Source organism: Qipengyuania profundimaris (genome assembly GCF_030717945.1).
Lineage (GTDB): Bacteria > Pseudomonadota > Alphaproteobacteria > Sphingomonadales > Sphingomonadaceae > Qipengyuania > Qipengyuania profundimaris.
In genome coordinates this window covers 1-57,671 of record NZ_JAVAIM010000002.1, presented here as the reverse complement: position 1 = coordinate 57,671, position 57,671 = coordinate 1, and the positions used below count along the sequence as shown (strand labels likewise).

Genomic DNA, 57,671 nt, shown 5'->3' with positions numbered 1-57,671 from the left:
GAAGACATCCTCGCCGTGGTCAAGGAACTCGTCGACCTCAAGGACGGCAAGGGCGACGTCGACGACATCGACAACCTCGGCAACCGCCGTGTCCGCTCGGTCGGCGAGCTGCTGGAAAACCAGTACCGCGTCGGCCTGCTGCGCATGGAACGCGCCGTGAAGGAGCGCATGAGCTCGGTCGACGTCAGCACGGTGATGCCGAACGACCTCATCAACGCCAAGCCAGCCGTGGCTGCCGTGCGCGAGTTCTTCGGCTCCAGCCAGCTTTCGCAGTTCATGGACCAGACCAACCCGCTCTCGGAAGTCACCCATAAGCGCCGCGTCTCAGCGCTCGGCCCGGGCGGCTTGACCCGCGAGCGCGCCGGCTTCGAAGTGCGCGACGTCCACCCGACGCATTACGGCCGCATCTGCCCGATCGAAACGCCGGAAGGCCCGAACATCGGTCTGATCAACTCGCTCTCCACCTTCGCCCGCGTCAACAAGTACGGCTTCATCGAGACGCCGTACCGCAAGGTCGTGGACGGCAAGGTGACCGACGAGGTGATCTATCTCTCGGCTATGGAAGAGCAGAAGCACACGGTCGCGCAAGCTTCGGCCGAGCTGACCGACGACGGCAGCTTTGTGGAAGAGCTGGTTTCGGCCCGCCACGACGGTGACAACCTCATGGCGCCGAACGAGCAGATCACGCTGATGGATGTCAGCCCCAAGCAGCTCGTTTCGGTCGCGGCATCGCTCATTCCGTTCCTGGAAAACGATGACGCCAACCGCGCGCTCATGGGCTCGAACATGCAGCGCCAGGCTGTGCCACTCGTGAAGGCGGAAGCGCCCTGGGTCGGCACCGGCATGGAAGAGACCGTGGCCCGCGACAGCGGCGCGGCCATCACCGCGACCCGCGGCGGGATCGTCGACCAGGTCGACGCGACCCGTATCGTGATCCGCGCGATCGGCGATGTCGAACCCGGCCAGTCGGGCGTGGACATCTACACGCTGCAGAAATTCCAGCGTTCGAACCAGGACACCTGCATCAACCAGCGTCCGCTGGTGAAGGTGGGCGAGACGGTTTCGGCCGGCGACGTCATCGCCGACGGCCCCTCGACCGATCTCGGCGAGCTGGCGCTGGGCCGCAACAGCCTCGTCGCCTTCATGCCCTGGAACGGCTACAACTACGAGGATAGTATCCTCATCTCCGAGCGTATCGTGAAGGACGACGTCTTCACCTCGATCCATATCGAGGAATTCGAAGTCATGGCTCGCGACACCAAGCTCGGCCCCGAGGACATCACCCGCGACATTCCGAATGTCGGCGAGGAAGCCCTGCGCAACCTCGACGAGGCGGGCATCGTTTACATCGGCGCCGAAGTGCACCCGGGCGATATCCTGTGCGGCAAGATCACGCCGAAGGGCGAAAGCCCCATGACGCCGGAAGAAAAGCTCCTGCGCGCCATCTTCGGCGAAAAGGCCAGCGACGTGCGCGACACCTCGCTCCGCCTGCCGCCGGGCGTGGCCGGGACTGTCGTCGAAGTGCGCGTGTTCAACCGCCACGGCATCGAGATCGACGATCGTACGCGCGCCATCCAGAACGAGGAAATCGAACGTCTCCGCAAGGATGCGAACGACGAACGCGCCATCCTCAACCGCGCGACCTACAACCGCCTGCGCGACATGCTGCTTGGCCAGACCGCTTCGGCGGCGCCGAAGGGCGTGAAGAAGGGCACCGAGGTCACCGAGGAAGTTCTCGAGGGCGTCGACAAGCACGAGTGGTTCAAGTTCGCCGTTGCCGACGATGGTCGCCAGCAGCAGCTCGAAGCGGTCAAGTCGCAGTACGACGAAGCCGTCAAGACGATCGAAGAGAAGTTCGAGGACCGCAAGGAAAAGCTCGAACGCGGCGACGAGCTCGCCCCGGGCGTGCTCAAGATGGTCAAGGTCTTCGTCGCGGTGAAGCGCAAGCTGCAGCCGGGCGACAAGATGGCCGGCCGCCACGGTAACAAGGGCGTGATTTCGCGCATCCTGCCGGTCGAGGACATGCCGTTCCTGGAGGACGGCACCCCGGTCGACATCGTGCTCAACCCGCTGGGCGTGCCATCGCGCATGAACGTCGGGCAGATCTTTGAAACGCACCTCGGCATGGCGGCCCGTAACCTGGGCATGCAGATCGGCGAGCAGCTCGAAGAGTGGAAGAAGGCCAATCCGAACGCTTCGGAAGATTACGCCAAGGCGAAGCCGCCCGAAGCCGTGATCGACCGGCTGAAGGAAGTCTATGGCGAGCAGTATATCGACGCCATCGACAGCCGCTCGACCGAGGAGATCGTCGAACTCGCCACCAATCTTCGCGCAGGTGTCCCGATGGGTACGCCGGTGTTCGACGGTGCGCGCGAAGGCGACGTGACTGTGGAGCTGGAAAAGGCCGGCCTGCACAGCTCGGGCCAGTCGGTGCTGTATGATGGACGCACGGGCGATGCCTTCGACCGCAAGGTGACCGTTGGCATCATCTACATGCTCAAGCTGCACCACCTCGTCGACGACAAGATCCACGCGCGTTCGATCGGCCCCTACAGCCTCGTCACCCAGCAGCCGCTGGGCGGTAAGGCGCAGTTCGGCGGCCAGCGCTTCGGGGAAATGGAGGTCTGGGCACTCCAGGCCTACGGTGCGGCTTACACGCTGCAGGAAATCCTCACTGTGAAGTCGGACGACGTGATCGGGCGGACCAAGGTCTACGAAGCCATCGTCAAGGGCGACGACACCTTCGAGGCCGGCATTCCCGAGAGCTTCAACGTGCTCGTCAAGGAAATGCGCAGCCTGGGTCTCAACGTCGAACTCAAGTCGCATGGCGACGAGGACGAGGACGACGACCCCTTCGCGATCGCGGCGGAATAGGGGAGCCACACACTCCCCACCGCTCTTCCGCCCATTTGAATTCACCCGTTTAGGGAAAAAGTCATGAACGAACTGACCAAATTCACCAACCAGCTCGCGAAGCCCGAGACTTTCGACGAGATCCAGATCGGCATCGCCAGCCCTGAGCGTATTCGCTCGTGGTCCTTCGGCGAAATCAAGAAGCCGGAAACGATCAACTATCGCACGTTCAAGCCCGAGCGTGACGGGTTGTTCTGCGCGCGCATCTTCGGTCCGGTGAAGGATTACGAGTGCCTGTGCGGCAAGTACAAGCGCATGAAGTACAAGGGCGTCGTCTGCGAAAAGTGCGGCGTCGAAGTGACCGTGACCAAGGTCCGCCGCGAGCGCATGGGCCATATCGAACTGGCCGCGCCGGTCGCGCACATCTGGTTCCTGAAGTCGCTGCCTTCGCGCATCGGCCTGTTGCTCGACATGCAGCTCAAGCAGCTCGAGCGCGTGCTGTATTTCGAAAGCTACATCGTCACCGAACCCGGCCTGACGCCGCTGGAAAAGTTCCAGCTGCTGACCGAGGACGAGCTGCTCGAAGCGCAGGACGAGTATGGCGAAGACGCCTTCTCGGCCAGCATCGGCGCCGAAGCGGTCAAGATGATGCTGATGGATCTCGATCTCGAGCAGGAGAAGGAAGACCTGCTGGAAGAGCTGGCGACCACTAAGTCGAAGCTCAAGCCCGCCAAGATCATCAAGCGCCTCAAGGTCGTCGAAAGCTTCATCGAATCGGGCAATCGCCCCGAATGGATGATCCTCGAAGTAATCCCGGTCATTCCGCCCGAACTTCGCCCGCTGGTGCCGCTGGACGGCGGCCGCTTCGCGACGTCGGATCTGAACGACCTCTACCGCCGCGTGATCAACCGTAACAACCGCCTGAAGCGCCTCATGGAGCTGCGCGCGCCGGACATCATCGTCCGCAACGAAAAGCGCATGCTGCAGGAAGCCGTCGACGCATTGTTCGACAACGGCCGCCGCGGCCGTGTCATCACCGGTGCCAACAAGCGTCCGCTGAAGTCGCTGTCCGACATGCTCAAGGGCAAGCAGGGCCGATTCCGCCAGAACCTGCTCGGCAAGCGCGTCGACTATTCGGGCCGCTCGGTCATCGTGACCGGTCCGGAACTCAAGCTGCACCAGTGCGGTTTGCCGAAGAAGATGGCGCTCGAGCTGTTCAAGCCGTTCATCTACGCCCGCCTCGACGCCAAGGGTCTCTCGATGACCCTCAAGCAAGCGAAGAAGTGGGTCGAGAAGGAGCGCAAGGAAGTCTGGGACATTCTCGACGAAGTCATTCGCGAGCACCCGGTTCTCCTGAACCGCGCACCGACCCTTCACCGTCTCGGCATCCAGGCGTTCGAACCCGTGCTGATCGAAGGCAAGGCCATCCAGCTTCACCCGCTGGTCTGCGCCGCCTTCAACGCCGACTTCGACGGCGACCAGATGGCCGTGCACGTCCCGCTGAGCCTCGAGGCGCAGCTGGAAGCGCGCGTCCTGATGATGTCGACCAACAACATCCTCTCGCCCGCCAACGGCAAGCCGATCATCGTGCCCTCGCAGGACATGGTGCTGGGCCTCTATTACCTGTCGATGGAACGGCAGGAGAAGACGCCCGAATTCGTCGAGAACGAGAAGGGCGAGAAGGTCGAGAAGCTGCCGATGTTCTCGGACATGGCAGAGGTGCACCAAGCGCTGGAGACGAAGCAGGTTTCGCTTCACACCAAGATCCTCGCCCGCGTCCCGCAGGCCGACGAAGATGGCAACATCGCCATGAAGCGGTTCGAAACGACCGCCGGGCGCATGCTGATCGGCGAATGCCTGCCGAAGAACCACAAGGTCCCCTTCGACATCGTCAACCGCCTGCTGACCAAGAAGGACATCGCCGACGTGATCGACGAGGTCTATCGCCACACCGGCCAGAAGGACACGGTGCTGTTCGCCGACGCTATCATGTCGCTCGGCTTCCGCCACGCGTTCAAGGCCGGCATCTCCTTCGGCAAGGATGACATGATCATCCCCGAAGAAAAGGAAGGCATGGTCGAAGAGACCAAGGCGCTGGTTGCCGATTACGAGCAGCAGTACCAGGACGGCCTGATCACCCAGCAGGAAAAGTACAACAAGGTCATCGACGCATGGAGCCGTTGCGGCGACCAGGTGGCCGACGCCATGATGGAAAAGATCAAGGCCCGCCCGATCGGCAAGGACGGCGTGCAGGCAGAGATCAACTCGATCTTCATGATGAGCCACTCCGGTGCGCGTGGTTCGCCGGCGCAGATGAAGCAGCTCGCCGGTATGCGCGGCCTCATGGCCAAGCCGTCGGGCGAGATCATCGAGAACCCGATCATCTCGAACTTCAAGGAAGGCCTCAACGTCCTCGAATACTTCAACTCCACCCACGGTGCCCGTAAGGGCCTCGCGGATACGGCGTTGAAGACGGCGAACTCGGGCTACCTGACCCGCCGCCTCGTGGACGTGTCGCAGGACTGCGTGATCGTCGAGGAAAACTGCAAGACCGAGAACGCGCTCGAAATGCGCGCCATCGTGCAAGGCGGCAGCGTGATCGCGTCGCTCGGCGAACGTATCCTCGGCCGCACCACGGCAGAAGACATCGTCAATGCCGCGACCGACGAGGTGATCGTCAAGGCCGGTACGCTGATCGACGAGCCGATGGTGAGGGAAATCGAGGCTGCCGAAGTGCAGGTCGCCAAGATCCGCTCGCCGCTGGTCTGCGAAGCGAACCAGGGCGTCTGCGCCACCTGCTACGGCCGCGACCTTGCTCGCGGTACGCCGGTCAACATCGGCGAGGCTGTCGGCGTCATCGCCGCGCAGTCGATCGGTGAGCCCGGCACGCAGCTGACCATGCGTACCTTCCACATCGGCGGTGCCGCTCAGTTGAATGAAACGAGCCATCTCGAGGCGATCTCGGACGGTAAGGTCGTCTATCGCGACATGCCGACCATCGTCGACAAGAAGGGCCGCATCTTGTCGCTCGCCCGCAATGGCGAGCTGGCCGTGATCGACGCCGAAGGGCGTGAGCGCGAAATCCACAAGGTGCCTTACGGTACCGTGCTGATGCACAAGGATGGCGGCAAGGTGAAGGAAGGTGAACGCCTGGCGGAATGGGATCCGTTCTCGCTGCCGATCATCACCGAAACCTCGGGCGTGGTGAAATACCAGGACCTGATCGACGGCACGACCATGGAAGAACGCGTCGACGATGCCACCGGCATCGCCCAGCGCGTCGTCACCGAGGTGAAGACCTCGGGCCGCAAGAAGAACGAGGACCTGCGCGCGCGCCTGACCCTGTTCAACGATGCGGGCGACGAAAGCGAGCATGCACGTTACATGCTAGCGCCGGGCACCGTTCTCTCGGTCGAGGACAACCAGCAGGTCGAAGCGGGCGACATCCTTGCCCGTGCCAGCCGAGAAGCGGCCAAGACCCGCGACATCACCGGCGGTCTGCCGCGTGTTGCGGAGCTGTTCGAAGCCCGCCTGCCGAAGGACAATTCGATCATCGCCAAGATTTCGGGCAAGATCGAATTCGTTCGCGAGTACAAGGCCAAGCGCAAGATCGCGATCGTTCCCGAGGAAGGCGATGCAGTCGAGTACCTGATCCCCAAGACCAAGGTGATCGACGTGCAGGAAGGCGACTTCGTGAAGAAGGGGGATACCCTGATTTCCGGCTCGCCCAACCCGCACGACATCCTCGAAGTGCTGGGCGTGGAGGCACTGGCCGAATATCTCGTCAACGAAATCCAGGAAGTCTACCGATTGCAGGGCGTGAAGATCAACGACAAGCACATCGAGGTGATCGTTCGCCAGATGCTGCAGAAGGTCGAGATCACCGATGGCGGCGATACCGTGCTGCTGCCGGGCGAACAGGTCGATGCCGAGGAACTGGCCGAAGAAAATGCCAAGCTCACCAAGAGCAAGCAGCCGGCAACCGGTACGCCGATCCTGCTGGGCATCACCAAGGCCTCGCTCCAGACGCGTTCGTTCATCTCGGCCGCTTCCTTCCAGGAAACCACCCGCGTGCTCACGCAGGCGGCGGTCGAAGGGAAGAAGGACACGCTGATCGGTCTGAAGGAAAATGTGATCGTGGGCCGTCTCATCCCCGCCGGTACCGGCGCGGGCATGAACCGGATGCGCATCACCGCCTCCAGTCGCGACGCTGCCCTGCGCGCACAGTGGAAGAAGGCACAGGAAGCGATCATCGCCGCCAACACTGCCGAGGAAGAGCACGAAGCCGAACTCGAGCAGGGGCCGGAAGCAGCGATCGGCGACGATCCGCTGGCGACCATGGAAGGCGAAACCCACGGCACCGATGCCGATGCGGGCAAATACCTGAACGAGGATGCCAAGGACGGCGAATAAGCCGACCGGTCATCCATCAAATCTTGAAGGCCCCGCGGAGCGATCCGCGGGGCTTTTTCGATGCCGCAAACGGCCTTTTCGGGTGAGTGTGGAGAAGCTGTTGGAATCGGTGGAAAACTGGCGCATAGTGTCTCGACTACATGGGAAGCGAGACGTCCGGGGGCAGGAGTGGCGCGCTTGACAGGCCGATGACATATTCGGGCAAGACCCTTGTGCAGGCGCTGAGCCTGCGCTGGCGGCTGGCGGATGCGCGCAGCGGCGCGGCCATCTTGCTGGTGCCGTCCTTCTTCGCCGTTTTCGTCATCGCCTTCATATTTTCCGACGACGTCTCGCCGATATCTCTGGTCGCCTGGGCGGCGGTTCAGTTCCTGTTCGTCGGTCTGCTCGCAGCGCTCTTCGTCCGGATGCAACTCGACGAGGCGCCGCTCGCGCGATTGCAGCGTCGATGGAGGCTGATCCAGTTCACGCAGGGCCTGATCACGGCCGGCTGGATGGCGATCTTCCCCTACCTTACGCCGGTCGCGGGCCCCCGCGAGATGTCGGTTCTCGGGATCATCGCGACTGCGGTCTATTGCGCGACACTGATCGTTCACCGCGGCAGCCCCCGCGCGGCAACGTTTCACATTCTCGCCCTGTCCGGCGCATTCGGCTGGTGTGCTTTCCTCGTCGCCGGATGGAGAAGCTGGCCGACCTTCCTGCTGATCGGCACCTTCGGCGCCGTGCTGCTCGCGGCGGTCTGGCTATACGAGCGCAACTTCAAGCGATCGGTCCGCTCCGAGATCGATCGGCGCGAGGCCGAAGAAACCGTGCGCATGCTGCTCAACGACTATCAGGAGCACACGACCGACTGGCTGTGGACCGTCGGGCCCAACGGCAATTTGCGCGATGTCGGCCCGCGTCTCGCCGCAGCCTTCGGCAGCAATATCGACGCGCTCGAAGGCACTCCCTTGGCTGCATATTTCGACGAGACCGACAATCGCCAACAATTGATCGATTATCTGACCGCAGGCGAACCTTTCCGCGACCTTCTCGTCCAGATCAGGGTCGAGGGTGCAAGGCGCTTCTGGCGGCTCTCCGCCCATCCGCGTCAGGATGGCCGGATGAGCGGCGTGGCTCGCGACGTTACCGACAGCCGGCGAGCGGAAGAGCAGATCGCCTATATGGCGCATTTCGACAGTCTGACCGGCCTCGCCAATCGCCACCAGTTCGACGAGCGGTTGCGCAATGCACTGAGGGCCAAACCCTCCCGCAGCCGCAATCTGGCGCTGTTCTACCTCGATTTGGACGATTTCAAGTCGATCAACGATACGCGCGGACACCTCACCGGCGACAAGGTTCTACGTCAGGTAGCCGCACGCCTCGGCGAAGAGGTGCGTCCATCGGACATCGTGGCGCGGCTGGGCGGGGACGAGTTCGCCATCCTGCTCGAAAGCCGGGCGGGCGTGGGCATGCTCATCGAACGCGCGCACCGTTTCCTTTCCGCCGTGCGGGAGCCGCTGGAAGTCGACGGTCACCTCTATCGCCTGTCGACCAGCATCGGCGTCGCGCGTTGCAGCGAGAGTGAGTGCGACGCGCAGGAACTCATGAGGCGGGCGGACCTCGCCCTGTTCGCAGCTAAGCGCAAGGGACGCGACACACTAGCGCTGTACGAGCCCGCTATGGATCGCGAAGCGAGAGAGCGGCGCGATCTCGAAAGCGATTTGCGCGAGGCGCTCTCGCGTGGCGAGCTGCGCGTCCATTACCAGCCGGTGATCGATCTCGATACCGCGGAGACCACCGGATACGAGGCGCTGCTGCGCTGGCATCACCCGCATCGCGGCCTGATCGGGCCCAACGAATTTCTCGACCTCGCGGAAACGACCGGGCTGATCCTCCCGATCGGCGAATGGGTGATCCGCCAAGCCCTCGCCGAAACCGCGCCATGGACGGGCGATTTCCGCATCGCGATCAATCTTTCGCCGACACAGGTGCGCAGCCCGCAGCTCGTGTCCCAGGTTGCCCAGGCGATCCACGCCAGCGGTATCGATCCCGGGCGCATCGAATTCGAGATTACCGAGCATGTGCTGATGCAGGAAGGCAAGCGCGTCCCGGAAACGCTTGCGCGTCTGCGCGAGCTCGGCACACGGATCGCTCTGGACGATTTCGGCACCGGATACAGCTCACTCAGCTACCTGCGTCGGTTCCCATTCGATCGCATCAAGATCGATCGCAAGTTCGTGGAGCATGTCGTCGAGGACAACGATAGCCAGGCCATCGTTTCCAGCATCACCCGCCTTGCCGATGCGCTCGGTATGTCGAGCACGGCGGAAGGCATCGAAACGCGAGAGCAGCTCGACCTGCTGCGCAAGCTGGGCTGCCAGGAAGCGCAGGGTTTCCTGATCTGCAAGCCGGCTCCAGCGGAAACCTTCGCGACGCCCGAAGCGGTGGAAGCGGCGCTGACCGATCACGGCCCGGATGTGGTCGATTATCGCAAGGCGCGCGAGGCGGTGCTGCGCAAGCGCGAAGGCCGCGTCGCCTGACCTCTCGTAAAGCCCGCCAGCCTCGGCTATCGGCTCGGTCATGACCATTACATCCCGTTTCGCGCCGTCGCCGACCGGCCGCCTGCATGTCGGCAATATCCGCACCGCGCTGCACAACCGGATGCTGGCGAAGAAGGCGGGTGGCAAATTCCTGCTGCGGATCGACGACACCGATGCGGAGCGCAGCCGCGAGGAATATGTCGACACGATCCGCGCCGACCTTGCGTGGCTCGGTCTTGAACCGGATGGCGAGGAGCGGCAGTCGCAGCGGCTCGCGATATACGAAGCGGCGTTCGAGGCGCTGAAGGATGCGGGGCGCGTCTATCCCGCCTATGAGACCGCGCAGGAACTGGAACTGAAGCGCAAGGTCCAGCTCGGCCGCGGACTGCCGCCGATCTACGATCGCACCGCGCTGGCGATGAGCGATGCGGAGCGGTCGGCGAAGGAGGCGAAGGGCGCGGTACCGCACTGGCGCTTCAAGCTCGACCATGATCAGCCCATCGCGTGGGACGATGGCGTACGTGGCGCACAGAAATTCGATCCTGCGCAGCTGTCCGATCCGGTTATCCGGCGCGCGGACGGCAGCTGGCTCTACATGCTGCCGAGCGCGGTCGACGATCTCGATATGGGCGTCACGGATGTGCTGCGGGGCGAAGACCATGTCAGCAATACTGCCGTGCAAATACAGATGTTTACCGCACTAATTGCTGCGCAATACCCGACGCAGCAAATGCCGCGGTTCGCGCATGAGGCATTGCTGATCGGACGCGAAGGCAAGCTGTCCAAACGGCTTGGCTCGCTCGGCTGCGATGCCTTTCGCGAGCAGGGCATCGAGCCGCAGGCGGTGATCGCGCTGCTGGCCCGGCTCGGCACATCGCTCCCGGTCGAACCGATCGCGGATCGGCAGGTGCTGCTGGAGACATTCGACCTTTCGACCTTCGGCCGTGCCCCGGCGCGTTTCGACGATGCGGAGCTGGAGCGGATCAATGCGGCTCTGGTACACCAGCTCGACTTTGCCGAAGTCGCGCATCGCCTGCCCGAGGGAATGGACGAAGCGGGCTGGCATGCCATTCGGCCGAATCTCTCGCATGTCGGCGAAGCGTCGGAATGGTGGCGCCTGGTGACCGGCCCGATCGACTCGCCGGAATTCTCGGATGAGGATCGCCTCTACCTAGGCGAGGCCGCAAAGGCGCTGAGCTGGAGCGAGGACCCGTGGCAGGACTTGATTGCCGCGCTCAAGGAGCGGACCGGGCGCAAGGGCAAGCAGCTGTTCCTGCCGTTGCGGCAGGCATTGACGGGGATGGACCACGGCCCCGATATGGGCGAGCTTCTGCCGCTGATCGGCGAGGAGCGCGCGCGAGAGCGGCTGGACGCGGCCGCCGCGCTGTAACAGGGGAGACCGGCATGGCACCGACACTGGCTTCGCAGCTCGAACTGCCTTGCGGGGCAGTGCTGCCAAACCGCATCGCCAAGGCGGCGATGACCGAAGGCATGGCGACGCCCGATGGCCGCCCGACTCGAGAACTGGAGCGCCTCTACGGCATCTGGTCCGATGGCGGCGCGGGCATGCTTCTGTCCGGCAACATCATCGTCGACCGGGACCATCTGGAACGCCCCGGCAATGTCGTGATCGAGCGTGAGCCCGACGCGGACATGAAGGCTCAGCTCGCCAGTTGGGCCAAGGCCGCGACGCGAGGCGGCAACCATTTCTGGGCGCAGGTCAGCCATGGCGGGCGGCAGACCCAAAGGCTGGTGAACCCGCATCCCAAGTCGTCGTCCGACGTGCAACTCGCGCTGCCCGGCGGCCAGTTCGGCAAGCCGCAGCCGCTGACGAAAAACGAGATCGCCGACCTCGTGGACCGCTGGGCTATTGCCGCGCGCGCTTGTCAGGAAGCGGGTTTCACCGGCGTCCAGGTGCATGGCGCCCATGGCTATTTGATCTCGCAATTTCTCTCGCCGCGCGTGAACTTGCGGACCGATGAGTATGGCGGGAGCCTCGAAAATCGCGCGCGTTTCCTACTCCAAATCGTGGAGGCGGTTCGCGCCGCAGTCGGCCCAAGCTTCCCCATCTCGGTCAAACTCAACAGCGCCGATTTCCAGAAGGGCGGCTTCGATTTCGGCGACAGCCTGCAAGTCGTCCAATGGCTCGAAGCGGCTTCGGTCGATCTGATCGAGATTTCCGGCGGCACCTACGAACAGCCCAAGCTGCTCGGTGTTGCAGGGCAGGAAGCCGAGGAACCGCAAAACATCGCCCCCTCCACCGCTTCGCGTGAGGCCTATTTCGTCGATTTCGCCAAAGCGATGCAGGCGGAGGTCTCGGTCCCCCTGATGGTCACCGGCGGCTTCCGCACCCGCGCGGCGATGGAGCAGGCGCTGGAAAGCGGTGCGGCGGATGTCATCGGGCTCGGCCGACCCATGTGCCTCGACACCCAAGCCCCGGCCCAGCTCCTGGCAGGCGCTGGCCAGCTTGCCCGCTACGAAGACAATCTCGACCTGCTGCCGGGCTGGCTCGGCTTCCTCAGGCGCTTTCAGGCAATGAAGGCGATCAACGGCTTTGCCGGGATTTACTGGTTCTACGAGCAGCTTTGGTTGCTCGGCCACGAGGGGCGCGTCGATCACGATCTTTCGGTATTCAAGGCGTTCCGCATCGTCGATGCCCGAAACAAGCGGATCATGAAAGCGCGGCAGCGCCTCGGCTAAGTGGCCGGTCCATTCGGCGCGCCTTGGGTCCGAAGAGAACCAGTATTGCGAGGACGACCAGATAGGGACCGAAGGTCACGGTTTCCTGATTGATCCCCAGCACGTCGCGCATCTCGTTGACCGGATTGCGTACTGTCAGCAACAAGACCCACGCGATACGCGAGACATGCCGCCTTATGCGGTGCTGTTCGCGATATTCGCCCGAACGCAGCAGAAAATTGAGATCAAGCGCGACGAGGATCAGCAGCGGGCCACCGACCCCCAGCGGTGCGACGAGCGGTATATTGCCCGCCAACACCTGGCGTGATGCCAGCAGGCTGAATCCGAGCAGTGCGATCAGCCCAAGCCCGAACAGCACCCATTCCGCGCGCAGGACACGCGAACTCCTCTGACGCGTGGCCAAGTAGGCACCCCCGCCGGCATAGAGTGCGAGCGCTGCATTGACGATGATCGGTCCGGGAAAATTGGCGGTTATGGTCAGCAGCGCAGTCAGCGCCGCGATCCCCATGCCAAGCAGGTAGAATTTGCCCGCGGTGCGGTGGATCGTACTGCCCTTGATCGCGTAGAGTGCGACGAGCGCAGCAAGAACTGCAATCGTGCCGAGCGCAATGTGGCTGTAATAGGTAAAGAAATGGTGCGGTGACGGATCGAGCAGATCGAATTCCGCCGGTGGCTGCGGAAAATTGCGGAACAGGCTCGGTGCGGATGCGGCAATGGCAGAAAGCATAGGCCCACCTCCCGGATAGCACGATACTGCAACTTCGCGATCCCGCCAATGCCGGAATCCTCAGCCGCCGTGCTTGTCGAGCTCGTCGCCGCTGACGTTCACGACATGCATCAGGTTGGTCGAACCCGGTGTGCCGAAGGGGACGCCGGCCAACGCAATAAGCTTGCTGCCCGCCTGGCCGAAGCCGTGGCGTAGCGCCATGCGCTTGCCCTTGGCGATCATTTCCTCAAAGCTGCCGATGTCCTTTGTGGCCACAGCATGAGCGCCCCATAGCAGGCCGAGGCGGCGGGCGGTCTTCATGCTCGGCGTCAGGACCAACATCGGCACGCTCGGCCGCTCGCGCGCGACGCGGCGGGCGGTCGAGCCTGACCCGGTGAACACCGTGATGGCGCTGATCGAGACGGTGTCCGCCACCGTCATGCAGGAATGGGCCAGCGCATCGGCGGTGGTCGCATCGGGTGGCGTGTCGAGGAAGCGGACGCGGTCGAGATAGCTTTCGTCGCCTTCGACCTGGCGTGCGATGCGGTGCATGATGGTGACGGCTTCTTCCGGCCAGTCGCCCGCCGCAGTTTCGGCGGACAACATCACGCAATCGGCCCCGTCATAGACCGCATTGGCTACGTCCGAAACTTCGGCGCGGGTCGGGGCGGGGCTTTCGATCATGCTTTCCAGCATCTGCGTCGCCACGATCACCGGCTTGCCCTTGAGACGCGTCGCGTTGACGATCCGCTTCTGCAGCGGCGGGACTTCCTGCGGCTCCAGCTCCACGCCAAGGTCGCCGCGCGCGACCATGATGCCGTCGCTCATCTCGATGATTTCGTCGAGCCGGCGAACCGCCATCGGCTTTTCGATCTTGGCGCAGAGCGAACCGCGCCCGCCCATCAGCTTGCGCGCCTCGGCAAGGTCTTCAGGGCGTTGCACGAAAGACAGGCCGATCCAGTCGACGCCCTGCTGGATTGCAAAGGCGAGGTCCTTGCGGTCTTTCTCGGTCAGCGCGGGGATCGGGATCTCGGCGTCCGGCACGTTCACACCCTTGCGGTCGGAAATGACCCCGCCGACTTCGGCCGAGCACTTGATCGCGTTTTCGTCGGCGCTGATGACCTTGAGGCGGATCTTGCCGTCGTTGATCAGCAGGCGCTGGCCCTTTTCGAGCAGGCCAAACAATTCGGGGTGGGGCAGCTGAACCCGGGTTTCGTCACCCGGCGTCGGATCGCGATCGAGCGTGAAATGGCCGGAATGGCGTATGACTGCTTCGCCGTTCTTGAACTTGCCGACGCGCAGCTTCGGGCCCTGCAGATCGGCTAGGATCGCGATCGGGCGCATAAACTTTTTCTCGAGGTCGCGGATCGCCTTGATCGTGTCGGCGTGGTCCTCATGCTCGCCATGGCTCATATTGACGCGGAAGGCATCCACGCCGGCCTTGAACAGGCGGGCGAGCATTTCCGGAGAGCGGCTGGCCGGGCCAACGGTGGCGAGGATCTTGACCTTGCGGCCGCGCGGATCGAGCTTCGGCGCGCCGGAGCGCGAGGACGGGGTCTTTGCCATGGCCGATGGCTATGGCACAGGCAGGCTGCAACTCAAGGACAAGTGCTTCATGGATACGAATACAGACCCGCTCGATACTCTCGACGATGCCGTGGCGGCGCAGGCTTTCCGGCGGCTCGTGCGCCATCTGCGCCATCGCCACGACGCTCAGAATATCGATCTCATGGGCCTCTCGGGTTTCTGCCGCAATTGCCTGGCCGACTGGATCCGCGATGCCGGATACGCAGGCGACAAGGCGGCTGCGCGCGAGCTGATCCACGGCATGCCGCAGAAGGAGTGGAAGGCCACCCGGCAGTCTCCCGCGACCGAAGAGCAGCTCGCACGGATGCAGGCCAGCGTCGCGAAAAATGCACAGGGTCACGCACAGGAATAGGGATTCGCACCCTTCACCCGCAGGGCATCGCTGGCTATCGCACCCGCCACGCGCCCCTGTGGCGATTCTCATATCACTGGAGCTGACTGACCATGGCCGAAGCCACCGACGACCGCCTGCGCCTTCTGATCGAGCGCATCGAACGCCTCGAAGAAGAGAAGAAGGGCATCGCCGACGACATTCGCGACGTCTATGCGGAAGCCAAGGCCGTCGGCTACGACACCAAAATCATGCGCCAGGTCATCCGCCTCAGGAAGATGAAGCCCGACGAACGCAGCGAGCAGGAAACGATCCTCGACACTTACAAGGCCGCGCTCGGCATGGCCTGAGCGCGCCACGCGCCGATCAGCAGGACATGACCGCCAGGTTCTGGGTGTTCGAGATCATGCGGTTGCTGGAATCGCGAACGTTGAACGCGGTTTCGTATCGGATGGTGCGCTCCTTGATGAATCCGTTCAAGAACAGCGGTGTGTGCTTGTAGGATACCTCGGCAAACATCACTGCATTGCCGTTTTGCGATTTGATCCGCCGTCCCGGAGGGCCGAGGCCATCCTTGAGCGTAGCATCATTCTTACCCTTGCCCTGCTTGCCGTATTTGGGCGCAACGTTAAGATCGCCCCAGCAGCGCTGCCATTCGATCTTCTGGCCTTTGGCCCCACCCTTGCCGCCATTGTCCTGCAAAGAAGAGATCACGACCCTGCCGTCAGGCTCGAAATCGATCGAGCTGCCCAGCACGCCCGCGCCGGCGAAAATCTCGTAAATATTCGCTTCATCCATCCCGCTGGTGACGCGACCGGCATTGTCCGACACGGTGTTGGCGATCTCGCTCACGCGCATGTGCGTGATCGCGAGATTGGCGAGCTCCAGTCCGCCGATGGTCAATACGGCCATAACCGGCGCGACCATCGCGAATTCGACCATCGCGACCCCGTCTTCGGAGCGCATGAGGCGACGTCTCAGATTGGCGAGGCTCGGTTTCATGTACCATCTCCGCATAGAACGGGCGGTGTTGCCTGGTTTGCATAGGGTTGGTTGCGGACCGCGGTTTCGACGGTGAAGTCGATCGTATCCGAGAAGCCGATCAGCTCCGGTGTCGGTAGCAGTCGCGGATGCTGCACGCGGACGGAGTAGAAGGTGACATCGTTTGCACCGCCCACGCCGACGCGCCCGGAGTCGAGATCGTAGGCGCCGTTTTCGTTGAGGTCCTCCCAGCAATCGCCATCGGCATTGTCGAATTGACCGTCACCATCGACATCGGTCACTAGCCGTTCCGGATTGCCGATCCCGTTGAAGTCGAAGAAGTTCTTCTGAGAGATCGTGTAGGTCGCTTTGGGCGCGACGATATCGATCTGTGTCTTGAGCGTGTTCTCGATCCGCTCCTCGAGCGACGCACCGGAGGCGATGAAGACCGGTTCCTCCACCGACGCCCGACGGCTGACATCGTCCAGCGCGCCCTGGGTCACGCCGCGCATATAGAACTGATGGCCGATATCCATCGCCCCCATGAGCATGATGAAGAACGGAATGGCCAGCAGGCCGAACTCGACTGCAGTTACGCCGCTTTCGTCGTGGCGCAAGGATCGGATGTTCGATTTGAGTGAAGCGAGCATCATTCCGTGAGCCTCAGATTGCCGATACCGCGCCCGATCGACTCGAAGACTTCTTCGAGATCGCTTCCATCGCTTGTGTGAAAATGGGAATCGCTGGTGGCACATTTCTTGACGCTGTTCACGTCGGTGACGTCGAGCGCGATGACCCACACAGTTACCTTCATCGATTTAGCCAGCGTGCAGATCGACTCGAAACGCTTGATGTGCTTTTCAGTCTGCGTTCCGCTGCCCTGCATCCGGTCCGTCAGCCAGTCGACGCCGTAGGCGGAGTAGAGCGATGGGCCGGTGTCTAGTTTGCCATCGGTCATGAAAACGATGTGCTGGTTTACCGGATACTGGCCACGTTTTTCGGGGTTGTCGGACGCGAAGAAGCCGTTTCGCGACACGAACCGCAGGCCCCACAGCATGCCGATATCGTGATAGGTACCACCGGTCACGCGGGCCGTCGCCGCGCTCACGGCATTGTTGAAAGCCGTTTCGTTGTCATACTCCCGCAAGGTCGTAGCTTCGGACGGACAGCCGTCTTGGGTGTGACCGTTCTGCACGCCCGGATCGTAGCGACCGAATTGTTTGGCAGAATCATTGCCGTTTGCGGGGGTGCCGTCGACATCCTGCAAAGTTACAGTGTCGGAGTATTCGATAGGGTTCGTATCGTAACCGTCGGACGCCCGCTCCTCGATGCACGCGTTTCCGCTGGTGCGGAAGCCTTGTCGGTTGCCCCCAGAGTTGCCGCCGCCATTACCAATGTTCCAGCTCGACTGATTAATGTGGACGGTCTTCAGGCCGTTGTTCGCGAAATAGGTTCGTCCGCGAGACTGGTAGAAATAGCCGTCGACATATTGCTGTTCGACCAAGATATCGCGGTTTTGCAGCGAACGACCGACGTTCACCGTGTGCGAGTATGGCACGATGCCATAGCGCGTGGTCGAGCCATCGTTGGTGTCGAGTGCGCGAAACAGGCCCGAGGCGCCCGTCCTGAGCTTGGAAATCTTGGAGCCACCCCCGGTAGAAGGCGCGTCGTTCATCGATCCGGTTACATCGAGCACCATCACGATATCGTTATGGCCAAGGTCCTTTTTGGCGTTGCAGGTGACCGCAACCGAGATTTCGGAGAAGCCGAACACTCGCATCAGCGAGGTGGGGATATCGGCCGAGGCCGTTCCCTTTAGCTCGGACACCGCAGAGCTGTTCTGCACAACGTCGAATTTCAGCTTCTTGGCGTTGTAGAGTCCCGCAGGATAGTTGAAATCGAAGAACTCCTTGGCCTGACCCTTTTCGGAAGAACCGAACTGGATGCCGGACATAGACTGTCGACCAGCGAGAACCCCGGCGTCGCAGGCCTTTTGCAGTTTGGAGCGCGCCATGTAAGCGATACTGATGTCCATCGCGCCGCCGACGAGACCGATCAAAGGGAAAATGCCCATGGCGAAAAGCGGCAACACATTGCCCCCTTCATCATTGACGAGCCTTCGCAGGAACTGACGGCACATAAAAATTCCCCTGTTTATTACCTAGGGGATACCGCCAAGCTCATAGTAATTCGGTGACGAGCATGGTTAAGGAGAGTAAGAAGAATATCGTAAACGCAAGATTTAGATTCACGCTATTTCGGTCGAAAGAGTCGGACGTTCATCGTTCTGGCGGGATCTTGTTTCACAGCCTTATTCACTCTCTCCGTTCGCATCGCCATCGTGCACCGACCACAGACGATTCGCTGTTTATCTTGATTTCTCCTGAAGGTGAGTTAGGTAAACAATACACGCACTAGGAGAGAGACATGCCCCCACACTGGAACGACGCGCGCGGCGTGACCGTGACGACTACGCCGACGATCGAAGGCCAGCCGATCCGGGAGTATCTCGGCATCGTCACCGGCGAAGTGATCGTCGGGGCCAACCTCTTTCGCGACCTGTTCGCCAATATCCGCGACATCGTCGGCGGGCGCTCGGGCAGCTACGAACGCATCCTAGCCGATGCGCGCGAGCAGGCGATCCAGGAATTGCAGGCGGAAGCGGCCAGCCGGGGCGGCAATGGCGTGGTCGGCATCGACCTCGATTACGAGGTGATCGGCGACACCGGCTCCATGCTGATGGTCAGTGCCAGCGGCACGGCGGTGAAGGTCTGAGCTAGCCCGCAGCCTGCCCTGCAAGCAGCACGAGGCCGATGAAGGTGCCGTTGTGGAGCGTGTGCAGCAGGATGCTCGCCCACAGCCCGTAATTCACGCGGATGTAGCCCAAGATCGCGCCGGTCGCGAATTGGGGCAGGACGAGGGGCAGCGCCATGACCATTTGGTCTGCCGGGAAATTGAAGATGTGGATCAGCGAAAAGGCGAGCGTGCTGAGCCAAAAGAACAGCGGGAAGAGCCGCTGGAACCAGCCCATCGCGTCGCGCTTGCGCAAGGCGTAGATCGTTATCAGCGCGACTACGACGGCGACCGATACTCCGATCAAGGCCCCGAGCCAGATTTCTCCTAAACCTCCTCCTCCCGCAAATGCCGACGTGACAGTCACCGCGACCAGAGCGGCCGGTATTGCAAGAACGATCGCGAGAACATGTCCCGGCCGTCCGGATAGCCAGCCGCGGAACGCAATCTCTTCTGTAAGGGGCGCGACTACGACTGCAGCAAACACGAGGCCGCCAGTCATCTCCATCCCGGCGATGGCCGTCTCTGGTAGCTCCGTCCCCGCAGCCATCACGATCCCGGCAATCGCCAGCAGCGCCAGCATGATCGCGAAATCGAGCAGCAGCAGCCGCAATGTCGCCAAGAGGCTGGCCATCCGCGGCATCGGCGCGCGCGGGGGTAGCGTCGGTCGCTTGAGAAAGCGACCGAACTGGCGCCATTCGCCCATGATGGAACCGGCGGGCGCGATCGCGCCGCTTGCACTTGTGGTCACTGCGTCCATGCGGCTAAGGCTGCCCCCTGATTCCACCGAGGTGGTTCCCACCACAGCATTGCAAAAAGCGACACCATGGCAGGCCATTCCAAATTCAAGAACATCATGCATCGCAAGGGCGCGCAGGACAAGAAGCGCAGTGCGATGTTCTCCAAACTGTCCCGTGAAATCACCGTGGCGGCCAAGATGGGCATGCCCGATCCGGACATGAACCCGCGCCTCCGGCTGGCGGTCAATGCGGCGAAATCGCAATCCATGCCCAAGGACAACATCCAGCGCGCGATCGACAAGGCGAGCGCGCAGGATGGCGAGAATTACGAGGAAGTGCGCTACGAAGGCTACGGCCCCGGCGGCAGCGCGATCATCGTCGAAGCGCTGACCGACAACCGCAACCGCACGGCCACCAGCATCCGCACCGCCTTCAGCAAGAACGGCGGCAATCTCGGCACGGAAGGCAGCGTGGCGCACGGGTTCGAGCGGCTCGGCCTGATCATCTATCCCGCGGACGCGGGCAGCGAGGATACGGTGCTGGAAGCCGCGATGGAAGCCGGCGCCGAGGATATCGCCTCGACCGACGACGGCCATGAGATCTGGACCGCGGCGGAAGATCTGCATCAGGTGTCCAGCGACCTCGAAAAGGCGCTGGGCGAGGCGGAGACCGTCAAGCTGGCGTGGAAGCCCAACCTCACCGTCGACATGGACGAGAAGAACGCCGCGACGCTTCTCAAGCTGATCGACACGCTCGACGATGACGACGACGTGCAGACCGTCTGGGGCAATTACGACATCTCCGACGAGGTGATGGACAAGCTGGAGGGGTAAGAAGTTTGCTGGGTGCGCCTTCGACATCCGTCTAAGGCTTGCGGCTGTTCCGTCCCGCGCCCCCACCCGACCACCCACGGTACTATACTAATTGGGTGGCCGGGTGGGGGCGCGGGACGGAACAGCAAGGTTGGGACGGATGTCCCGACCGCACCCAACAAAAACCTGTCCCGGAGACAACCATGCGCGACTGGGCCATCGCCGGAGTTTTGGGAGCCTGCTTCCTGCTGGCGATCGCGTGGCGGCTCGGCTGGCTGATCGGGCTGTCGTGAGCGAGTGCGGCGCATGATTATTCTCGGTCTCGACCCTTCGCTCAGCTGCACTGGCTGGGGCGTGATCCGCGCGGAGGGTTCCCGCATCGCCCATCTCGCGAATGGTCAGGTGCCAACCGACGCCAAAGCTCCAATCGCCGAGCGACTGGCGGCGTTGCAGGCCGCGCTGGCCGAAGTCATTGTCGCACATCGCCCAGACCGGGCGGCGGCGGAGGAGATTTTCGTCAACAAGAACCCGCAATCGACGCTGAAGCTGGCGCAGGCGCGCGGCGCGGTGCTGGCGGCGTGTGGCGTGGCTGGCCTGACCGTGAACGAACACGCGGCGCGGCTGGTGAAGAAGGCAGTCGTCGGCACGGGCGGGGCTGACAAGACGCAGGTTCAAGCGATGCTGAAGGTCTTGCTGCCGGGCGCGCAGATCGCAGGCGCGGACGCAGCCGATGCTTTGGCCGTGGCGATCGCGGATGCGCATCTCGTTCAACGTTTCTGATGGAGCACGCAACACCATGATCCACCTCTACGGCATTCCCAATTGCGACACGGTCAAGAAGGCGCGCAAATGGCTCGATGCGCAAGGGTTCGACTACACGTTCCACGACTACAAGAAGGAAGGTGCCGCTCCCGAGAAGCTGGCTGCATGGATCGAGGCGAAGGGCGTCGACTCCATATTGAACCGGCGCGGCACGACCTGGCGCAAACTGTCGGAAGCGGAGAAAGCCGATGTGGATGGGGCCAAGGCTGTCACATTGTTGCAAGCGAACCCGAGCATAATCAAGCGGCCGGTGGTCGAACACCCCGGTGGCCTGCTGGTCGGGTTTTCGGAAAGCGAGTGGGCGGCGGCGCTTCAGTAACCGCTATCGGCGCCCCAGCCGTCGTGCGAATTGCCCGTGAACCCGCGCGCATTCTCGTTCGAGGCGCTGGTCACCATGCGTTTCACCGAAGACAGGTCTTCACCCGATCCGTACACCAGGCCAAGGACGACGATCGTCGCAAGGAGGAGTTTCTTGATCATGATGCGGCAGATTGCAGGGACGCTCGTTAAGTCCCTTTTAACGTTCATCCTTGCTGGCGCGGCAACCATAAGTTCGGCGCAGGACGGCGACATGCTGGTCATCGCCCATCGCGGCGCGAGCGGCGAGCGGCCCGAGCATACGCTGGCGGCCTATGAACGCGCGATCGATCAGGGCGCCGACTATATCGAGCCGGACCTCGTGGCGACGAAGGACCTGGTGCTGGTTGCGCGGCACGAAAACGAATTGTCGGAGACGACCGACGTGGCCGCACGCGAAGAGTTCGAGGATCGCCAGCGGTCCAAGACGATCGACGGGCGGCTAGTGACCGGCTGGTTCGCGGAGGACTTCACCCTAGCCGAACTGCGCACCCTGCGCGCGAAAGAGCGCATCCCTGCGATCCGACCGGCCAATGCCCGCTACGATGGCCTCTATACGATCCCGACCCTTGCCGAAATCGTGCAACTGGTGCGCGCCAAGGAAGCGGAGAGCGGAAGGCGCATCGGCCTTTATCCCGAACTCAAGCATCCGACCTTCCTGTTGCAGGAGGCAGGGATAGACATGGTCGATCTGCTGGTCACGCAGCTACGCACGCTCGATCTCGACGATGCGGAGGACCTTGTCTTCGTACAGAGCTTCGAAGTCGGCCCCCTGCGCCGCCTCGACAGCATGATCGAGGTGCCGCTCGTCCAGCTGGTGAAGGCCGAGGGCGGGCCGGCCGACATTCCGGCGACGAGTTATGACGAGATGCTGAGCCCCACCGGTCTGGCCGACATCGCCAGCTATGCCGACGCGATCGGAGCGGATTTGCAGTTGATCTTCGGGCCGGAGGGTATTCCGTCCGGACTGGTCGGCGAGGCGCAGCAGGCCGGGCTGCAGGTTCATGTGTGGACGCTGCGCAAGGAGAATGCCTACCTGCCGCCCGTCCTGCAGCGCGGCGATGCCCCGGGTGCGACAGGCAATGTGCCCGGCATGGTCAACCTGCTCAAGGTGCAGGGCGTCGACGGCGTGTTCACCGACGATCCTGGCATGGTCGTCAGCGCGCTCGCGCAGTTACGAGGTAATTGAGCGAGAGATCGTCCGACAGGTGCAGGCCTTTGCTGGGCGAGAACGCGATCCCCGTAGGCTCGCCCATGTCGAGACCGGCTTCGTCCAGCAGCTCGCCAAGTTCCTCCGGGGTGACAAAATCGTCCCAATGATGCGTGCCGCGGGGGATCAGGCCGAAGGTCTCGGCCGCGCCGACCATCAGCAGCCGCGATTGCGGCGTCCGGTTCGGAGTGGACAGCGCCAGCAACCCTCCGGGTGCGAGGCGCGCGGCGAGGGCGGCGATAAAGGCGCGCTTGTCGGCGACATGTTCGATCACTTCCATCGCAGTGACCAGGTCGAAAGCCCCGATGTCGATCGTGCCGATCTCCCCCGCCATATAGCGGATGTCTAGCCCGGCGCTCTCGGCGTGGATCGCTGCCGCCGTGACATTTTCGGGTGCGGCGTCCACCCCCGTGACATCCGCGCCTAGCCGCGCCAGCGGTTCGCACAGCAGCCCGGCGCCGCAACCGACATCGAGCGCACTTTTGCCCGCCAGCGGCTTGCGCGCCTCGATGTCGTTCGCCCAATGCAGGTCGATCGCGTCGCGCAGGAATTTCAGCCGGACCGGATTGAGCCGATGCAGCATGGCCGAGGAGCCTTTCGGGTCCCACCAGTCCTTCGCCAGCCTGCCGAAGTGCGCCGCTTCGTCGGGGCGGATCGTCTTGCCCGACATTGTGCCTGCCGAAGTTTTGCTACGCGCTTGCGTGGTTGCATCGCTCATGCGCTCTGGCTAGCAGCCTTAGCCCACGCATTCCAGCACGGAGACGCACCCGCTTGGCCCGTATCGTGATGAAATTCGGCGGCACCTCCATGGCGGGGACCGAGCGCATTCGCCGCGTCGCCAATATCGTGCGCAAGCAGCAGGCACGCGGGCACGAAGTCGCGGTGGTCGTCAGCGCGATGGCGGGCGAAACCGACCGGCTGGTAAACTTCTGCCGCGAGGCCAATGCGCTTTACGATCCGGCCGAATACGACGTGGTGGTCGCCAGCGGTGAACAGGTCACCAGCGGGCTGCTCGCGCTCACGCTCCAATCGCTAGGCTGCAAGGCGCGCAGTTGGCTCGGCTGGCAGCTGCCCGTCCATACGATCGAGGCGCATGCCAAGGCGCGTATCGATGACATCGATGCCGAGGCCCTGATCACCAGCATGCAGACAGGCGAGATCGCTGTCATCCCGGGCTTTCAGGGCCTGTCGGACGATGGCCGCATCACCACGCTCGGCCGCGGGGGCTCCGACACCTCGGCTGTCGCAGTGGCGGCGGCGATCGATGCCGACCGCTGCGACATCTACACCGACGTCGACGGCGTCTACACCACCGACCCGCGCATCGTTGCCAAGGCGAGGAAGCAGAAGGCGGTGACTTACGAGGAAATGCTCGAGCTCGCGAGTGTGGGGGCCAAGGTACTCCAGACGCGTTCAGTGGGTCTCGCCATGAAGGAGGGCGTGCGCGTGCAGGTCCTCTCCAGCTTCGTCGGAGAGGATGCCATCCCGGCCGACGAACACCCCGGCACGATGATCGTGTCGGAGGAAGAAATGAACGAACTGGTGGAGAAGGGCGATATGGAACGCCAGCACGTGACCGGCATCGCGCATGACAAGAACGAGGCAAAGGTGATCCTCACCCGCGTGCCGGACAAGCCCGGCGCGGTGGCCCACATCTTCGAACCGCTCGCGCAGGCCAGCATCAATGTGGACATGATCATCCAGAACGTCGGGCGCGACAAGGGGGAGACCGACGTGACCTTCACCGTGCCCCAGGCCGACCTCGCCCGGGCGCAGGCCTTGCTAGAAGACAAGCGCGACGACATCGGCTTCAACCGCCTGATCACCGACAGCAAGATCGCCAAGATCAGCGTCGTCGGCGTGGGCATGAAAAGCCACGCGGGCGTCGCCGCAACCATGTTCAAATCGCTCGCCGATCGCGGGATCAACATTCAGGCGATCACCACCAGCGAGATCAAGGTCAGCGTGATGATCGACGAGGACGAGACCGAGTTGGCCGTGCGCGTGCTGCACACGGCCTACGGCCTGGATGCCGCGGATGAGGCTGCGTAACTTCTCGCTCGACCGTGCCCTCGATACCTGGAGCGACTTTGCAATCGAGTGCTGGGCTTTCACGCTCCGGTTGGCCCTTGCTGGGCTTGGCGTCTTTTACGCGTGGGGATTAGCTGGCCGTTGGAATGAAGCAGTCTTCGACCGCATCTTTGCCAACTGGCTCGGGATCATAGGTTTTATCTTTGCTGGCGGCGTACTTTTGGCCATCCTGTATCGCCTTGAGCGCGCCTTCTCGAAGGAGAAAAAGCATCGCGGACCACAACTCAGCGGCGGCAGGAATGCCCCGGCGAAAAAGCGCCAGCGGAGCAGATGGGGCAACCGAAAGCGAAAGAGGAATACGTGAGCAACACTGCGAAAATCCTTCTCCTCGGCTCCGGTGAGCTTGGCCGCGAGTTCGTAATTTCGGCCAAGCGACTGGGCGCCTACGTCATCGCCTGCGATTCATACGACCATGCGCCTGCTATGCAGCTTTCGGACGCGCGCGAGGTGTTCTCTATGCTCGATGCCGAGCGGCTGCGCGCTGTCGTCGAGCAGCACCGGCCCGACTATATCGTGCCCGAAATCGAGGCGATCCGGACCGAGGTGCTGGCCGAGCTCGAGAGCGAAGGTTTCACGGTCGTTCCTTCGGCGCGGGCGGCGCAGCTAACCATGAACCGCGACGGTATCCGCGATCTCGCCGCGCACGAGCTTGGCCTCGTGACGTCACGCTACCGCTACGCCAAGAATTTCGAGGAAGTGCGCGCCGCTGCCCAGCACACCGCGTTCCCTTGCGTAATGAAGCCGGTAATGTCGTCGAGCGGCAAGGGCCAGACGACCGTCCGCGACGAAAGCGGGCTCGAGGCTGCGTGGGACTATGCCGTCGCCAATATGCGCGGCGACCGGCAGCGTGTCATAGTTGAGCAGTTCGTCGATTTCGATTACGAGATCACCCTGCTGACCGTGCGCCATCAAGGCGGCGTCAGTTTCTGCCCGCCGATCGGCCACCGACAGGAACGCGGCGACTATCAGGAAAGCTGGCAGCCGACGCCGATGTCGGACGATGCCATCGCCAAGGCGCAGGACATGGCGCGTAAGGTGGTCGACAATCTCGGCGGGCACGGTCTGTTCGGCGTCGAATTCTTCGTGAAGGGCGAGGAAGTGATCTTCTCCGAACTCAGCCCGCGCCCGCACGATACCGGCATGGTCACGCTGGTCAGCCAGAACCTCACCGAGTTCGACCTCCATGCCCGCGCGATTCTGGGCTTGCCGATCCCTGCCGAGCTGCGCGCTCGCCCCGCCGCCAGCGCCGTCATCCTTGCTGACCGCGACAGCGAGACGCTGTCCTATGGCGGGCTGGCCGAGGCGATGGCGAACGGCGCGGACGTCCGCATCTTCGGCAAGCCGAGCAGCCGACCCTATCGCCGCATGGGGGTGGCTCTGGCGACAGCGGGCGACACCGACGCGGCGAGACATGCGGCACGCGAGGCAGCGAACAAGGTTCATATCCACTACGGCGACTAATGCACTGCCGCTTGCCGTGCCGGCACAGCGGCAGTAAGCGCCCTGCGGATGAAGAATTACACAAGAACCACTGGCCTGATGCAGCGCGGCATCGACTTCCTCGGCAGCGAGACCGCGATCCTGTGCGGCGCGATGAGCTGGGTGTCGGAGCGCAATCTGGTCTCCGCCATCTCCAATGCGGGCGGCTTCGGCGTGATCGCCTGCGGGGCGATGGACCCGGACTTGCTCGACAAGGAAATCGCCGCGACCAGGGCGCTGACCGACAAGCCGTTCGGCGTGAACCTCATCACCATGCACCCGCAATTGTTCGATCTGATCGAGGTCTGCGAAAAGCACGGGGTCGGCCATGTCGTGCTTGCGGGCGGCATCCCGCCCAAGGGCAGCGTTGAGGCGATCAAGGGCGGCGCCAACCCCGCCAAGGTCATCTGTTTCGCCCCTACGCTGGCCCTTGCAAAAAAGCTGCTGCGCTCGGGCGCGGATGCGCTGGTGATCGAGGGCATGGAAGCGGGCGGCCATATCGGCCCCGTCTCGACCAGCGTGCTGGCACAGGAAATGCTGCCCGAGCTGGCCGAGGAGCATCTGATCTTCGTCGCCGGCGGGATTGGCCGCGGCCATGCGATCGCGGGCTATCTGGAGATGGGTGCGGCGGGCGTCCAGCTCGGCACGCGCTTTGCCTGTGCGACGGAGAGCATCGCGCACGCCGATTTCAAGAAGGCCTTCTTCCGCGCCAGCGCCCGCGACGCCGTCGCCAGCATCCAGGTCGATGCGCGCCTGCCGGTCATCCCGGTGCGCGCGCTGAAGAACAAGGGCACGGAGGAATTCACCGCCAAGCAGCGCGAAGTCGCCGCCGTGCTCGACCGCGAGGAGATCGCGATGGCGGAGGCGCAGCTCCAGATCGAGCATTACTGGGCCGGCGCCCTGCGCCGCGCGGTGATCGACGGCGATGTCGAGAACGGCAGCCTGATGGCAGGTCAGTCGGTCGGCATGCTGAAGGAAGAGGAACCGGTCGCGATTATCATCGACAAGCTGATGGCGCAGAGCGAGGACGCGCTCACGCGCCGCTGACCCGCATGGATATCCGCCGCCTCGATGTGGACGTGTCCATCTATCGCAACCGGATCCAGGTGACCGACCGCACGACCGGCAAGTTCGTGGACCAGACCGCGCAGCATGCCTTCTCGTCCGACGGTTCGCTGATCGCGAACACACGATTCTTGGAAGACACGATCGTCCGCGCCATCCGGCAACTTCTGGTCGGCGGCTTTTCGCTTAAAGACCCGATCGCGCATGTCGTGGCGACGGAGTTGCCATTGTCGCCCAGCCAGAAAGACATCGTTGCGATCGCATTACGCGAAGCAGGTATGCGGGAAGTCCTTTTCGAGGACTGACATTTCGGCGTTGACTGCGCGACATGACGCTGGGCCCAAACTGCCCCGTTCAGGACGAAGCTTCGTTTACCAGAAAAGCAGCGCCGATGAATGCGACGACACCGGGGATGAGGATCGGCTGCCAGAGATCGAATTGGGGCACGACGATGACGATGCTGTAGATGCTCAGGAACGTCGTCACGATCAGGGCCGGCATGCCGCGCGAACCGTCGGACGCAAGGCCATTGGACCGGGACGCAAGTCTGTAAGCCCTGACATGCACGATCGTGATTGCAGTCAGGATCAATAGAGCGATGATCATCGAAATCACGGGTACAGAGGCCTGAAGAGCTTTGACGCCCGTGAAGCCAATAGCAATCAGGCCGCCGACCAAGGCCAGCAATCGAATGACTCCTTTGCGCGTTTGTCGGCGGCCTGTTGTCATTATCCGGCATCCATTCCATGAATGAGCCCGCCGAACAGTACGGCGGTCGTACCGATGGCAGCCACCAAAGGCGCGGCCGGGCCGGTAGCCGGTGCGACGGCGATGATTACGAGACCGGTTTCAGCGACCTCGCGAGCGGTAAGCTCGCCGCCTCCGACAGCATCGATTTCCTCGAAGTTGAGTGTGGCGATCGGCTGGTTTTGCATCTGAAGCATCTGCACCTCTCTAGTCGATGATCTGTGCGGTCAGATACGCGCCAACGGTCACGACCGCCGCACCGGCAGCGACGAAACGCGCGCCCGGAATGGGAGTGACCGATGCGACTGCGGCAACTGCGCCTGCAGCCAGCGAAAGCGTTTCGAGATCGGCGGAATCGACCGCGCCACCGACCATCTCCAGTTCAGCAGAACCAAGTTCCTTGATGGCGCCGTGGCCCCCTGTTGCTATTGCATTCATCTCATTTCTCCAATGTCCACCCCGAAGGCCGGGGTCCCGACTTGGTCCGCCTTTCCATGGCTGTTTCCTATAGAGCAGCTTCGCTAGGATGATTGCGATAGCCCGTTCGCCCTAACTCGTGTCGCTGTACGCGCTGCAATCTCGTCGTGTGGTTTGCATAGTTCAGCTAGCTTGCGCGTTCTTCCGCTTCTGGCGTAGCCGAAATCGATGGTCCACCCGCTCGTCCTCACCCTGTCCTGCACGGACCGCCCCGGCATAACCGCGCGCGTCACGTCCTTCCTGTTCGAGCGTGGCGGCAATATCCTCGAGGCGCAGCAGTTCAACGACCGCGCCGCCGATGCCTTTTTCATGCGCGTCGAATTCGACCCGGGCGGCGCCTCGGCGGACAGTCTGCGAGAGGATTTCGCAGCGATTGCAGGCGCGTTCGGGATGGACTGGAAGCTGGTCAGCCGCGATCGGCCGCGCCGTGTGCTCATCATGGTGAGCAAGTTCGACCATTGCCTCGCCGACCTGCTCTATCGGTGGCGGATCGGGGAGCTTGCGATGGAGCCGGTCGCCATCGTCTCCAACCACCCGCGCGAAGCGATCGGGCACACGCATCTGGGCGATATCCCGTTCCACTATTTGCCGATCTCCCGCGACGGCAAGGCCGAGCAGGAAGCGCAGGTGCGCAAGATCGCCGAGCGTACCGGCGCCGAGCTCGTCGTACTGGCGCGTTACATGCAAATCCTGTCGGACGAGCAGGCCTCTCACTTCGCCGGACGCTGCATCAACATCCACCATAGCTTCCTGCCGGGCTTCAAGGGGGCCAAACCCTATCACCAGGCCTATGAGCGCGGGGTCAAGATGATCGGCGCGAGCGCCCATTACGTCACCAGCGATCTCGACGAAGGGCCGATAATCCATCAGGCCGCCGAACCGATCAGCCATGCGGACACGCCCGAAGAGCTGGTCCGCAAGGGGCGCGAGATCGAAAACCGTGTGTTGGCCGAAGCGGTCCGGCTCCATCTCGAAGAGCGGGTTCTTCTCAACGGCCGGCGGACGGTAGTCTTTCGTAGCTGACGGACCGCCGAAAGAACCTGTCATGGAGGTGTCGTCTGCGGTAGCTAGCCTGCCAGCAGACTTTGCAGGATACCAGACCATGACCATCGACCGCCGCAACCTCCTCAAGGCCTCCAGCGCCGCCTTCGTCGCCTTCGCCGCGCTGGGGTCCGGCAGTCTCACTCGCGCCTACAGTGCCAATCCCGGCAGGCGGCTAGTGCCCGATCCGCAAGGCCTGCTCGATCTGCCTGAGGGCTTCTCCTATCGCCTGTTGACGCAAACCGGCAAGCTGATGAGCGACGGCTTCGCCACGCCCGGCCGGCCCGACGGCATGGGCTGTTTCGCACATCCGACGATGGCGAACCATTGGGTCCTCGTGCGCAATCATGAGAATTGGGCCAATATCGATCATGGCCACCCATTCACCGATGCATCGAAGGGTTTGGCGCAGTTCGATGCCGCCCGCATCTACGACGCGCGGCGCGAAGGCGATCCGTTCTTCGGCGGCACGACCAATGTCGTCATCGACGCGGCATCCGGCGAGGTCGTGCGCGACAACATCTCGCTTCTCGGCACCGCTGCGAACTGCTCGGGCGGAACGACGCCTTGGGGCAGCTGGCTGACTTGCGAGGAGCAGCCGCTCAAGGTCGGTGAAGAAGACGCGCAGCGGGCCCACGGTTTCGTCTTCGAAGTGCCTGCCGATGCCACTGACCCGGTCGATCCCGTCCCGCTGACCGCCATGGGCCGCTTCGCCCACGAAGCGGTATCGGTCGATCCCGAAAGCGGCATCGTTTACCTGACCGAGGACGATCGCGAAGGCCTGTTCTATCGCTTCATCCCCAACGAGCGCGGCAAGCTCGCCGCGGGCGGCCGCTTGCAGGCGCTGGCTATCGTCGGCCGCGACAGTGCGGACACACGCAACTATGCGCGCGACTGGAGCCGTGGTTCGGCCGAGCGGATCGAGCCGGGGAAGGCAATGCCCGTCCGCTGGATCGATCTCGAGGATGTCGAATCGCCCGAAGGCGACCTGCGCAAGCGCGGCTTCGCGGCAGGCGCGGCGATGTTCACACGCGGAGAAGGGCTAGCCTACGGTTCGCGCGGCGACGGCCAGGGCGCGCATTTCTTCAACTGCACGGAGGGCGGCGCCGACCACACCGGGCAGGTCTGGCAGCTTGCGCCGGGGAAGGATGGCGCGGCGGACATGCTGATGCTCATCTACGAGAGCCCGGGAGCCGACACGCTCGACTTGTGCGACAACCTTGCGGTCACGCCGTGGGGCGACCTGATGATCTGCGAGGACGGGCGCGGCGACAACTATTTGCGCGGCCTCACACCCGACGGCGCGATCTACGATTTCGCCCGCAATGCGCATGAGGAAAGCGCCGAATTCTGCGGCGCCTGCTTCTCGCCCGACGGCGGCACGCTGTTCGTCAACGTGCAGGAGCCGGGCTTCACCTATGCCATCACCGGCCCGTGGGAGAGCCTGCGCAGCGCCTAGCGCCTAGCCACCTGATCCTGCGCCAGTTGCGCTTCCATCGCCTTGTCCTCGTTGGCGCGCTTGATCACATATTCGCGGATCGCCTGCATCTCTTCCTTGGAGAGCGAGCCTGCGAAGCTGGCCATGCCGTTGTCCTTGAGCGCTCCGTCATGGACGATCTGCAGCCACGCCGCCGGGTTCTCCAGCGCGCCCGAACGGCGCAGATCCGGCAGTACGGTCGAGCCGACCGCGCCCGGCGCGTGGCACACGGCACAATAGCGGGCGTATTTCTCGCGGCCGAGTTCGATGGTTGCAGCGCTCGCACGGCTGGGCGGAGGGTCGAGCGGGGCGCGGGCCAGCGTCGGCGCTTCGGGCAGTGTGCCGGTGCCGCCCAGCTTGAACACCAGCAGGCGGCTGATGTTGCGGACCGGCTTCATCTGATCGATCAGCGTGCCGTCTGCGCTTAGCGCAAAAGCACCGCCCCAGCCGGCCAGTACGGCGACATATTGCTCGCCGTTCACGGTATAGGTGATGGGCGGGGCGACGACGCCGGTTTGTGCGGCAAAGCTCCACAATTTGTCGCCGGTCGCGCTGTCATAGGCGGCGAATTCGCTGCCCGAATTGCCTTGGAACACCAGTCCGCCACCGGTCGCAAGCACGCCGCCGTTCCACGGGCCGGGATGTTCGACGGTCCACTTGGCTTCCTGATTGACCGGATCCCATGCCATCAGCTTGCCCGTGATCGTCCCTTGCACCTCGCGGCGAATACCGAGGTCGGGCGGCAGGTCGCCTGCGCCGAGATCGAAGCCGACGTTGAAGCCGCGCGCGCGGTCGGGTTTCCAGTTTGCTTCGGGCGCGTACAACATCGCCGCCTCGAAGGCCGGGATGTAGACGAGGTTCTCGTCCGGGCTGTAGGCCATCGGATGCCAGTTATGCCCGCCCAGCGGCCCCGGCATCACCAGCGCCGGTTCGCCTGTCACGTCGATACGGGTTTCCGGGTTCATGATCGGTCGCCCGTTTTCGTCCATCCCGGTCGACCAGTTGAGCGGGATATAGGGCTCGGCGCTGATAAACTCTCCCGTCGCGCGGTCGAGCACGTAGAAATAACCGTTCTTGGGCGCCTGCATCAGCACCTGCCGCTCGCGCCCGTCGATCTCCATGTCGGCGAGGACGATGTGCTGCGTAGCGGTGTAGTCCCAGGTTTCGCCCGGAGTGGTCTGGTAATGCCAGACATACTCGCCCGTATCGGGCCGGATCGCGACGATGCTGGACAGGTAGAGATTGTCCCCTTCGCCCGTCCCGTCTGCGCCGGGGCTGCGATAGGCCCGGTTCCACGGGCTGCCGTTACCGACCCCGAAATAGAGCAGGTCCAGTTCGGGATCGTAGGCCATCGAATCCCACACCGTGCCCCCGCCGCCGATGCTCTCTTCGCCGTAGAGCGTGTCGCCCGACCAGGTCTCCGCGGCGGCCTTTAGATATTCCGGCTCCGCCTCGCGGTCCTCGCCGCCGGGCACGGTGTAGAAGCGCCACAGCTCCTCGCCATCGGCGGCATCGTATGCGGCGATATAGCCGCGCACGCCGAATTCCGCGCCGCCATTGCCGATCAGCACCTTGCCGTCGATCACGCGCGGCGCGCCGGTGATGGTATAGCTGGCGTCCTGATCGACGGTGACCTTCTCCCACGCCACCTCGCCCGTGTCGCGATCGAGCGCGACCAGCCGTCCATCCAGCGTGCCGAGGAACAGGTGTTCGCCCCAGGCGGCCAGCCCGCGATTGACCACGTCGCAACAGGCCTTCACACCGGTTTCGCCCGGTACTTGCGGATCGTAGCTCCACAGCGGTTCGCCCGTGGCAGCATCGAAGGCGAAGACCTTGCTCCACGCGCTGGTGACGTAGAGCTTGCCATCCATGACCAGCGGCGTCGCTTCCTGCCCGCGCGCCGTATCCATATCCGCGAACCAGGCGAGACCGAGATCGCCCACGCTGTCGCGATCGACCTGCGTCAGCGGGGAATAGCGCTGCTCGGCATAGGTGCCGCCATGGGTGATCCAGTTGGCCGGATCCTGGCCCGCATTTACCAGGCGGAAATTGTCGATACCGCCCTCCGGCACCTCCTCCGCACCCAGATTGCACGCCCCAAGCGATAGCGCGGCCAGCGCCGCCAGCACGATCCTCGTCATCATCCTCTCCCCTGGCGACTATCGGTCGCTCTATGAAACCTATCCTGCATCGAAGTCGCGGGCTTGTCCATCGCCCAATCGGAGGTAGGATGCGCGGCGGACGGGAAGCTGGAGAGACCTAAATATGTGCGACCGCGAAGACCTTGCCCGCTGGGCCAAGACCACCCTCAGCCGCCGGGGCTTCGGCGCCGGCGCACTGGCGGGTGCCGCAATGGCCTGTGCACCGATGGACAATACGTCGACTGGAGGGGACGCGCCTGCGGGCTCCGTCACCAGCCGCCCGGTGAGCTTCCGTACGCCCGACGGAACGCTCGACGGCGAATTCTTCGCGGCCAGCGGTACTGCGCGGCCGGGCGTTGTCATGTGGCCCGATATCGCCGGCGTCCGTCCGGCCAAGCGGCAGATGGCGCAGCGGTTGGCCGAGGCGGGCTACGCCGTGCTCCTCGCCAATCCCTATTACCGCGACGTCGCCGGACAGCAGTTCGATGATTTCGCCAGCTTTGCGGGCAGTGGCGGTTTCGACACCGTCAAGCCGTGGCGCGACCGGTTCACAACCGCCACAAAGCAGATCGACAATCGCGCCTGCGCCGAATGGCTGATGACGCAGGCCGAGGTCGATCGCGATCGCGGAATCGGCGTGCAGGGTTATTGCATGACCGGCAGCTATGCCGTCGTCGCCCCCAGCGCAGACGAGCATATCCATGCCGGGGCCAGTTTCCATGGCGGCGGCCTGGTGACCGACGATCCCTCCAGCCCGCACCGCACCTTGCGCGAGGATGCGCATTACCTGATCGCCATCGCCGAAAACGACGACGAGAAGGCCCCGGGCGACAAGACCGCGCTGCGCCAAGCGGCCGATGCAGCGAACACGACCGCCGAGATCGAGGTCTATCCCGCCGATCACGGCTGGTGCGTGCTCGACTCGCCTTCGTATGACGAGGTCCAGGCCGAGCGGGCCTGGTCGAACCTGCTGGCGATGTACGCCGACGTTCTGTGAAGCGACTGTTCGCTCTCGCGGCGCTTGTCGTCGCAACACCGGTTGCTGCGCAGCAAAGCGAGCCCTTCGCGCCCGATTGTTCGGCGATCGCCGCGACGCTGGACGGCATGGTCGCCGAAGGACGCACGGTTGGCGCATCGATGCTCGTCTACAAGGATGGCGAAGAAACCTGCTTTGCCGTTGCGGGCGATGCCGAGCGCGAAACGAACCGTCCTTTCACGCGAGACACGCTGGTCCAGATATTCTCGATGACCAAGCCGGTCACCGGCGTCGCGCTGATGCAGCTATGGGAGCAGGGCAGGTTCCGGCTCGACGATCCGCTCGAATGGCATTTGCCGGAATATGCCGAAACGCAGGTCTTGGTCGGCGAGACGGCGAGCGGCGAGGCCATCACGCGCGCCCCGAAGCGCACTATCACCGTCCGCGATGTCCTGCGGCATACGGCGGGCTTCTCCTACGGCCCGTGGGACGAGCCGCAGAACGCCGGCGACCGTATCTGGGAACGGCTTGACCCGCTGTCCGCCGACAAGACGCTGGCGGAATTCTCCGCGGCTATGGCGCAGGTGCCGCTATTGCATGACCCCGGCACGCACTGGAGCTATTCCGCCGGCGTCGATGTGCAAGCGCGGCTGGTGGAGGTGCTCTCCGGCCAGCCCTTCGCGGACTATGTCGCCGAGCATATCTTCGCGCCGCTCGATATGCAGGACAGCGCGTGGCAGCGCGACACCGCCGATCTGCCGCGACTGGCGCGCATCTATGTGACCCAGCCCGAAGGTTCGCTCGCCCCGATGCCGCGCGAGGAATGGCTGGAACCCAATTTCATGGGCAAGCCGATGACGATGGGCGGTTCGGGCATCGTCACCACGGTCGACGACTACATGCGTTTCGCCCGAATGTTGCTGGGCGAGGGCACGCTCGATGGCGCGCAAATCCTCAGGCCCGCGACGGTGCGCCTGATGGCGACCGACCAGCTCGACCCGGCCATTGCGTCCGAAAATCGCTCTTTCCTGACCGGAAAGGGCAATGGCGGCTTCGGCTTCGATGTCTTCGTGCGGACCGGCCCGCCACTCACGCCTGACGAAGCACGCGGCAGCGTCGGCGAATTCTACTGGGACGGCTTTCCCTCGATGCTGTTCTGGGTCGATCCGCTGCAGGACATGGCTGTCGTCTTCGCCACGCAGAAGGTCGATTTCGACGGCACCTTGCACCGCGACATCCGCGCGGCAGTCTATGGCGCGGACTACATAGGGCGATGAGCCGTCAGGCGCCCATCAGATCGGTAAAGCGGCCGTGCTTGCGGTAGCGGACCATCCACTTGTCGAGGAACAGGCCGACCGGCTTGGGCTCGATTCCCAGCTTCGCGAAGCCCGGGAAGTCGCCCGAAACGACATTGCCCTGCTGGAGCAGCTTCCACTGGTCGCTCGACATCGGCGTGCCCGGTAGCGCGGCAAACGCGCCCGAGACCGGATCGGGCATCGGCAGGAATGTGCGCTTGCGCCCCTGTGCGGCGGCGATGCGGCGGTTGATCTCCATCATGGTAAGCTGTTCCGGCCCGCCCAACTCATAGGTCTTGCCGCCATGCGCCGCCGGGTCTTCCGCCGCGCGGGCGCAGGCTTCGGCAACGTCGTCGACATAGACCAGCTGCAATTTGCTGTCGGGCGCAAACACCGGCAGAACCGGCAGGCGCGCGATCAGCCCGCCGAACATGTTGAGGAACTCGTCGTCCTTGCCGAACAGGATCGAGGGGCGCAGGATCGTCGCCTTGGGGAACGCCGCCATGACACGCTCCTCGCCCAGTTTCTTCGCCCCGGCATACTCGATCTCGGTGTCTTCGTCCGGTTCCGCCGCGATCGCGCTGACGTGTACGAAAGCGCTCGCACCTTGCGCCTTGGCCGCCTCGGCCATCCAGCCCGGGCTCTCGCCCATCAGCTTGTAGAGATTGCCCTCGAAGCTGCCGACCAGATTGACGACCGCATCCGCGCCCTCGATGCAGCGCTCGACGCTCTGCCGGTCGTTCGCATCGCAGCGCGCGAATTGCAGCTGGCCGAGATTGGCGAGCGGCTTGAGCTTGAAGGCCTTTTCCGGGTTGCGACTGGCGATCCGCACACGCGCCCCGCGCTCCAGCATGGCCTGCGCCACGTAATTGCCGATGAAGCCGCTACCGCCCATCAGCACCACGAGCTTGCCGTTCAACGCACTGCTTTTCGCCATCGTTACTGCCTGTGTCCGGATCGTGAGAATTGTCGCTGCGCCCCTAGCCACAACCCGCCCCGCGCCGCAAGCGTTCCGAGGGACGGAACGCCTTGGAGGGGCATGCGATTGCAGTTGACAAGAATCGCCCCCCTTCGCTAGTGGCGCGCTCCTACCCGCGGCCCGGCACAGACGACCGGCTGCCGCATGTGTGCCCAGATGGCGGAATTGGTAGACGCACCGTCTTCAGGTGGCGGCGCTCGCAAGGGCGTGGAGGTTCGAGTCCTCTTCTGGGCACCATTTGTTCTTCTCACGTTCACCCAAATAATCTATAAAACCCGCAGAAATCCTAGGGATTTGGCCCTTGGATCGTTCCGGATCGTCCCGCCTGTTCTCGGGGGTTCCAGACACTTTTGTGGGCCTTTTGAGGCCGTTTCGCAAAGGCCCAGATGAAAAGGCCCCCACATGCCGCTGACAGATACTCGCCTCCGCACTCTCAAGCCCAAGGACAAACCGTACAAGGTAACCGATGAGCGCGGCCTATATGTTGAGGTCACGCCGACCGGCAGCAAGCTTTGGCGATTCCGATACCGGATCGGTGGTGCGCAAAAGAAGCTCTGCATCGGCAGCTATCCTGACATCAGCCTCAAGCAAGCCCGAGACGCAGCCTACGAGGCACGACGAGCTGTTGCTTCTGGGGGCGACCCGGCCTTTGAGAAGCGGAAGCGGAAAATCCGCGCCGAGTTCCTTTCTGCACAGACGTTCGAGGCAGTCGCGCGTGAATATATCGAGCAGATGATGGTCCAGAATGGCCGCGCCGATGGCACGATCGTCAAGGCCAATTATTTCCTCGACAAGCTTGCGCCTGCCATCGGTAACCGACCCATCCACGAGATCGAGCCGTTCGAAGTCCTGGCTCCTCTGAAACGACTGGAAGCCACTGGTAAGCACGAGACTGCGAAGAAATGCCGCTCGTTCGCAGGCCGCGTGTTTCGCTACGGTGTCGCTACCACCCGCTGCAAATCCGATCCGACCAGTATGCTGAGGGGCGCTCTCGTAACGCCGAGAGCCACGCATTATGCAGCAATCCTCGAGCCCACCGAGCTAGGCGGGCTGCTGCGCGCAATCGACGACTTCACTGGCTACATGGTGACCAAGTTTGCTTTGCAGATCGCGCCGCATGTGTTCGTACGTCCCGGCGAACTCCGCCACGCCGAATGGCATGAGATCGACCTGGTCGATGGGGTCTGGAAGATCCCTGCCGGTAAAATGAAAGCGCGCCGAGCGCATGCCGTCCCGCTGTCCAAGCAAGTTAGAGGTTATCTCACAGACCTGGCCGAGATGCTCGGCCGCGAAGGATATGTCTTCCCGTCTGCGCGCAGCTCCAAGCGTCCCATGAGTGAAAACACGCTCAATGCCGCATTTCGTCGCATGGGATATTCGAAGGAAGAAGTCACCGCGCATGGACTCCGGGCGACAGCATCGACATTCCTGAACGAGTCGGGCCTTTGGAATCCCGATGCGATCGAGCGTGCCCTGGCACATGGCGACAGCAATGTTGTGCGTGGCATCTACCATCGCGGCAAACATTGGGAAGAGCGCGTGCGCATGGCTCAATGGTGGAGCGACTACCTCGATGAGCTCCGGACAGGAGGAAAGGTCATCATGGGAAAGTTTGCGAATGGTTGATCGGAAGAACGAATTTCTTCTCAGCCAGTGCAGGATTGAAGGCTCAGGACGAGCCCTATCAGGGACACTGACGCGAGCAAGGCGAACTCAATTCTGATGCCCCAGACCTTAAGCCACTTCCGCATCGTGCCGAGCCTCAGTTCGTAGAGCTTTGGCAGCTAAGCTGATCGAAGCGCTCAGCAACAGTCTTCCACGTTGCTATGCCTGCCTCGCCCCCTTCGTTGGATAGCCGCTGGATTTGCTGCGCGATATACGCGGTTCCCTCTTCGCCATGGTTCTTTTCGACCCAGAGCGCGACGGCCCACAATTCCTGATCGCGGTTCAGCACCATGGTTCACGTCTCCCGGTCCAGGTTCGCGCCAGGCCTTCGCTGACCAGCTGATCGCCAAGCGAGCGGCCGCCGCGCGTTACAACCCGCAATTTGCGACCGTACTGATCCTCGTCTCTGCTACCGATGGTCCTCAGTTCGAAGGGCCCGCCATTCAGCAATTCGACAAGGCGGTGTGTCGCGCGCATGCCGAGCTGGTATTCATAGTCGCAACGAGGCTCGCTGATCTCGGGAGTGTCGATGTCGGCAATCCGGATCTTCACGCCATCAAGCCAGAAAGTATCTCCATCCACGACGCATGTGCGCCGGATGGATCCGCAGATGTCGAATTGTGGGGAGCTTGCTTGCTGGAATAAAGCCTGAGGCTGCTGATCGTCGTTAGCAAGGCTGGCATCATGGACTGGCCAGTTGAGTGCCAGCATCCCTCCAGCAAATACGATCGCGAATGCTCCCAAACCCAACGCGATCTCCTTTCTCAGCTTCCGGCGCTTCTGTGCCTTCAACGCCTTGCGAAAGTCGAACGGCTCACCTGGGGTCTCATTCACTGGCGTTGTCCGTCTTCATTCCGGCACATGATTTCAGACAATAGCCGGAAATCAGGTAGTTTCGTCAATTGTACCTACCAATTGCTTGCCAACGTCCCAACACAGACCGGACATATTGCGGCGTTTCACCATTGTTGGGAATGCCGCGTGATCGGGAGACGGCACCTGGGCCAGCATTGTAAGCAGCCAAGGCCAGGTGGACTGCGTCGAACCGGTCCAACATATCGCGAAGGTACCTGGCGCCACCGTTGATCGATGCAAGAGGGTCATGACGGTTCCGGACGCCCAGTTCTCTCGCCGTGGCCGGCATAAGCTGAGCCAGCCCGGCAGCACCGGCTGGACTAACAGCCATCGGATTGAAGCGGGACTCAGCCCAGATAAGAGCACGAAGCAGGTTGGTCGGAAGCCCGTAACGGCGTTCAGCCTCGGCTATCGCCGCCATATACAAGCCTTCCCGGTAGGATACGTTTGCTGGCTCGGCCTGGTAGATTGCAGGAAGATATTCCCTTGCCGGCTGCTGGCCCGTCTTCGGCGGAACGATCGCGTGCTCGAACAAGGTGAAATCCTGGGCGCGTACTTGCTGTGAGGAGGTCGCGATCATCCCCAGACAGGCGACCGCTAGCGCGGTCAGACAATTGAGGCAGTTCATCTCGTCTTGTGCTCCATTGATTCGAATCGAAAGAGAACATAAAAAGAACATGTGCCTGTAGGAAAGCCGCGAATGCCTGCCTTTGGGAGAGGAGAGGAACGCTGATGAGGGGGCCACTTTGCATGCTGAGGAGCTCGCATGTCCCTGTCTGTCCAAACTCATCCCAACCGGTCGCTTGCCGAGACCGCCCGTCGCATTTGCGAATCGCGAGGGGGCAAATGGTCCGGCACAAAGGGCATGGCCTGTTGCCCCGCGCATGATGACCGCACGCCGTCACTCGGTGTGTCGCTCGGCCGACAGGCCATCCTCTTCCACTGTTTCGCGGGATGCGATCAGCAGAGCGTGCTGGCTGCTCTGGCGCGTGAAGGTTTCGAGGCACCGGCGCTTTTTTCAGGTTCTGCGACCACCAACGAACCCGAATCAACCAGCACCTGCAAACCCTCGGCGGTAGCGCTGAGGATCTGGCGCGATGCACAGCCACTGCGTGCTAGTCCGGCAAAGGCATATCTTGAAAGCCGCGGCATCCTCGCCGCATCTCCGGCGCTCCGCTTCCTTCCACGAACGCCGCTTGGCCCGAAAGGACGGGCCCGCTTTCTGCCCGCCATGATCGCGGCAGTCAGCCTCGACGAGGGCCCGATCGCCATCCACCGCACGTTCCTGTCTACCGAGGCTTCAGGCAAGGCCGCTTTCGAAAAGCCGAAACGCGCGCTCGGCGCGCTCGGTGAAGCTGCTGTTCGTCTCTTCGCTCCAGTTTCCGGCAAGCTTGGCCTTGCCGAGGGGGTCGAGAGCGCGATGTCGGCCTATGCTCTCACCGGCATTCCCGTCTGGGCGACCCTGGGCAATGAGCGCTTCGGTCTCGTCAGCGTGCCTGAGAGCGTGACCGAGCTTCACCTCTTCGTCGATCACGATACTGGCGGCGAGCTGGCCGCGTCGCGTGGCCTGGCCGCTTATGCCCGCGAAGGGCGGACGATCCACGTTCGCAAACCATCCTCACGCGACACCGACTGGAACGATGAACTTACAGCATGGCTGCGCCGCAAAGCGGCGCGGTAGAGGAGAGAAAGCTTCTCGAATTCCTGATCCGGCAGAGGGCGTGTCCCGATGCCCCCATCAGGAGGACGAATTGCCATGTTTCAATCTGACTTGTTTCCCGCCGGCGAGCAGTTGCCGTCCATGCCCATGGCCTATGCCATTGGCACCCGAGTTGCCGCGCTTCTTGCTTCGGGACGTCATCTTACCCGTACCGACATTTCCGGGCTGTTCGCCGAAGAGGCCGGTGTTCTGGACTGGGGAGGTGCCTGGACGATCGACGACTACAACAGCGCGGTCGAGATCGCCGCACTACTCTGGCTTCGAGAGTCCTCACGGATCGATCTGGCGACGAATGTACACGAAGCCGAAGCGCGGTTCGACTGGCTCGAAGCAGCCTTGCCGCCGCGGCACGTTCGCAGCGAAGCACAGGTCGAGCTCCAGCAGTTCTCGACCCCGCCAATGCTGGCCTGGCTGATGGCGAAGTCCGCAGCTGTCTGCGCGCAAGACACGCTCCTCGAACCGTCCGCAGGCAATGGTGCCCTTGCTCTCTGGGGTTGCCTCCAGAACGCTTCGCTGCTTCTCAACGAGATCGATCCGGCAAGACGAGACGGTCTGGCCCACGTCTTCCCCACGGCCACCATCACTGCGCATGACGGGGAACTGATCGCCGACTTGCTTCGCGGCCATGTTCCGTCTGCCGTGCTGACGAACCCGCCGTTCGCTCACAGCCTGGAACGCGGCAAGGACGGTGAGACCGCTATGCGTCACCTACGCGGTGCAATCCGGGCCGCTGCTAATCGGGCGAGGATCGTCGCCATTATGCCTGAAGGCTTCGACGCCTCCACCTTCGCCAAGGAACAGGACGAAGCATCGCTGCTCCTCGATGCTCGGCTGCAGCAGATGTTTCGCCGGACAGGGACGGGGATCGCTGTTCGCCTGGTTGTGTTCGACAAGACGCCGACTGCGTCCTCGCCTGCGATCATCGGAGATACTGCCGACCTCATCTCGCTCCACGAGCTTATCACCGCGCTTCCGCCACGCGTACAGACCTCCGCCAACATCTATCGCCTGCCGCTCGGCAAGCCAGTGCGCCTCGTTGGCAAGACTTCGGCCCAAAGCGCGCCGGTGCGGCCGCTGGCGCCGTTCGCTGCGACACCAGCAGCCACGGCGAATGCGATCGACCTTGCCTATTCGGTCCTCGCCGACCCCGCGCCTGTGCCCGAACAGGCAGGCATATACCTGCCTTACCGGCCCAGCCGCATCGCCTTCGAAGATGCTCCGGTCCATCCCACCCCGCTCGTGGAATCGGTCGCCATGGGTTCGGTCGCGGCACCGCAGCCCGATGTTTGCCCGCGCCTTCCCGCATGTTGGCAGGCCGACGGCCTGCTGTCCGAAGCGCAATGCGAGACACTGGTCTACGCTGCCCAGGCATTTGCGCGCGATCTTCCGGGTCAGTTCAACGTGAGCCAGGAAGGCACCTCGCTGGAACTCTCCGAGGACGGACACTCCTACCGCCAAGGCTTCTTCCTCGGCGACGGAACCGGAGCGGGCAAAGGACGGCAGATCGCCGCGGTCATCATGGATCGCTGGCTCGCAGGCGAGCGCCGACATGTCTGGATCACCAAGAACGAGGCGCTGCTCGAAGATGCACGCCGCGACTGGGAAGCGCTTGGCGGGCTGCCGCTCGATCTCCAGCCGCTCTCGCGCTGGAAACTCGGCCACCCGGTCACGATGTCCGAAAGTATTCTCTTCGTCACTTATCCGACGCTGTGCTCGGGGCGTGCCGAGGATACGCGGCTCGACCAGATCCTTGCCTGGGCGGGTGAGAGTTTCGACGGCGTGATTGCCTTCGACGAGGCTCACGCCATGGCCAATGCACTCCGTGGCTCTTCAAACCGCGGCAAGGTCAGGGGCTCCGAACAGGGCATGGCGGGCCTCAGGCTGCAGAACCATCTGCCGCGCGCCCGGGTGCTCTACGCGTCTGCCACTGGCGCTTCGGATATCGCCAACCTTGGCTACACATCCCGGCTTGGTCTCTGGGGACCCGAGACTGCTTTCCCGACCCACGAGGCTTTCATGACCGAGATCCGCGCTGGCGGCGTCGCGGCGATGGAACTCGTCGCCCGCGACCTCAAGGCGCAGGGCCTCTATCTCGCCCGTGCGCTGTCCTTCGCCGGGGTCGAGTACGAAATCCTCGAACATAACCTGAGCGAAGCACAGGTGCGGATCTACGATGCCTATGCCGAGGCCTGGGCGATCATTCACCGCAATCTCGAGGCGGCGCTCGAAGCGACCCGCGTGGTCGACGAGGACAGCGGCGATACGCTCAACCGCAACGCCAAGGCTGCGGCGCTGTCGATCTTCGAAGGCACCAAGCAGCGCTTCTTTGCCCAGCTCCTGCTCTCCATGAAACTGCCGAGCCTGATCCCCGCGATGGAAGCGGCGCTTGGCGAAGACCATTCGGTTGTCGTGCAGCTGGTCTCGACCGCCGAGGCTATGCTCGACCGGCGCCTCGCCGACCTCTCCGACGAGGAACGCGAAGCGCTCGATATCGATCTCTCGCCGCGTGAATACGTCATCGACTATCTTGCGAAGAGCTTCCCGGTGCGCCTGATGCAGGTCTTCGCCGACGAGGATGGCAATCTTCGCTCCGAGGCGATGAGCGACGGGGAGGGCAATCCCGTTTTCTGCCCGCGCGCCGTGGCAGCACGCGATGCACTGATCGAGCAACTCTGCGCGCTGCCGCCGATCGCCACAGCGCTCGATGCGATCATCGAGCACTTTGGAACCGAAGCCGTGGCCGAGGTCACAGGCCGAACCCGCAGGCTTGTCCTGGGGCGCGATGGCCAGCAGCGCCTCGAACGGCGAAGCCCAAGCGCCAACGTGGCAGAAGCGCAAAGCTTCATGGAAGGAATTAAGCGCATCCTGGTCTTTTCGGATGCGGGCGGGACTGGGCGTTCCTACCATGCTGATTTGGGCGCCAGGAACCAGCAGCGCCGGGTTCATTTCCTGCTCGAGCCGGGCTGGCGCGCTGACAACGCCATCCAGGGGCTCGGCCGCACCAACCGCACCAACCAGGCCTCGGCCCCGCTGTTCCGCCCGGTCACCACCGATGTGAAGGGCGAGCGCCGCTTCATCTCGACCATTGCCCGCAGGCTCGATGCATTGGGCGCGCTCACGCGAGGTCAGCGCCAGACCGGCGGACAGAACCTGTTCGATCCGGCAGACAATCTCGAAAGCGACTATGCACGCGACGCGCTCAGCCGCTGGTTCCAGCTGCTCTATGACGGCAAGCTCGAGGCCACGAGCTTCGGCAACTTCGTGGAGCGCACCGGCCTCCGGCTTGAAAATCCCGATGGCGGGCTGACCGACAATCTCCCCACGATCCAGCGCTGGCTCAACCGCATCCTCGCGCTGCCGATCGCGCTGCAGAACGCCATATTCGACGAGTATCTCGGGCTGGTGGAAGCGCGGATCGAAGCCGCGCGCGAGGCCGGAACGCTCGACCAGGGACTGGAAACCATCAGGGTCGATCGCTTCACGGTCCTCGCCGATGAGCTCCTGCGCACCGACCCCGTGACCGGAGCGGAGACCCGCCTCGTCTCGCTCGAGGTGGTAAGGTACCTTCGGCCTCTGCGGTTGCAGCGCCTGGTGCGGATGCACGAGATCGGCAGCGCGCACGCGATCCCCTTGCGCAATGCGCGCTCGGGCAAGGTCGCGCTGTCTGTTCCAGCCCGGCGCCTCATCGCCGACGACGGGACCGTGGTCGAACGCCGACGCCTTCTGCGTCCGCTCAATTCCGCGAACTGGACGCTTGAAGCACTTGGTGAGAGCCACTGGGAGGAAATTGGCGTCACAGCGTTCACCAGCGCCTGGCTGGCCGAGGAAGAGGAAGCGGCCAAGTCACCGGTGACCGAGCGCGTCCATCTCGCCACCGGACTGCTGCTTCCTGTCTGGAAGCGCCTGCCCGGCGATCATGTCCGCGTCACCCGGCTCGTTGCCGAGGACGGCCAGTCGATCATCGGTCGCGAAGTGCTCGATATCGATCTCGCCGCAATCGCCGATACCTTTGGTCTTTCCGGAGTTACCGGTCCGGCGCCGGACCAGATCGGCGACCTCGTCCTCGAAAGCGGCAAACCGCTGGACCTTGCAAGCCACGATCCACTCACCGTGAAGCGCTCGCTGGTCGGAGGCGAACAGCGCCTTGAACTGACCGGATTTTCGCCCGATCGGCTCGACTGGTACAAGGGCAAGGGCTGCTTCACCGAGATCATCCGCTACCGCACGCGGCTGTTCGTGCCGGTGTCGAGAGCCTCGTCCGTCCTCCCTGCGCTAGCCGCCTGATCCCTCGGGAGACCCCAGTCTCGGAATGAGAGTGGAGGGAGCCCTTTGGGCTTGTGGGCCAAGTGATCCTCACTGGCGCCTTCAATCCATCAGGAGAACACCAATGATCCAGTCGATCCCCTTGAAGAAGCTTGTTCCCAGCCCGCGTAACGTTCGCAAGTCGAACGACGTGCTGGCCGACCTCCAGCTGCGGGCAGACATCGCCGCGCGCGGCCTGCTGCAGAACCTCGTCGTACGCAAAGGAAAGCGCGGCAAGTTCGAGGTCGAGGCCGGCGGTCGCCGTCTCGCCGCGCTGCTGGCGCTGGCCGAAGAGGGCACCTTGCCCGAGAACCACGAGGTCACCTGCCTCGTCATCGAAGGCGAGGAAAGCGAAGTGCGCGAAGCCAGCCTTGCCGAGAATTTCCAGCGTCTCGCAATGAACCCGGCCGACGAGGCGCAGGCCTTCGCCTCCATCATCGAAGCAGGCGCTACCCCTGAAGACGTGGCGCGCCGCTTCGGCCTCACGGTCCGTTTCGTCGAAGGACGTCTGCGCCTCGCAAGCCTCGCGCCTTGCGTTTTCGAAGCGCTCGCCGAAGGCACGATCACGCTCGATATGGCCAAGGCCTACGGCGCGATTTCCGACGTCGAGCGCCAGGCGCATGTCTATGCCGAGCTGCAGGATGCCTGGTACCAGATCACGCCCGATACAATCCGCCGCATGGTGCTCGATGCCACGGTGCGCGGTTCTGATCCGCGAGCTGTTTTGGTCGGACGCGATGCGTACATCGGTGCGGGTGGCCGGATCGAACGCGAACTCTTCGACGATGACGCCAGCGAGAGCTGGATCGATGTCGCGCTGCTCGAGGACCTCGCGCACAAGGCCATGGAAGAGGCGGCAAAAAAGGCTGCGCTCGAATATGGCCTTGCCTGGGTTCGGCCGACGCTGGGCACCTATGTCAGTCACGACCTTGTCGAAGGTCTGAGCCGTCTGCCTTGCGAGCCTGCGCCGATGACGGAACAGGAAGCGAAGGAACTTGGCGAGCTCGAGGCCGACTACGACCGCGTCGCCGCCGTGCTCGAAGACGAGGACAGCCACGAGGACGAGGTCGCCAAGGCCGAACAGGAACTCGTCGTCATCGACCGCGCCATGCGCGCGCTCAATGACCGGCCGCCCGTGCTCGCCGACGAGCTGAAACCCGAGGCCGGTGCCTTCCTTATCCTCTCGCGCAATGGCGAGCCGACCTTGGTCCCGCAGTTCTACACCGAGACCGAAGTCATCGCTGACGAAGGTGTGGTGGAGGCAGTCGAAGAAAGCGGAGCGGTTAAACCCAAGGGCAGCTCGCTTTCGCAGCGCCTGCTCGACGAACTCGCAATGCAGCGCCGCGATATCCTGGCGATCCATCTCGCTAACGATCCGGCACTGGCGCTCGACTTCATGGTCTTCACGCTCGCGGATGCCGATGGGCACGACTGGCGCGCCAGAAAGGCATCGACGCTTGTCGGCTCCATCGCGTCTGGACCGGTTGCCGGGTTTGAGGCCAAGGATGCACCGGCGAGCGCTGCTCTGGCCGAGTTCGCTGGTTCGCTCGACGAAAGCTGGCGCTCGGGCGAGACCGACGTCGAGCGGTTTGCCAGGTTCCGGTCGCTTTCCGATGAGGCGCGTTCGGCCTGGCTTGGTCATGTCGTCTCGCGCACGCTCGTCGCCAGCCTAGCCTGCGAAGGCGATCGTTCGGTGCCCATGCACGAAGCGCTCGGGGCACTTCTGGAAATCGAAACCGCGCATTGGTGGCGTCCCACCGCGGCAAACTATTTCGACCGCGTGGCCAAGGCTCGCACGCTCGAAGCGCTCGATGCTACGGGTGGTCCGGAGCTGGTCAGCCGATACGCTGCTTCGAAGAAGGCTGAGCTTGCGAGCGCAGCCGAGCGCATCTTCTCAGGCAACTTCATCGGCGAGGCCGAGGTCAAGGAGCGGGCGCAAGCCTGGGTTCCTGCGATCATGCTGTTCACTGCTGCTCAGGAGGTCGCGCCGATTGATGTCGAAGTCGACGAGGCAGTCAGCGACGATGCGACAGACGAAATTGCCGAGCAGGCTGCCTGACCCTCCTGACAGGTCGAGGTCGCTCGGTGGGCGGTCCGTCCCAATTGGGACGGACCGCCTTTTTCATGTCAGAATTTGGGCCGGTAACGGACGGTCCGCTATCCGAACCACGACGCGAAAAGCTGTCAATCGGCTAACGACCCGAAAACAGACATGGGGTATCACTCTTCGGGCCATGGGCCTTGGAATGGCGGCCCTTCGCCTCGACGGAACAGTATTTCTTGACGGGCTATGGGTGTGAAGCCCGAAATGTCCGCAGTCCAAAGTGTCCCTCTGTCTCGCCATGCGAATGATAGAGCCTCAGCTACCCTTTGTTGGAGTCCTGCGCTGACGCTAGTGTCACATGCGACGGCGACGAGGTCAGGTAACGCCTCGTCGATCGAGGTGATCATTCCGGCGGCATAGTCACGCTCCCACTCTTCCGACTCTGGGTTTCGGAATATTGCCAACGCCTCCAGCGGAGTTTTTGGTACAGGTTGCATTGATCGTTCTTCCGATCCTTATGAAAAGAATGGTTCAACATAGCCAATCACCTCACTTTTGTCCTGATCAGAGCGCGTTAGATGTGCCGGGAGCGGGCGGTCAGCTAGCGACCCGATTGCGGAGATACCAAGAGCTGCCGCAGCGACTTCGCGTAGTTTTAACCATTTCAAAAGACGGTTTTGGTAGGTCGAAAGCGGGTCGCGCCGAGGTATCCTATGAAGACGCGCGTCGATGAGAGAGTTCAGACCTGTTTTCCTGTCCAGGTGCAGTTTCCGAGGGCATCTGCTGGAGTCTGCATTCGGGATATTTCGGTATCCGGATGCCGCATGAAGACTGATGACAAGTCAGCAAGAGTTGGCGCCACCATCGTTTTGCAACTGGACGCCTCGAAAAACCCTCGCAATTCGCGGCGCGCTGTGATTCATTTGTATCCTGATTGCAGGAGACGGTTCATGAGCGGGCAAGCGGGATTCTTTAATTTGTCGGATCGGTATGCGGCGCTGAGCGCGGCGGGCGATCCGCTGGAGCGTTTGGCTGCGGCGGTGGATTTCGAAGTGTTTCGCGGACCGCTGGTGGCAGCGCTGCGTCGCGGGTCTCGCGGTAAGGGCGGCAGGCCACCATTCGACCCTGTCTTGATGTTCAGGATCCTTGTGCTGCAGGCGCTCTATTCGCTGTCGGACGAAGCGGCCGAGTTTCAAATCAAGGACCGGCTCTCGTTCCAGCGCTTTTTGGGTCTCGGGCTCGATGGAAGAGTTCCCGATGCGACGACCGTATGGCTGTTCCGTGAGAAGCTGGTGAAGGCCAAGGCGATCGACAAGCTCTTCGCCCGTTTCGATGCCGCGCTGCTCGAGCGCGGTTATCTTGCCATGGGCGGCCAGATCATCGATGCCAGCGTCATCCCCGCGCCAAAGCAGCGCATCACCGAAGACGAGAAGGCGCAGATCAAGCAGGGCCGCACGGCGAAGCAAATCTGGAAAGGCCAGCCGGCCAAGGCGGCGCAGAAGGACACCGACGCGCGCTGGACGCTCAAATACTCGAAGGCCAAGGTGACCGAGGTGAGCGATCCGACCGCCTTCAGGCCGGTCGACCTCGCCATTCCCGCCTATGGCTACAAGAATCATATCGGCATCGACAAGGAGCACGGTCTGATCCGCACCTGGGATGCGAGCGCCGCCAACGCCCATGACGGCGCTCGGCTGCGCGACCTGGTCAGCAGGGAAAACACCGCATCGGGCGTCTGGGCCGACAGCGCCTATCGCTCGAAGAAGAACGAAGCCTTTCTCAAGAAGGGCATGTTCACCAGCCATATCCACCAGAAGAAACCGCCACGACAGGAAATGCCCGAGCGCACCGTCATCGCCAATGCCAGACGCTCCAAAATCCGCTCGGCGGTCGAGCATGTCTTCGCCGGCCAAAAGCATCGCATGGGCCTCTTCGTCCGTACTGTCGGAATGGCCCGGGCGCGGATCAAGATCGGCATGGCAAACCTGGCCTACAACTTCCAGCGGCTTGTCTGGCTCGAAAGGCGAAGTGCGCCCGCATAATGCCAATACCGCCTCAGAAGGGGCGGATCGGACGGAAATCAACGCAAGATCACCCTCGAAAAGCATGTAAATCAATGCCTCATGGTTCCGTCACGCCACTTTGCGTCCGGCGCGCCGAAATCAGCCGGTAAATCGAGGCGTCCAACTCACAGACGACACCTACACTTCAGGCGAGATTGTGCGCAAACTGGGAACAGATTTCGGCGTGCGATTCCATCGTCCTGTAGCTGACGTGATTATCGATCAAATTGCAGCTCGACTGGATTAAATAGGCAGGTGAAGGAGCAACTGGATATGACTGGGGACGATCGTGAACGCCGCGAAGCCACTGACCGCCGCCAAGCGGAGCGACGTCAGTTTAGCCGGTTGTACTTGGTGGAGGGCGAACGTCGAGAAGCACAGCGAAGGAGCCTGAAGGACCGACGCGAGGATACATAAACAACGCAAGCTGTAATGCTAACTCTCGAGCATTGATTTGACGCAGGCAGTTGTCGAGGACAGTGAGGGTGATTTCGTCCCTGCACTGCGTCCGCTTTCCACCCCATATCGGCCAAGGCAACCTGCTTAGGCTCGACCCTGAAGCGGTCGATCAACTTCTGCTGACCGACCGCTCCCAGAGTCAGATCTCCGTTCGCTCGGCGAGTAGGAGAGCATCCTCTACGTCGACCCCAAGGTAGCGGACGGTATTTTCAATCTTGGTATGACCAAGCAGGATCTGAATTGCCCCGATGTTACCTGTAGCGCGGTAGATCATGGCCGCCTTTGTCCGACGCAGTGAGTGCGTGCCGTACTCGGCCTTACGCAACCCGATGGCGGTCACCCATTCGTCGACCAGGCGCGCGTATTGACGGGTGCTCATGTGGCCTTGGCGATCGACGCGGCTCGGGAAGAGATATTCGTTCACGGACCCACCACGCCGCTCCAGCCAAGCAATCAGAGTGGTGCGCACGTCTGCGGTAATTTCGAATTGAACCGGTCGGCTGGTCTTTTGTTGGATAACAGTCGCTCGGTTGCGGATGTCAGCCCCAGCTACGACGTCGCCGATCCTGATCTTGACCAGATCACAGCCTCGCAGTTTACTGTCGATAGCGAGATCGAAGAGGGCCTTGTCCCTCAACAGCCCTTCGCGGTCGAGATGGAAGCGGATCGCCCAAATCTGCTTTTGTGTGAGGGGGCGCTTAGTGCCCACATTCTTGCCGGCATTCCAAGCCGCACGTGCCTGCACAGCGGCGTCAAATCTTGAGTATCCCATCGTTCGTCTCCTTGGCCGCGATTGGCCGAATGAGGAACGCTGGAGCTGCGCGACTTGGGCCGAAAGCGGACAGGCTGCTTTTGGCTATCGAACCATCGGAAGCGGCCTGTGCTTAATGCTGGGATTGGCGCCGCCGCCGAGGGCAACGAACAGCGTCGCACGATTTTGCAACCAAGCACGCTGAACGGCAAGAAGCTGTTGCTGAGCGCTGAACAGATTGCGTTCGGCGTCGAGGACCTCGAGATAGTCTGCCACTCCTTCGCGGTAGCGTAACCGGGCAATGCGGGCGATCTGCTGCTGCGCCTCTACCGAGGTTTCGAGGGTCATCAATTGTTCGGCGAGATAGCGCCTCCCTGCCAGCGCATCCGATACCTCGCGGAAGGCGTTCTGAACGGTGCGGTCGTAGTTCGCGACCTGTTCGACTTCGAGCGCCTGCGCCAGATCGAGATCGGCCTCGCGTGCTCCCCAGTCGAAAATCGGCAGAGATATGGACGGCCCAAAACTCCAGCCCAGCCCATCGCTCGAAAACAGGCCGTCGAGACTGTTCGAGGACAGTCCTGCACTTCCGGTGAGCGAAATGGTCGGGAAGAAGGCCGCGCGAGCAGCCGCGATATTCGCGCGCGCAGCACGTAGCTGTTCTTCGGCAGCGATAATGTCCGGGCGCACCAGCAGGAGATCTGACGGCAATCTAGCCGCAAGCCTGCGCTCGTCACCCTGCTCGGCAAGAGATACGCCTTCTGGCAAAGTTTCGGGTATGGTCCCGCCCACCAGAACGGCGAGCTGGTTGCGCAGTTGCGCCAAGGCCAGTCGTTCGCTTGCCAATTGCTGTTCCGCCTGCGTCAGCAAGGTCTCGGCCTGCCGGTATGGAAGTGCCGAGGTCACCCCATTTTCAAGGCGTAGCCGTGCGATCCGCAAACCTTCGCGCCTGCTTTCGGCGGTCGCCTGGGCCAGCGCGATCTGCTCCTCGGTTTCCACGATCTCGAAATAGGTGTTGGCGGTGTCGGCGATGAGCGAAAGGTAGAAGGCCCGCTGCGCGGCAGCCGTGGCCAGATATTCCGCGCGGGCAGCTTCGCTCAAACTGGCAATTCGCCCCCAGAAATCGAGCTCGAAAGAGGTAACCCCTACGCCCACATCAAAGCGGTTGAAGGTGACTGAGTCGGGGGCACCTTCGACATCCCCGGTGTCCAGCGCCGGATTGGTCGAGAGCGGCTGCCTCGTCCGTACGGCGCTGCCATCTCCAACCAGCGCCGGCAATTGCCGGCTATCTTCTATCCGATAGCGCGCACGGGCCTGTTCGACCCTTGCCGTTGCGGCGAGGAGATCGCGGTTGTTTTCAAGCGCACTCGCGATGAGTTGCTCCAATCGCGGGTCACCGAACCACTCGCGATAGGACAATTGCGATGCGACGACTGTCCCGTCCGGTCCGTACTCGGCATCGAAGGCAGGCGCGGTGGCTGCCTCGGGGCGGGAGTGCTCGGGGGCCATGCTCGCGCAGCTGGCAAGCAGACTGGAACCGATCGCCAGAGCGGCCAGCTTTCTCGTCGATCGCGTCATGGAGCGCGCCCTTCTTCGATTGCAGGACCGGATTTCTCGACTGGGTCTGTATCGCCTTCATGACCGCCGGTTGCGACAGGCTGCTTGCGGCTGACGTTTCGCCGCACCAGGAGATACAGCATCGGGATCAGGAAGATACCGAGCACGGTCGCGGCGATCATTCCTCCCATCACTCCGGTACCAACCGCGATGCGACTTGCGGCCCCGGCACCACTCGCGAGCACGAGCGGAACCATACCCATAGTGAATGCCAGCGAGGTCATGATGATCGGACGCAGGCGCAGGCGAGCGGCCGCTTTCACTGCATCAATCCGCCTTAGGCCACGTTCTTCTTCCTCAATGGCGAATTCAACGATGAGGATTGCGTTCTTTGCCGCGAGTCCGATGATCGTGATCAATCCGACATTAAAATAGACGTCCGCCGAAAGACCGCGCAGCATCGAGAACAACACCGCACCGAGTACGCCCATGGGCACGATCAAGAGCACCGCGAGAGGAACAGCCCAGCTTTCGTAGAGCGCCGCAAGCACAAGGAATACCACAACGACCGACAGGCCGAGCAGCAGGCCAATCTGCCCGCCGGCCTGCTTTTCCTCGTAAGAGATACCCGTCCATTCATAGCCGATCCCCTGCGGCAGTTGCTCCGCCAGACGTTCCATTTCCGCGAGTGCAGCACCGGACGATTCACCGGGAGCAGCCATGCCGGAAAGGGTCATGGCGGGGTAACCGTTGTAGCGTGCAAGGCTGGCCGGAGCTGCCGACCAGTCCGCAGTGGCGAAGGCGCTGAACGGCACAAGCTGCCCCTCCGCGTTCGGAATACGCAGCGACAGCACGTCTTCGGGGCTCATGCGATAAGGCGCGTCCGCTTGGACGAGCACCTGCAAGACACGCCCGTCGCGGTTGAAGTCGTTGGCATAGGCCGAGCCAAAGGTGATCGACAGTGCCGCGTTAACATCGGTAAGCGAGAGCCCAAGCGCCCGTGCCTGGACGCGGTCGATCTCGAGCGCGAGCTGCGGGCTTGGTCCCTGATCTTCGGGTCGCAGGTTGGCGATCATCGGGCTTTGCGACGCCATGCCGAGCAATTGGTCGCGCGCCGCCGTCAACGTCTCACGACCAAGACCTGCGCGATCCTGCAGTTTCAGCGTAAAGCCGCTTGCCTGCCCGAGCGACTGGATCGCCGGTGGCTGGATTACGAATGCGATCGCGCTGTCCAACTGGCTGAAAGTGCCCATCGCCTGGCCGAGGATTTCGGCCGCGCCGCTTCCTTCGGCGGTACGCTCTTCCCATGGCTTGAACGACGCGAACATGATCGCATTGTTCTGACCCTGACCGAAGAAACTGAATCCGCGCACGACAACGAGGTTTTCCACCTCTTCGCGAGCCAACCAGAAATCCTCGATCGGCTCCAGAGCTTCGTCGGTGCGCTCCTGCGTCGCTCCCGGCGGCGCCTGAACTGCGGTGATGAGGAACCCCTGGTCCTCCGTCGGCAGAAAGGCAGACGGGAGGCGCATGAACAGCAGAATCGTTACTGCGCCCAGAGCCAGAAATACGGCGAAACCGCGCCATGGCCGCGACAGGATGCGGTCATTGGCCCGGCCGTACTTCTCCTGCATCCGCGCGAACCAGCGATTGAACCGGCCAAAGAATCGGGCGGCCTTGTTGCGCACTTGGGCGACGCGTCCTCGCCAGCCGGGTTGCATTTCGGCTTCGGTATCGACCGCAACCTGCCCGCCCTCCCCATGACCTTTAGCGATCGGCTTCAGGAAGGTGGCGCAAAGTGCCGGCGTCAGGGAAAGCGCCAGGAACGCCGAGAAGAAAATGGCAATGGCAAGCGTAACCGAGAACTGACGATAGATACCCCCGGTGGAGCCGGGGAAGAAGGCCATCGGCACGAAAACCGCGATCAGCACCAGCGTGATGCCGATGATCGCTCCGGTGATCTGGCCCATTGCCTTGCGGGTCGCCTGCAGGGGCGGGAGGCCTTCTTCACGCATGATGCGCTCGACATTCTCGATCACCACGATCGCATCATCGACCAGGATACCGATCGCTAGGACCATTCCGAAGAGCGAGAGCACGTTGATCGAAAAGCCGAACAACCACAAACCGAGACAGGCGCCTGCCAGGGCAATCGGAACTACCAGTGTCGGTATCAGTGTCGCTCGCCAGTTCTGCAGGAACAGGAACATGACGAGGAAGACCAGCACCATGGCCTCGACCAAGGTCTTCACCACTTCTTCCACCGAAGCCTGAACGAAAGGCGTCGTATCGTAAGGGATCGACCAGCTTACGTCTCCCGGAAGACCGGGCGCGATTTCGGCGAGACGCTCCTTCACGCCCCCTGCAGCGGCAAGCGCGTTGGCACCGGTCCCCAACTGGATCGCCATCCCCGCCATGGGTTGTCCGTTGAGAGTGGTGGAAGTGGCGTAGCTTTGCGCACCGATTTCGACGCGCGCAACCTCGCCAAGCCTTACCACTGCCGCGCCGGAATTGGCGCGAAGAATGATGTTCTCGAACTCTTCGACGGTGGTGAACCGGCCTTCGGTCGAGATGGTCGCGCTGATCTGTTGCCCATCGGCGAGCGGCCGGGCGCCGATCGAGCCGCCGGCGGTCTGCGAATTCTGCTCGCGGATGGCGGCAAGTACTGCGCTTGGGGACAGGTTGTAGGCTGCCAGCGCTTCGGGATCTAGCCAGATGCGCATGGCATATTGCGAACCGAAGAGCGTGACATCGCCCACACCGGTCACCCGGCGCAACTCGTCCACAACCTGGTTCGCAGCGATGTTGCCCAGATCGGTAGTCGTAAGGTCGCCGCTTTCCGATGTGAGCGCGACGATCATCAGGAAGCCGGCGTTCGCCTGGCGCACGGTGATACCCTGTCGCCGGACCTCTTCAGGCAGGCGCGCCTCGACCGTGCTCAAGCGGTTCTGCACCTCGGTCTGGGCGATATCGATGTCGGTACCCGCCTCGAAGGTCAGCGTGATACTCGCCGCTCCGTTCGACCCGCTGGACGAGGACATGTAGAGGAAACCCTCCACCCCGTTGAGCTGCTGCTCGATGACCTGCGTGACGTTCTGTTCGAGCGTCTCTGCGTCCGCACCGGGATACACGACGCTGATGGTCAGCGATGGTGGGGCGACCTCTGGATACTGTTCGATCGGAAGTGCGCGCAGGGCGATAAAGCCCGCCAGCAGGATGCCGAGCGAAACCACCCAGGCAAAAATCGGCCTGTCGATGAAGAACCGCGCCATGGTCTATTGCGCCCCGCGATCGGTTTGAGCGGGAGCTTTTGCAGGCTTGTTCTGCCCGGTCGGCGTGTTCGAGACTTTCACCGGCACACCCGGCCTGATTTTCTGCAGGTTGCTGGTGATGACGACATCGCCGGGGCGAAGGCCGCCCTCCACGATCCAGTTTCCATCGACCATCGCGCCGAGCTGGATCGGGCGGATTGCAGCCAATCCTTCGCTATCGACGACGAACACCGTCCCGCCCTCCTCGGTGAGCGAAACGGCGCGCTGCGGCACGGTCAGGCCGTTCTGTATCTCGCCGGCATAGATTTGGGCGCGCACGAATTCGCCGGGTAGCAGCAGCCGCTGTGGATTGGGAAACTCGGCTCGTAACTCTACCGTCCCTGTCTGCTGATCGACGGAGAAGGCAAGGAAGTCGATATAGCCGGGAATCGGGTATTCGGTCCCGTCGCTGAAGGTCAGGCGCACCTCGACGCGGTCGTTTTCGTCCAGTTCGATTTCGCCTGCGGCGATGGCCCGGCGCAACCTGAGGACTTCGCTAGCCGCCTGGGCGAAGCTAACGTAGACCGGCGAAATCTGCTCGATCCGGGTCATCAGCGTGCCTTCCGGCTGACTGACAAGCGCGCCTTCGGTAATCTGTGCCCGTCCGGCCCGCCCGCCGATCGGGGCACGCACGGTGGTGTAGCCAAGTTGGAGCGATGCCGATTCGAGTTGCGCACGGATCTGCGCGACATTCGCCTCTGCTTCCCGCGAAGCGGCGAGCGCGGCGTCATATTCCTGACCGCTGATGGCATTCTCGTCGACCAGCGGGCGATAGCGCTCGACGACAGCCTTGGCGTTCGCCGCGGTGGCCCGCGCACGTGCCAGTGCTGCCTGTGTCTGGGCATAGCTTGCCCGCAATTCGCGCGGATCGATCCGGAACAGCGGCTGACCCGCGCGAACGTCGGTTCCTTCTTCATAGAGCCGTTCCTGCACGATGCCGGTCACGCGAGCGCGGACTTCGGCAACGCGCACCGGTTCGACCCGGCCCGGCAGTTCGATCACGTTGGGAACCGTGGCGCTGGCAACGGTAACCGTCTTGACCGGGATTGGCTGCTGCTCCGGAGGCGTATCGGCAGCCGAACAGGCGGAGAGGAGGAGGCAGGCGGCCAGGCCGGCCAGGATGGGCTTCACGGCGAAGTGGCTTTCAGTCAGCTTTTGTGCAGGTGCGAAGGTGTAATAGGTATTACACCCTTGCCACGCAACCCGTTATCGTAGAGCCCTGTCAAATGATCGAACATGACGAATTCTGCCGTCTCGACCGCCGGAAACGCGCGATTATCGAGGCTGCTCGAACCCTCTTCGTCGAGCAAGGTTTCGAACGTACGACACTCGGCGACATCGTCGATCGCGCCGGGGGATCACTGGCTACGATCTACAAGCTCTTCGGAAACAAGGACGGCCTGCTCGAGGCAGTGGTTTTGGAGAAAGCATCTTCGGGCGAAACGCTTGTTTCTGAAGCACTGGAACAGGGAGGCGACCCGCCAGCAATATTACTGCGTCTTGCAGAGGGATTGCACTCACACTTCCTGGAGCCTGAGGTCGTCGCTCTGGTTCGCATTGTGATCGCTCGCAGTGTCAGTGACCGTGAATTCGCACGTGTCTTTTTCGAGCGCACCGCTACCCGAACCCGGCAAGCAGTCGAACAGATGTTCGTTTCATGGAAAATGAACGGTGCGACGATGCATGGCAGCCCTGCAATGCTGGCTGAAATGTTTCTCGGCATTTTTGTGAGCGATCTTCATGCAGAAGCGATCAGCCATAGGATAGCAGTTAATCACACACCTCAGCGTTTACGCGACCAAGTGGATTTCTTCATTGCAGGCGCCGGTCTTTCTAGTTTTAGTGAAGCTCACCGATAACTAGGTTTCGTGGACAAAGGGTATCCAGAGTTTGACTGAGGCGAGCGCGACGAAGCCGAGATAGGATTCCTTTGTTTTGTCGTAGCGGGTCGCAACGCGTCGCCAGTTCTTGAGTTTATTGAACAGTCGCTCGATCAGGTTGCGCCGCTTGTATTTCGCGCGATCATGCCCGGCGGGATTGCGCCGGTTGCCCTTGGCCGGGATCACCGCCTCGACGCCCGCCGCCTCGATCTCTTCGCGGATCGCATCGGCATCGTATCCCCGATCAGCCAGGAAGGCCTCGATCCGGTCGGATAGCATGCGGAACAGCGGAGCGAAGCCCTGCACATCGTGTGCCTGCCCCGGTGTCAGCACGAAGCCGAGGGGCAAGCCTCTGGCATCGCATCTTGCGTGGAGTTTGGTGGTGAAGCCGCCGCGCGTGTCCCCCGTCAGCACCTATGGCACAGATTTGAGGTTGTGATTTAAGGAGGATTTGGGCTTCGTCGTAGTGACGAAG

Annotated in this window: 48 protein-coding genes and 1 tRNA gene (1 of these 49 running past the window's edge); 28 read left to right on the top strand and 21 right to left on the bottom strand. The window is 62.7% G+C overall.

Annotated elements, in window-relative coordinates; genetic code table 11:
• The 5 genes from rpoB to Q9K02_RS14320 form a co-directional block, all read left to right on the top strand.
• On the top strand, positions 1-2,874 hold the 3' portion of the coding sequence (gene rpoB, locus Q9K02_RS14340) for a DNA-directed RNA polymerase subunit beta (protein ID WP_305933563.1). The gene continues 1,311 nt to the left of window position 1, outside the view; 2,874 of the gene's 4,185 nt are visible here — the last part of the coding sequence; its start codon lies beyond the left edge, outside the window; its stop codon occupies positions 2,872-2,874.
• Between the two features lie 63 nt (positions 2,875-2,937).
• Positions 2,938-7,266, top strand: coding sequence for a DNA-directed RNA polymerase subunit beta' (rpoC, locus tag Q9K02_RS14335; RefSeq protein ID WP_305933562.1), 4,329 nt, complete (start codon positions 2,938-2,940; stop codon positions 7,264-7,266).
• A 188-nt stretch (positions 7,267-7,454) separates the two neighbouring features.
• On the top strand, positions 7,455-9,785 hold the full coding sequence (locus tag Q9K02_RS14330) for a putative bifunctional diguanylate cyclase/phosphodiesterase (RefSeq protein ID WP_305933561.1): 2,331 nt from the start codon (positions 7,455-7,457) through the stop codon (positions 9,783-9,785).
• A gap of 40 nt (positions 9,786-9,825) precedes the next feature.
• A complete protein-coding gene (gltX, locus tag Q9K02_RS14325) occupies positions 9,826-11,175 on the top strand; it encodes a glutamate--tRNA ligase (RefSeq protein ID WP_305933560.1) in 1,350 nt (449 codons plus the stop codon).
• Between the two features lie 14 nt (positions 11,176-11,189).
• Positions 11,190-12,485, top strand: coding sequence for an NADH:flavin oxidoreductase/NADH oxidase family protein (locus Q9K02_RS14320; protein WP_305933559.1), 1,296 nt, complete (start codon positions 11,190-11,192; stop codon positions 12,483-12,485).
• Here Q9K02_RS14320 and Q9K02_RS14315 read toward each other — a convergent pair.
• Both Q9K02_RS14315 and pyk read right to left on the bottom strand, forming a co-directional pair.
• Positions 12,457-13,212, bottom strand: a complete 756-nt coding sequence (locus tag Q9K02_RS14315; RefSeq protein WP_305933558.1) for a DUF2306 domain-containing protein — start codon at positions 13,210-13,212, stop codon at positions 12,457-12,459. The genes Q9K02_RS14320 and Q9K02_RS14315 overlap by 29 nt on opposite strands.
• A gap of 60 nt (positions 13,213-13,272) precedes the next feature.
• Positions 13,273-14,757, bottom strand: a complete 1,485-nt coding sequence (pyk, locus tag Q9K02_RS14310; protein WP_305933557.1) for a pyruvate kinase — start codon at positions 14,755-14,757, stop codon at positions 13,273-13,275.
• Positions 14,758-14,806: 49 nt separating this feature from the next.
• Here pyk and Q9K02_RS14305 point away from each other — a divergent pair, with 49 nt between their 5' ends.
• A complete protein-coding gene (locus tag Q9K02_RS14305) occupies positions 14,807-15,130 on the top strand; it encodes a DUF1244 domain-containing protein (RefSeq protein WP_305933577.1) in 324 nt (107 codons plus the stop codon).
• A gap of 92 nt (positions 15,131-15,222) precedes the next feature.
• Positions 15,223-15,459, top strand: a complete 237-nt coding sequence (locus Q9K02_RS14300) for a DUF2312 domain-containing protein (protein WP_305933556.1) — start codon at positions 15,223-15,225, stop codon at positions 15,457-15,459.
• A 16-nt stretch (positions 15,460-15,475) separates the two neighbouring features.
• Here the strand turns inward: Q9K02_RS14300 and Q9K02_RS14295 are convergent, their stop codons facing one another.
• From Q9K02_RS14295 to Q9K02_RS14285, 3 genes are read right to left on the bottom strand one after another with little or no spacing between them, the layout of a single operon-like run.
• The gene (locus Q9K02_RS14295; protein ID WP_305933555.1) at positions 15,476-16,111 is read right to left on the bottom strand and encodes a TadE/TadG family type IV pilus assembly protein; all 636 of its coding nucleotides are present in this window, start codon (positions 16,109-16,111) and stop codon (positions 15,476-15,478) included.
• Positions 16,108-16,743, bottom strand: coding sequence for a TadE/TadG family type IV pilus assembly protein (locus Q9K02_RS14290; protein WP_305933554.1), 636 nt, complete (start codon positions 16,741-16,743; stop codon positions 16,108-16,110). Before Q9K02_RS14290 ends, Q9K02_RS14295 begins: the two co-directional genes overlap by 4 nt.
• Positions 16,740-18,230, bottom strand: coding sequence for a TadE/TadG family type IV pilus assembly protein (locus Q9K02_RS14285; protein ID WP_305933553.1), 1,491 nt, complete (start codon positions 18,228-18,230; stop codon positions 16,740-16,742). The genes Q9K02_RS14290 and Q9K02_RS14285 overlap by 4 nt, the downstream gene beginning before the upstream one ends.
• A gap of 317 nt (positions 18,231-18,547) precedes the next feature.
• On the opposite strand from Q9K02_RS14285, the gene Q9K02_RS14280 reads away from it, so the two are divergent.
• A complete protein-coding gene (locus Q9K02_RS14280) occupies positions 18,548-18,865 on the top strand; it encodes a heavy metal-binding domain-containing protein (RefSeq protein ID WP_305933576.1) in 318 nt (105 codons plus the stop codon).
• Position 18,866: 1 nt separating this feature from the next.
• On the opposite strand, the gene Q9K02_RS14275 is transcribed toward Q9K02_RS14280, so the two are convergent.
• Entirely contained in the window at positions 18,867-19,634 is a 768-nt protein-coding gene (locus Q9K02_RS14275) for a CPBP family glutamic-type intramembrane protease (protein ID WP_305933552.1), read from the bottom strand.
• A gap of 75 nt (positions 19,635-19,709) precedes the next feature.
• Between Q9K02_RS14275 and Q9K02_RS14270 the strand changes: the two genes are divergently transcribed.
• The 3 genes from Q9K02_RS14270 to Q9K02_RS14260 all read left to right on the top strand — a co-directional run bounded on the left by Q9K02_RS14270 (position 19,710) and on the right by Q9K02_RS14260 (position 21,576).
• A complete protein-coding gene (locus Q9K02_RS14270) occupies positions 19,710-20,456 on the top strand; it encodes a YebC/PmpR family DNA-binding transcriptional regulator (protein WP_305933551.1) in 747 nt (248 codons plus the stop codon).
• A 285-nt stretch (positions 20,457-20,741) separates the two neighbouring features.
• Positions 20,742-21,215, top strand: a complete 474-nt coding sequence (gene ruvC, locus Q9K02_RS14265; RefSeq protein ID WP_305933550.1) for a crossover junction endodeoxyribonuclease RuvC — start codon at positions 20,742-20,744, stop codon at positions 21,213-21,215.
• Between the two features lie 16 nt (positions 21,216-21,231).
• Complete coding sequence (locus Q9K02_RS14260) at positions 21,232-21,576, top strand: ArsC family reductase (protein WP_305933549.1); 345 nt, start codon at positions 21,232-21,234, stop codon at positions 21,574-21,576.
• On the opposite strand, the gene Q9K02_RS14255 is transcribed toward Q9K02_RS14260, so the two are convergent.
• Complete coding sequence (locus tag Q9K02_RS14255) at positions 21,570-21,737, bottom strand: hypothetical protein (protein WP_305933548.1); 168 nt, start codon at positions 21,735-21,737, stop codon at positions 21,570-21,572. The two genes, Q9K02_RS14260 and Q9K02_RS14255, sit on opposite strands and share 7 nt — an antisense overlap.
• Here Q9K02_RS14255 and Q9K02_RS14250 point away from each other — a divergent pair.
• Positions 21,736-22,803, top strand: a complete 1,068-nt coding sequence (locus tag Q9K02_RS14250; RefSeq protein ID WP_422785454.1) for a glycerophosphodiester phosphodiesterase family protein — start codon at positions 21,736-21,738, stop codon at positions 22,801-22,803. The genes Q9K02_RS14255 and Q9K02_RS14250 overlap by 2 nt on opposite strands.
• Here Q9K02_RS14250 and ubiG read toward each other — a convergent pair.
• Positions 22,772-23,542, bottom strand: coding sequence for a bifunctional 2-polyprenyl-6-hydroxyphenol methylase/3-demethylubiquinol 3-O-methyltransferase UbiG (gene ubiG / locus Q9K02_RS14245; RefSeq protein WP_305933547.1), 771 nt, complete (start codon positions 23,540-23,542; stop codon positions 22,772-22,774). The two genes, Q9K02_RS14250 and ubiG, sit on opposite strands and share 32 nt — an antisense overlap.
• Positions 23,543-23,595: 53 nt before the next feature.
• Between ubiG and Q9K02_RS14240 the strand changes: the two genes are divergently transcribed.
• From Q9K02_RS14240 to Q9K02_RS14220, 5 genes are read left to right on the top strand one after another with little or no spacing between them, the layout of a single operon-like run.
• A complete protein-coding gene (locus tag Q9K02_RS14240; protein ID WP_305933546.1) occupies positions 23,596-24,876 on the top strand; it encodes an aspartate kinase in 1,281 nt (426 codons plus the stop codon).
• On the top strand, positions 24,863-25,219 hold the full coding sequence (locus Q9K02_RS14235) for a hypothetical protein (protein ID WP_305933545.1): 357 nt from the start codon (positions 24,863-24,865) through the stop codon (positions 25,217-25,219). The genes Q9K02_RS14240 and Q9K02_RS14235 overlap by 14 nt, the downstream gene beginning before the upstream one ends.
• Positions 25,216-26,376 (top strand): formate-dependent phosphoribosylglycinamide formyltransferase, encoded by a 1,161-nt coding sequence (gene purT, locus Q9K02_RS14230; protein WP_305933544.1) that lies wholly within the window; start codon positions 25,216-25,218, stop codon positions 26,374-26,376. The genes Q9K02_RS14235 and purT overlap by 4 nt, the downstream gene beginning before the upstream one ends.
• A 48-nt stretch (positions 26,377-26,424) precedes the next feature.
• A complete protein-coding gene (locus Q9K02_RS14225; RefSeq protein ID WP_305933543.1) occupies positions 26,425-27,441 on the top strand; it encodes an NAD(P)H-dependent flavin oxidoreductase in 1,017 nt (338 codons plus the stop codon).
• A gap of 5 nt (positions 27,442-27,446) precedes the next feature.
• The gene (locus Q9K02_RS14220) at positions 27,447-27,764 is read left to right on the top strand and encodes a hypothetical protein (protein ID WP_305933542.1); all 318 of its coding nucleotides are present in this window, start codon (positions 27,447-27,449) and stop codon (positions 27,762-27,764) included.
• A gap of 49 nt (positions 27,765-27,813) precedes the next feature.
• On the opposite strand, the gene Q9K02_RS14215 is transcribed toward Q9K02_RS14220, so the two are convergent.
• Genes Q9K02_RS14215 through Q9K02_RS14205 form a run of 3 tightly spaced genes read right to left on the bottom strand, consistent with a single transcriptional unit; the run spans position 27,814 to position 28,644 of the window.
• Positions 27,814-28,188, bottom strand: a complete 375-nt coding sequence (locus Q9K02_RS14215; RefSeq protein ID WP_305933541.1) for a hypothetical protein — start codon at positions 28,186-28,188, stop codon at positions 27,814-27,816.
• Positions 28,188-28,403, bottom strand: coding sequence for a hypothetical protein (locus tag Q9K02_RS14210; RefSeq protein WP_305933540.1), 216 nt, complete (start codon positions 28,401-28,403; stop codon positions 28,188-28,190). Before Q9K02_RS14210 ends, Q9K02_RS14215 begins: the two co-directional genes overlap by 1 nt.
• Positions 28,404-28,413: 10 nt before the next feature.
• On the bottom strand, positions 28,414-28,644 hold the full coding sequence (locus tag Q9K02_RS14205) for a hypothetical protein (RefSeq protein WP_305933539.1): 231 nt from the start codon (positions 28,642-28,644) through the stop codon (positions 28,414-28,416).
• Positions 28,645-28,851: 207 nt separating this feature from the next.
• On the opposite strand from Q9K02_RS14205, the gene purU reads away from it, so the two are divergent.
• Together purU and Q9K02_RS14195 are read left to right on the top strand one after the other, a co-directional pair.
• Entirely contained in the window at positions 28,852-29,706 is an 855-nt protein-coding gene (gene purU, locus Q9K02_RS14200; RefSeq protein ID WP_305933538.1) for a formyltetrahydrofolate deformylase, read from the top strand.
• 79 nt (positions 29,707-29,785) lie between these two features.
• On the top strand, positions 29,786-31,183 hold the full coding sequence (locus Q9K02_RS14195; RefSeq protein ID WP_305933537.1) for an alkaline phosphatase PhoX: 1,398 nt from the start codon (positions 29,786-29,788) through the stop codon (positions 31,181-31,183).
• Here the strand turns inward: Q9K02_RS14195 and Q9K02_RS14190 are convergent.
• Entirely contained in the window at positions 31,180-33,345 is a 2,166-nt protein-coding gene (locus Q9K02_RS14190) for a PQQ-dependent dehydrogenase, methanol/ethanol family (RefSeq protein ID WP_305933536.1), read from the bottom strand. The genes Q9K02_RS14195 and Q9K02_RS14190 overlap by 4 nt on opposite strands.
• Before the next feature lie 121 nt (positions 33,346-33,466).
• Here Q9K02_RS14190 and Q9K02_RS14185 point away from each other — a divergent pair, with 121 nt between their 5' ends.
• Both Q9K02_RS14185 and Q9K02_RS14180 read left to right on the top strand, forming a co-directional pair.
• Positions 33,467-34,339 (top strand): dienelactone hydrolase family protein, encoded by an 873-nt coding sequence (locus tag Q9K02_RS14185; protein WP_305933535.1) that lies wholly within the window; start codon positions 33,467-33,469, stop codon positions 34,337-34,339.
• Positions 34,336-35,595, top strand: coding sequence for a serine hydrolase domain-containing protein (locus tag Q9K02_RS14180; RefSeq protein ID WP_305933534.1), 1,260 nt, complete (start codon positions 34,336-34,338; stop codon positions 35,593-35,595). Before Q9K02_RS14185 ends, Q9K02_RS14180 begins: the two co-directional genes overlap by 4 nt.
• A 4-nt stretch (positions 35,596-35,599) precedes the next feature.
• Here Q9K02_RS14180 and Q9K02_RS14175 read toward each other — a convergent pair whose 3' ends face one another.
• The gene (locus Q9K02_RS14175) at positions 35,600-36,550 is read right to left on the bottom strand and encodes a complex I NDUFA9 subunit family protein (RefSeq protein WP_305933533.1); all 951 of its coding nucleotides are present in this window, start codon (positions 36,548-36,550) and stop codon (positions 35,600-35,602) included.
• 192 nt (positions 36,551-36,742) lie between these two features.
• Between Q9K02_RS14175 and Q9K02_RS14170 the strand changes: the two genes are divergently transcribed.
• Positions 36,743-36,829 (top strand) — tRNA-Leu (locus Q9K02_RS14170).
• 165 nt (positions 36,830-36,994) lie between these two features.
• A complete protein-coding gene (locus tag Q9K02_RS14165; RefSeq protein WP_305933532.1) occupies positions 36,995-38,218 on the top strand; it encodes a tyrosine-type recombinase/integrase in 1,224 nt (407 codons plus the stop codon).
• A 136-nt stretch (positions 38,219-38,354) separates the two neighbouring features.
• Here the strand turns inward: Q9K02_RS14165 and Q9K02_RS14160 are convergent, their stop codons facing one another.
• The 3 genes from Q9K02_RS14160 to Q9K02_RS14150 all read right to left on the bottom strand — a co-directional run bounded on the left by Q9K02_RS14160 (position 38,355) and on the right by Q9K02_RS14150 (position 39,740).
• Complete coding sequence (locus Q9K02_RS14160; RefSeq protein ID WP_305933531.1) at positions 38,355-38,549, bottom strand: DUF6961 family protein; 195 nt, start codon at positions 38,547-38,549, stop codon at positions 38,355-38,357.
• Positions 38,540-39,091, bottom strand: a complete 552-nt coding sequence (locus tag Q9K02_RS14155; RefSeq protein ID WP_187335490.1) for a thermonuclease family protein — start codon at positions 39,089-39,091, stop codon at positions 38,540-38,542. Before Q9K02_RS14155 ends, Q9K02_RS14160 begins: the two co-directional genes overlap by 10 nt.
• A gap of 64 nt (positions 39,092-39,155) precedes the next feature.
• A complete protein-coding gene (locus Q9K02_RS14150) occupies positions 39,156-39,740 on the bottom strand; it encodes a lytic transglycosylase domain-containing protein (RefSeq protein ID WP_422785453.1) in 585 nt (194 codons plus the stop codon).
• 138 nt (positions 39,741-39,878) lie between these two features.
• Between Q9K02_RS14150 and Q9K02_RS14145 the strand changes: the two genes are divergently transcribed.
• The 4 genes from Q9K02_RS14145 (at position 39,879) to Q9K02_RS14130 (ending at position 49,220) form a co-directional block, all read left to right on the top strand.
• Positions 39,879-40,793, top strand: a complete 915-nt coding sequence (locus tag Q9K02_RS14145; RefSeq protein WP_305933529.1) for a DUF7146 domain-containing protein — start codon at positions 39,879-39,881, stop codon at positions 40,791-40,793.
• A 75-nt stretch (positions 40,794-40,868) separates the two neighbouring features.
• Positions 40,869-45,116 carry a strawberry notch family protein gene (locus Q9K02_RS14140; protein ID WP_305933528.1) on the top strand — a complete coding sequence of 1,416 codons (4,248 nt, stop codon included), beginning with the start codon at positions 40,869-40,871 and terminating at the stop codon, positions 45,114-45,116.
• A gap of 103 nt (positions 45,117-45,219) precedes the next feature.
• Positions 45,220-47,193 carry a ParB/RepB/Spo0J family partition protein gene (locus Q9K02_RS14135; RefSeq protein ID WP_305933527.1) on the top strand — a complete coding sequence of 658 codons (1,974 nt, stop codon included), beginning with the start codon at positions 45,220-45,222 and terminating at the stop codon, positions 47,191-47,193.
• Positions 47,194-48,128: 935 nt separating this feature from the next.
• Complete coding sequence (locus Q9K02_RS14130) at positions 48,129-49,220, top strand: IS5 family transposase (protein ID WP_305933574.1); 1,092 nt, start codon at positions 48,129-48,131, stop codon at positions 49,218-49,220.
• A gap of 619 nt (positions 49,221-49,839) precedes the next feature.
• Here the strand turns inward: Q9K02_RS14130 and Q9K02_RS14125 are convergent.
• The 4 genes from Q9K02_RS14125 to Q9K02_RS14110 form a co-directional block, all read right to left on the bottom strand.
• On the bottom strand, positions 49,840-50,472 hold the full coding sequence (locus Q9K02_RS14125) for a tyrosine-type recombinase/integrase (protein ID WP_305933526.1): 633 nt from the start codon (positions 50,470-50,472) through the stop codon (positions 49,840-49,842).
• 84 nt (positions 50,473-50,556) lie between these two features.
• Positions 50,557-52,026 (bottom strand): efflux transporter outer membrane subunit, encoded by a 1,470-nt coding sequence (locus Q9K02_RS14120; protein ID WP_305933525.1) that lies wholly within the window; start codon positions 52,024-52,026, stop codon positions 50,557-50,559.
• Entirely contained in the window at positions 52,023-55,277 is a 3,255-nt protein-coding gene (locus tag Q9K02_RS14115) for a multidrug efflux RND transporter permease subunit (protein WP_278329707.1), read from the bottom strand. Before Q9K02_RS14115 ends, Q9K02_RS14120 begins: the two co-directional genes overlap by 4 nt.
• Before the next feature lie 3 nt (positions 55,278-55,280).
• Positions 55,281-56,447 (bottom strand): efflux RND transporter periplasmic adaptor subunit, encoded by a 1,167-nt coding sequence (locus tag Q9K02_RS14110; RefSeq protein WP_278329708.1) that lies wholly within the window; start codon positions 56,445-56,447, stop codon positions 55,281-55,283.
• A 95-nt stretch (positions 56,448-56,542) separates the two neighbouring features.
• Here Q9K02_RS14110 and Q9K02_RS14105 point away from each other — a divergent pair, with 95 nt between their 5' ends.
• Positions 56,543-57,175, top strand: a complete 633-nt coding sequence (locus tag Q9K02_RS14105; RefSeq protein ID WP_305933524.1) for a TetR/AcrR family transcriptional regulator — start codon at positions 56,543-56,545, stop codon at positions 57,173-57,175.
• Here the strand turns inward: Q9K02_RS14105 and Q9K02_RS14100 are convergent, their stop codons facing one another.
• Positions 57,176-57,610 carry an IS5 family transposase gene (locus Q9K02_RS14100; RefSeq protein ID WP_305933523.1) on the bottom strand — a complete coding sequence of 145 codons (435 nt, stop codon included), beginning with the start codon at positions 57,608-57,610 and terminating at the stop codon, positions 57,176-57,178.
• Positions 57,611-57,671 lie beyond the last annotated feature (61 nt).

Excerpts from the sequence above, each read along its gene's own strand:
- rpoC (WP_305933562.1), top strand. The coding sequence starts at position 2,938 with ATGAACGAACTGACCAAATTCACCAACCAGCTCGCGAAGCCCGAGACT.
- Q9K02_RS14330 (WP_305933561.1), top strand. The coding sequence starts at position 7,455 with ATGACATATTCGGGCAAGACCCTTGTGCAGGCGCTGAGCCTGCGCTGG.
- gltX (WP_305933560.1), top strand. The coding sequence starts at position 9,826 with ATGACCATTACATCCCGTTTCGCGCCGTCGCCGACCGGCCGCCTGCAT.
- Q9K02_RS14320 (WP_305933559.1), top strand. The coding sequence starts at position 11,190 with ATGGCACCGACACTGGCTTCGCAGCTCGAACTGCCTTGCGGGGCAGTG.
- Q9K02_RS14315 (WP_305933558.1), bottom strand. The coding sequence starts at position 13,212 with ATGCTTTCTGCCATTGCCGCATCCGCACCGAGCCTGTTCCGCAATTTT.
- pyk (WP_305933557.1), bottom strand. The coding sequence starts at position 14,757 with ATGGCAAAGACCCCGTCCTCGCGCTCCGGCGCGCCGAAGCTCGATCCG.
- Q9K02_RS14305 (WP_305933577.1), top strand. The coding sequence starts at position 14,807 with ATGGATACGAATACAGACCCGCTCGATACTCTCGACGATGCCGTGGCG.
- Q9K02_RS14300 (WP_305933556.1), top strand. The coding sequence starts at position 15,223 with ATGGCCGAAGCCACCGACGACCGCCTGCGCCTTCTGATCGAGCGCATC.
- Q9K02_RS14295 (WP_305933555.1), bottom strand. The coding sequence starts at position 16,111 with ATGAAACCGAGCCTCGCCAATCTGAGACGTCGCCTCATGCGCTCCGAA.
- Q9K02_RS14290 (WP_305933554.1), bottom strand. The coding sequence starts at position 16,743 with ATGATGCTCGCTTCACTCAAATCGAACATCCGATCCTTGCGCCACGAC.
- Q9K02_RS14285 (WP_305933553.1), bottom strand. The coding sequence starts at position 18,230 with ATGTGCCGTCAGTTCCTGCGAAGGCTCGTCAATGATGAAGGGGGCAAT.
- Q9K02_RS14270 (WP_305933551.1), top strand. The coding sequence starts at position 19,710 with ATGGCAGGCCATTCCAAATTCAAGAACATCATGCATCGCAAGGGCGCG.
- ruvC (WP_305933550.1), top strand. The coding sequence starts at position 20,742 with ATGATTATTCTCGGTCTCGACCCTTCGCTCAGCTGCACTGGCTGGGGC.
- Q9K02_RS14260 (WP_305933549.1), top strand. The coding sequence starts at position 21,232 with ATGATCCACCTCTACGGCATTCCCAATTGCGACACGGTCAAGAAGGCG.
- Q9K02_RS14250 (WP_422785454.1), top strand. The coding sequence starts at position 21,736 with ATGATGCGGCAGATTGCAGGGACGCTCGTTAAGTCCCTTTTAACGTTC.
- Q9K02_RS14255 (WP_305933548.1), bottom strand. The coding sequence starts at position 21,737 with ATGATCAAGAAACTCCTCCTTGCGACGATCGTCGTCCTTGGCCTGGTG.
- ubiG (WP_305933547.1), bottom strand. The coding sequence starts at position 23,542 with ATGAGCGATGCAACCACGCAAGCGCGTAGCAAAACTTCGGCAGGCACA.
- Q9K02_RS14235 (WP_305933545.1), top strand. The coding sequence starts at position 24,863 with ATGAGGCTGCGTAACTTCTCGCTCGACCGTGCCCTCGATACCTGGAGC.
- Q9K02_RS14225 (WP_305933543.1), top strand. The coding sequence starts at position 26,425 with ATGAAGAATTACACAAGAACCACTGGCCTGATGCAGCGCGGCATCGAC.
- Q9K02_RS14220 (WP_305933542.1), top strand. The coding sequence starts at position 27,447 with ATGGATATCCGCCGCCTCGATGTGGACGTGTCCATCTATCGCAACCGG.
- Q9K02_RS14215 (WP_305933541.1), bottom strand. The coding sequence starts at position 28,188 with ATGACAACAGGCCGCCGACAAACGCGCAAAGGAGTCATTCGATTGCTG.
- Q9K02_RS14210 (WP_305933540.1), bottom strand. The coding sequence starts at position 28,403 with ATGCTTCAGATGCAAAACCAGCCGATCGCCACACTCAACTTCGAGGAA.
- Q9K02_RS14205 (WP_305933539.1), bottom strand. The coding sequence starts at position 28,644 with ATGAATGCAATAGCAACAGGGGGCCACGGCGCCATCAAGGAACTTGGT.
- purU (WP_305933538.1), top strand. The coding sequence starts at position 28,852 with ATGGTCCACCCGCTCGTCCTCACCCTGTCCTGCACGGACCGCCCCGGC.
- Q9K02_RS14195 (WP_305933537.1), top strand. The coding sequence starts at position 29,786 with ATGACCATCGACCGCCGCAACCTCCTCAAGGCCTCCAGCGCCGCCTTC.
- Q9K02_RS14190 (WP_305933536.1), bottom strand. The coding sequence starts at position 33,345 with ATGATGACGAGGATCGTGCTGGCGGCGCTGGCCGCGCTATCGCTTGGG.
- Q9K02_RS14185 (WP_305933535.1), top strand. The coding sequence starts at position 33,467 with ATGTGCGACCGCGAAGACCTTGCCCGCTGGGCCAAGACCACCCTCAGC.
- Q9K02_RS14175 (WP_305933533.1), bottom strand. The coding sequence starts at position 36,550 with ATGGCGAAAAGCAGTGCGTTGAACGGCAAGCTCGTGGTGCTGATGGGC.
- Q9K02_RS14165 (WP_305933532.1), top strand. The coding sequence starts at position 36,995 with ATGCCGCTGACAGATACTCGCCTCCGCACTCTCAAGCCCAAGGACAAA.
- Q9K02_RS14160 (WP_305933531.1), bottom strand. The coding sequence starts at position 38,549 with ATGGTGCTGAACCGCGATCAGGAATTGTGGGCCGTCGCGCTCTGGGTC.
- Q9K02_RS14150 (WP_422785453.1), bottom strand. The coding sequence starts at position 39,740 with ATGAACTGCCTCAATTGTCTGACCGCGCTAGCGGTCGCCTGTCTGGGG.
- Q9K02_RS14145 (WP_305933529.1), top strand. The coding sequence starts at position 39,879 with ATGTCCCTGTCTGTCCAAACTCATCCCAACCGGTCGCTTGCCGAGACC.
- Q9K02_RS14140 (WP_305933528.1), top strand. The coding sequence starts at position 40,869 with ATGTTTCAATCTGACTTGTTTCCCGCCGGCGAGCAGTTGCCGTCCATG.
- Q9K02_RS14135 (WP_305933527.1), top strand. The coding sequence starts at position 45,220 with ATGATCCAGTCGATCCCCTTGAAGAAGCTTGTTCCCAGCCCGCGTAAC.
- Q9K02_RS14130 (WP_305933574.1), top strand. The coding sequence starts at position 48,129 with ATGAGCGGGCAAGCGGGATTCTTTAATTTGTCGGATCGGTATGCGGCG.
- Q9K02_RS14125 (WP_305933526.1), bottom strand. The coding sequence starts at position 50,472 with ATGGGATACTCAAGATTTGACGCCGCTGTGCAGGCACGTGCGGCTTGG.
- Q9K02_RS14120 (WP_305933525.1), bottom strand. The coding sequence starts at position 52,026 with ATGACGCGATCGACGAGAAAGCTGGCCGCTCTGGCGATCGGTTCCAGT.
- Q9K02_RS14115 (WP_278329707.1), bottom strand. The coding sequence starts at position 55,277 with ATGGCGCGGTTCTTCATCGACAGGCCGATTTTTGCCTGGGTGGTTTCG.
- Q9K02_RS14105 (WP_305933524.1), top strand. The coding sequence starts at position 56,543 with ATGATCGAACATGACGAATTCTGCCGTCTCGACCGCCGGAAACGCGCG.